A 56692-nucleotide genomic window follows, 5' to 3' on the forward strand; every position below is an offset into this window, starting at 1 on the left:
CAGCCAGTACGTGAATGAGAAGAACCCCAATATCATTTACCTATGGATCAGCTTTGCTCTAGCGGTTTTGCTTTCAACCGGTGTGATCTGGAACCTTACTCGTCGCGGCATTGAAGCCTTTTCATCGGCAAGTCACGGACTCTTCTCCTCTTCGACAAACCAACTTGCTAGCCAAGCCTTGTCATCCGTCTTCTTCAGTGGTGTCTTGCTTTTCGCCCTTACTTATATTGCTGGTTTGGCGGGCTTGAGCTTTATTACTCGTTCGAAGTACAGCTTCAAGGAAGTCGTGAACAACTATTTGACTTGGTTCCCAGCAGCTAGCATGTTGGCTGCCGTAGGCTTCCTATACTCATTTATCGCGCCAATGGTTGATATTAGTTCGCTCAACTCACCGGCATCAGCCTTCACCGTCCTAGTGGGACCTTTCTTGTTCACCATGCTTTCAATTGGGGTTGTGAACTTGGGCAGCTACTACCTAGTCCAAGATGCACGTGCCAATGATGCCAAAATCGATGTGATTTGGTGGCAATTTATCCAAATTATTGTGACTGCCGTTGTTTTGTATCTCGCTGTTAAATTGATTGTTGTTCCTATGGGTCCTGCCCAAATTAATTCACTACTTAACTTTGGGTGATAGCAATGAATCAAGAAGAATGGCTATTAAATTTTAAAAAGGAACACGGTCGTAATCCCAGCATGGAGGAATTCCAAGCAGCTAAAGCTCGGAATTTTGTGGATGATAAAGCAAAAATTGTCCAGCAAGAATTAAAGACCTGGGTACAAGCCTTCGAACAACAGTATGGCCGCAAGCCCAGCTTTGAGGAAGTCCAGCAGCGTAAGAATTCTTACCAAAAAGGTGATCAGCAGCCCAATCAGATGAAGGCGCTCTTTCTTGCTTTTGAGCAGCAGTATGGCTATCAACCCAGCTTAGATGAGCTGCTGACTTATAAGGATCGTTTGGCCCATCCTGAAAAGTATGTGCAGGCCCAAAAACAGCCCGCACAGGTTAGCGTCGGACGAGCCGATACACGTGTAAAGCGCCATTCTAATAAGCTTAAAATTATCATTTCTCTAGCTGTTGGACTTTTGGTCGTACTGATTGCTTTGCTGGTGTATGGCCAGCACTATTACTCATACGATGCAACTTTGGCTCGTGATGCCAATGTTTTGAAAAGCGCTGACAGTAAGAAGTATGCCAAGATTTCAAAGTGGAAGGACTCGAACAAGTCGCTTTCCGACAGTGATCTTGAGGCGATGGCAGCTTACATGAAGAATGAAAAGATGTCGTCTGCAGAACTCAAGCAGTGGATCAAGCGCCCGGGCAAGGGTGTAAGCTTTGAACGTGATGGCAAGGCCTGGTTGATTTTCCCTCGCTATGTTTTGAAATATGAACCGGTGGATCTCGAAGTTAGCACCAATCAAAACGGTTTGTCGATTTCGATGAATGACCGTGAAATCAACAATGATAGCAGTGCCGATGACAACTTGGTCGTTAAGCACAAGGCGCCTGGACTATACAATTTTGTTGCCAAGGGAACCGTTGACGGTAAAAAGGTTCGTGCCACGGACTCAGCCTACTTCGGTGGTTCAGAAAATGGTTTAATCAGTTTGAACGTTGATAAGGACAGTAGCGACGATAAGGGCAAAAATAATTTGTCCGATGACGATGCTTCTGACTTGCTAAGCCACATGGCGGATAGCCTGTCTGACTTCGCCGATTCCGAAGGTGATTTCAAAGACGCTGATGACATCTTTAGCGGTGGGTCAGATAACAAGACTTGCAAGGGTTTTCGTGACATGATTTCCCACAATCTGCACACGGCTAAACGAACGGCCGACAGTATTCATTTTGGGGATGTTAATGTCACGCAGGTCGACATGAAGTCGAAGAATAAGGCGGACGTGAAGTTCGAAATGACAGAGGACTTCAATTATTCTGCTGACACGGATCCTGACGGAAATACTTCCGGCACGAAGACTCAACGTTATCTTTTGATTGCCCACTTGGTTTATGACAAAGATAAGAAGAAATGGTTAATCGATAGTATCGATCCCAAACAAAAGAAATTATCAGATGATGATAATGTGAATTAATAAAAAGCCCTGAAATTAAGATTCAGGGCTTTTGTTGAAGTAGGAGAGAAATGATGAAAAGGTATATTTGGGTGGGTTTAGTGATTGTTGTATTGGCAATCACCGCTTGCTGGGCCATTGGAAATCAGAAGGCACAGAAAAGTGATGACACTGAGAAAATTGAAAAAGTAGCTAAGTCTTCTAGTTCCAAGGAAGTGAAGTCTTCTAGCTCTAGCAGTGAAACCATGTCATCAGGTTCCTCCAAAACAAAGGAGGGAGCTAACCCAATTAATCTGGATGAAGCCCAAGTCTTGTTGGCCCAAGTCTTGTTGGCCCAAGCCAATGGTGAATGGCCGAGTGACAATGTTAAAATTCTTAGTCAGACTGCCAACAAAACCACTATCGGTGGTGGCATCGGCGCTAAGGGATATGATGTCATTACCTTCGTCAATGAAGGAAACCAGGTGAAAATCCACGAAGTCTTTGGAACCATGGGTCCCGCAGGACAAGGCGAAATCCCAGGTGCTGAAGGAACGGGTGCACATCCAATGGATGGTGTCTTGCCAAAGGATTACACCATTCAACGATAATCATGTTAATCAAAAAAAGAACCCTCGTAAGGGTTCTTTTTTACTTTTCGTTAATCAAATCCACCAAAGTCTGTAGTGCATTTAGCACCTTTTGACGGTCACTGGATTCCATCATGTCTAGCTCGTGGATGAGCTTGTCATAATCGGCTCGTTTTTCGTCCTGTTCTTCAACACTGAGTAATTTGTTGGGAGTTGTTTCGAATACGTCAGCTAGTTTCATCAAAGTGTTCACTTCAATGTTCTTATTAATATTACGTTCGATTTTTGAAATCGAATTGATTGACATATTGCATTTTTCAGCTAACTGTTCAATCGTCCATTTACGATTTTTTCGTAATTGGCGAATCTGGGAACCAAATTCCATGAGTGCTTAACCTCGCTATATCGTTCATATAATATTTTAAAAATTGAACAGATTAAAATAAATATACCTAAATAGACAAAACGTATATTTTGGTCTATATAAATTTGTTATACTTGTAAAGCGTTATACAGGGATTCATTACGTATTTTCTTTTAAGTTATACGGATGAAATTTTAGATTATGTAGATTAAATGAGCGTAAAAAGACAGATGTTGGTCATCTGTCGAATGTCGTTTATTTCTTGGGGAGAGAATCATGAAGAAATCATATATTATCGGGGGATTGATTGCCTTTATCGTCCTGATCCTAGGTGCTTTTTACCTCATTGGAAGCAATCACAATGAGAGTAAGTCTCAAAATCAAATTGTTTTCAAGCATAAAGGAAAGCAAGCAACTAAGAAAACTTCCGGCATGAAGCTTGAAGAAATCAAAAACGGTAACTTTGAAAGTGTCGCAGGAACCTGGCAAAAGTCGGATGGCTCGCAAATTGTTTTTGATTCAAAGGGGCTAGTTTCTAGTACCAACAATGGCAATGTGAATACAGACCAAAAGATTTACTTGGATTCTGGCAAAATTGATGTTGATGGAACTTCAATCTATGTTAATTCGCACATTGAAAACGGTGTTTTGAAGGCCAAGCTAGGGGCGAAGGAATTGGATCCCAATGGGGCATCAATCTTAACGCCCACGGATTTCATTCCTAAGGGCGTTAGTGCTGATGGTTCGGGTGATAACGACCATGATCGTATCTACATTGGGCAGCAATATGGCAGTGAAAATATCTTCACGAAGGTTGACGGTGCTAAGCAGGAGTCTTCTAGTGGTGAGTCTAAGACGATAGGCTCTTTGAGTGATCGTGATAAGGAGGCCTTGGCTTTGCTAGGTTTACCAGAAGATTTTGATTCCGATTATGGAAAGATTAAGCCAGCTTACATTTTTGCCGGTCAAATGCCAGTTGGAAGCAACGCTATGGATGATAATGGCCAATGGATTAAGACAGTTTCCTTTGATGGTGTTCGTTTCAAGAACGAAGACGGCCGGATGAACGTTTTGCTCAACAATCCTGATAATCATGACAACATTACCTATGTTCAAGGTTCTTTTTCAATTAATGGTGATACTGTCACTTATGAGAACCATGGGACTCGCGTCGGTGGCAGTTCACAACCAGCCGGTCAGAAATCTTTATCAGATTTGTATAAGCAATTCCATAAGGATCCCAAGTTCAACCAAATGAAGAACGCAATCCACTAAACCAGACCCAAAATTCTGAACAGACTCTCTGAGTCTGTTTTATTTTATGAATTTTTCTTAACAAAATGTCTCAAAAAAGCCCTAAAAAGGGGCTTTTATGTTACAGTAGTATTACAACTTAAGAGAATCTTAAACATTATTAAATTTTGGGCTAGACCATTGGGGAGTCTAGCGGGGAGAGAAGTATGCAAGAAAAGCAAGGTAATTGGAAGTTCGTTAAATCAGGTCGCACGTTGGTCAACATGACTGCTGCCTCTGTTGTGGTATCTGTGCCATTTTTGTCAGCCAACCTGAACGCCGCTTCCGCTGACACGGTTCAGACTAACGCCGTTTCATTGTTTAAAACGAATGCATTTACTAAGCCAGCAGGGCTAAAGGGCATCACGAATAACAGTTTTAACTACTTTATGAACTTGTTTGGCGATGACACGACGCCGGTAAGTAACTCAACAGCGCCCACGCCACAGCCGCAAAGCCAGTCAACTTCAACCGCTGATAACGGTTCAACTAGCACCTCGATGAGCACGGCCGCCAGTCAATCTGTTAGCCAAAGTACTGCCAGCAGTGCCACTGCAAGCGAAAATGCCTTTGCGAACCAATATGATTCCTTTAACAACTCATTAAGCAAGTCAACGACGGTTTCAACGACTGCATCACAAAGCGCCAGTACTTTAGCCAGTCGCTCGGCAAGTATGTCAGTTACGAACCAAAACAACGCTTCTCTTTCAAACAGCCTTTCAACGGCCAAGAGTTCGGCTGCTTCACAATCGGCATCAACTAGCAAGAACGCACCTGCCTCAAACTGGGCTTCTTTGTCCGATTCAGTCAGCCAACTCTTCAGTCAATCAACTGCCGATTCTCAGACGAAAGCGAACCAAAGTTCAACTGCTGCATCACAGAGTGCTAGCACTTTAGCTAGCCGCTCAAACAGCATGTCAGTTACGAACCAAAACAACGCTTCCCTTTCAAACAGCCTTTCAACGGCCAAGAGTTCGGCTGCTTCACAATCGGCATCAGCTAGCAAGAACGCGCCAGCATCAAACTGGGCTTCTTTATCTGACTCAGTGAGCCGTTCCCAGTCAACGTCAACCACTGGCCAAAACGCTGCTTCGACGTCGAATTCAACTAGTGCCGCCAATTCATTGAACAGCCGTTTCCAAGACTATTTGAGCCAGTCAAACAGCACCAGTTTGAAGGCTTCTTCGGCTGCTAGCCAAAAGGCCTCCACCTCTGGTTGGGCATCAAACTTCATTAGCCAGCAAGCTTCAACCTCTGCCTCAACATCAAGTTCTCAGGCTAATCCGCTCGTTCCGGTTGCTGATGGGAACCAGTTTTACACGGTAAACGGCGATGTTTACTATCGTGACACTTACGGTCGCAACGTTACTGGTGACCAAGTGATTAATGGCCGCAACATGCGTTTCTTTAACACCGGAAAACTCGATTGGACCAGCGTTAACATTGCCTTGCCCCACACGAACATGAGTCAACTTGCGCAGGGCGCACCAGAAGGCTGTGAAGGAACCTCCTTCCAAATGGCCCTTTCCGCTAAGGGTAAGACCATGCCTTATCTTTCAAGCATTTACAACACGATTGGCTATGGCTGGGACGTTTCCCCATGGCAGGGCTTCCACGGTAACCCATTTGGCTACAATACGGGTGTAACCCAGACTGTTTTCGCCGGACCACTTGCTGCAAAGCTGAATAATGTTTACGGCGTGCAAACCAAGGACATGACTGGTGCAACCATTGGGGATGTGATTGCCCAGCTCGCTCAGGGTAACCCCGTGATTACTTACATCCCTTGGGACCACCAAATCACTGGCCAGAATAACTATCACGTTCAACTAATTTACGGTTACTCAAACGGTAACTTCTTGATTGCTGATCCTTATCCAATCATCAATGGCGCTAACTATGCCATGCAGGTTGACCAGTGGCATTACTTGAATCAAAACATTCAACCAGTGGGATACTACGGTCCCGCAGGAATGAATGTTGCCGTTCAGTAATTCTGTCGGACTTGTGATGTAACATTTTTGTTATATGAATCACTAAAAACCTAGGAATTATGGTATATTAGTGGGGTAATAGCTTTAGAAAATCTTAAACTTTTAAAAGAGGGAAGCTTCTAGAGGAGGAAAGAAATGGAAAATAACAAGAAAACATGGAACGCAGCCCGTGCGGGACGCGACTTTGTTAATATGACCATGACCTCATTCATGGTGTCTGCGCCTTTCGTGCCAGCCATGATGAACACGGTTGCCTCAGCCGATACGAATGATCAGCAAAAGGCAGTTCAGACTGCCCAAAAAGATGCAAAGCAAAAGGCTTGGACCAAGAATTCAGCCGATCAAGTCCGTTCTGCGCTCAACAAGCAGCACATCAACAATGACAACCTTGGCGATTACATCGTTCAATGGGGTGACACTTTGGAATCCATTTCAGCGGCAACGAACATTTCCGTTGATAACTTGGCCCAACGTTTCAACATTCCTGATGCTAACTTGATTTATGCGGGTTACCCATTGGGTCAACAGCAGTACTACTATGGTTTGGCCGATGACCAAAAGGCTGCTTACCAAGGTCAAGGACAGGCTCCGTCTGGTCAAAATTATGGTCAGTATGCTGGTTATGACTTTGGTCAATACGCTGGTTACGGCTACAACTATCCTGCATGGTGGGGTAGTTGGGTTCCGGGTGACTGGATTCCTGGCTATGTGCCAGCCGATGGCCAACCAGTAGGACCTAACTTTGTTCCTGGTTCAACTAGTCAGTCAACCACACCACAGCCTACTCCTGGTTCGACTTCAACCTCTGCTTCTACTCAGACTTCAACTTCTGATTCTTTGAGCCAGTCGAACAGTTCAGCCGCCTCAACATCATTGAGCACTTCTGCAAGCCAGAGTAACAATGGGCATGGGGACAAGAGCCAGTTCGGTTCATTCTCAGCTTCATTGAGTACTTCAACCTCAGCATCTGAAGCCGGTTCAAACAGTGCTTCAACTTCAAGTAGCTTGAGCACTTCAACGTCAAAGGCAAACTTCGCCTCAAATAGTGCGTCGAAGTCTGCTTCAACTTCTACTTCCGAAAGCAAGAATGTTCCAAGCGACAACTCAGCTTCAAAGTCTGCCTCAACTTCAACATCTGTTTCACAGAGCCAAAGTAAGGCCGCAGCTAAGTCAGCAAGTGAAAGCGCAAGCTCATCAACTTCTGCATCAAATAGCAAGGCTGCTGCTGATCAGGCCTCAGCATCTGCTTCAAACTCAACTTCACAGAGTAACTCAACGAAGGTTGCATCTGAAAGTGCAAGTACGGTTGTTTCACAGTCAAGCTCAACTTCAGCTTCAGCAGTTGCTTCAGCTAATGCATCTAAGAGTGATTCAGAAAGCAAGTGTTCAACTTGTTCTGCCTACCACTCAGCATCAGCTAGCTTGAGCGTTATGAGCAGTGTGATCTTCTCTGCTTCTGCCTCAACCAGCTTGGTTAGTCAAGCGGTTGCCAGTGTTGCGGTAAGCATGTCAAGTTCAGACAGTGCTTCGACTTCATTGAGTGATGCTAACGTTGCTGCCCCAGCAGCTGCACAGCAAGTTGCTGAAACGGCCACTACGGTGACGGCTCCAACTGTTATCGAAACACCAAGTTCAACAACTAGCTCTGAATCAACTGCACCAAAGACGGCGCAAGATCTTATTGATATCGTTAACAATGCCACTGAATCAACGAGTTCAGCAGCAAACAATAATTAAGCTTACAAAATAAAAAGACCGCCAATCGGCGGTCTTTTTTTGCATTCGAATTAATTGAAGTTAACTTCTGGATTCTTCTGTGCGCTGGCGTCAGCAGCGAAGTAGCTCATCTTCTTGTGGTTTGTCATGCCCGCAACGATTGATGATGGGAAGGCGACAACCTTGTCGTTGTATGCGCGGACCGTCTTGTTGTACTTCAGACGTTGGTAGGTCACGCGGTTGTCGGCGCCTTCAATTTGCGCCATCAAAGTTGACATTTGGTCACTTGACTTCAAGTTAGGATAATTTTCGTTAATAGAAGAAACCATGACGTTCATGGCCTTTTCTTGATTCTGCATGGCAGAAGTCTTGGCATCCTGGCTATCAGCCTTGTCATAGTCGCTCTTGGCGTTGTTGTAGCGTGTACGTGCTTCGGCGATTTGGCCGTAGACCTTGCTTTCCTGACCCTGGCTACCCTTAACGGCGTTAACCAAGTTTGGAATCAAGTCCGCACGGTTTTGCAAGGCGGCCTGGACGGCACCGGTTTGTTCTTCAACATCCTGTTGCTTGCGGTTCATGCCGTTTGACGAGGAAACGAAAGATCCGCCGAAGATCACAACAAGGGCTGCAATGACCATGGTTACGATGAACCAAGTCCGCTTGTATATTGGTTGGGTATTTGTATTTTGCATTGTTTATTTCCTTATTTCTATTTGATTAAATCCCGGAACCGCCACCACCGAAGTCGCCGCCACCACCAGAATCTGTAAAGCCACCGAAATCACCACCCGATGAACCCCAGTCACTGCCGGAACCATAACTATTGTTGCTACCAGACGATAGTAAGCCAGAAAGCAACCACCAGTCAATCCAGGATCCACCGCCATGGTGATGGTCGTCATCATCGTGATCATCATGATTTTTAGGCATGCGATTCCAAACTAAAATGACAATGACGAAGAGTATGGCCGCAGCAATCAGTGCGAAAATCATACCACTGTCGTTATCCTTTTTAGGAGCGGCCTTATCAGTTGGCAGTGCTTTAGCAACTTGGTCAAAAACGTTCATTAGGCCTTGATTGACTTCATCATCGTTTGAGGACTTGAGCTTGCTCTTTTGTGATTGCAAAATTTGGTTCGTTTTTGCATCTGGTAGCACTGATTCTACACCAGTTCCCGTCGAGATAAAAACGTTATTTGTGCCATTATTTTTGGCAAAAACAATGATGACACCGTTGTCTTCACCACTGCGACCAGGATGCCAAGTTTTGCGTAAAGTCAGTTGGTTGGTGAAATCTTGCAGGTCCATGCCATCAGAATTATTCACTGTTAAAACGATAATCTGCGGCCGCTGCTTTGTCTGCTTAAATTTCTTTTCCTGATCAATGATGTGCTGCTGACTCGCCGGCGTCAAAATGTTGGCGTAGTCGTTGAGCACGTAGTACTTAGTTGGTTTAATCGTATCCGGATTTTCAGCGTAAGCTTGTTGAAAATTGATACTTAGTAAGAAGGCCAGCGCTGCCAATATAATTGACCAGCCCCAGCCTGCGTTCTTTTTAGCGGAAAACATTAATCTCCCTCTTAATTATCTTTATTGTCTTTTTGGTCGTCGTCCTTCTTGGGTTCGACTTCCTTCTTCAAGGCGTTTCGTGCTCGCCTGTGGTTAGCACTGTTATTATCACCCAAGACATACTCTTGAATCAACTGAATTACTTCAGTATTATCTGGCAAATCCGAGTGCTGGGCATTGCTTCCAGAAACTGTAATTTGCGTATAAGTCTTCACGTGGTTTTGGAAGATATACTTTCCAGCCAAAACGGACTGAACGGGGACAAGTCCATCCGTCGTGTAATCTTCCGAACCGGCAATTGAATAAACGGTTAAGCTGCTTGGCAAACTTGTTGCACCGTCTCTGAAATCACGGAACATGTCCGTTGGCTTGGTGATTGATGTTTCTGAGAAGTTATAAGGCGTTCCCAGGGTCATCAAAGTATCGATGCTGAAGTCAGAACTTGAATAGTAGTTTTCAAGGTATTCGGTCCAGTCCAAGCCACCATTGGAATGGCCAACGGCAGAAAGCTGACGGAAGTGGTAACGCTTCTTCAAATCAGTCAAGGCAATGTCTAACCACTTTCCTTGACGCTTAATATTGGCGTAGGAATCAGAATTATCTTCGAAACCAACCACGATGAAGGGTTGGTGGTTGGCATCAGTTACTTTACCGGAGTAAACCAACTTATTGTTTTTCTTGACCAACACCTTCAAGACAGAGTACTTGTCTTTGGCCCGCCGGCCCTTATTAAGAGCGGTAAAGAGGTCATCAAAGCGATTAATGGAAGCAGAGGAACCCGGGACAAAAACAACCGGCGCAATTCGCATGTTACGAATCTGCTTACCACCTGAGTGAGATTGCTTCGTAATCCAGATGGATGAAAAGCAAGCGATTACAACGAGAAGAGTGGCACCGAAGACCAGTAAAATCTTATTGAACTTCATTTAAGAGTGCCTCCTGATCGAGATATTTAACAAAGGGCTTGTAGATAAAGATGCTGATAATAAAACTCAACAAGACGAAGGCCAAAGCTTGGAACTGACTCTCCGAAGCAACAAAGCCGAGGAGAATGTGGGGGATGTCCCCGGGAGCAGCCCAAACGGTCGGCTTCATCAAGCCTAATTTAATAGCCGTATAACCAATGGTCGTTGATGCCAAAGATGAAAGAATCATTGGCACGATTGTCAGTGGACGCAACATTGATGGTAAACCAAAGAGTAGAATCTGGCTGTTATCAAAGAGCGATGGGATAAAGGACAGGTAACCAATCTTACGATTGTGCTTGGATTTGGCAAAGAGCAACCAGAATGTCAGCGCCAAGGTCGATCCGACACCTCCGATAAAAGCAAAGGTTGCTAGGACAGAGTAGAGATTTTCTGGATAGCTCAGTGTTGCTGATGTTGATTCGTAAATGGCGTTTAGGTTGGTTGTGACCGGCGTCAAATCAATAATGTTGGAAGACAGGTCGGTGGGCAAGCTCAAGCCCAACCAGACAGTTAACGGTGCAAGTGCTGCCGTTACCAGCAAGCCCCAGAAGTGGGTGAAGAATTCTAGGGAGAAGAGGTCTGGATAGGAACCTTGAAGCAAGTAGGGCGCCGTCCAAGTTGACCCGATAATTGCCACGACCACAATTAGAGTCATCCATAGTAGATTGACATAGCCGAAAGTGGCTGGTCGGAAGCGCAGCAGGCGTTCTAGCCAATAGAAGGATTCACAGGACAGCCAAACGAAAAGGAAAATCGTCAGATATTGAATCGTTGGTCGACTTTGAGCCTGAAAATTGAGCAGGGTTAATAGGAAGATAACCGAAAAGTTAATGATAACCGGTAGAACATTTTGCGAAACCATCCGATCTTGCAGATAAGCCTGCGTGAAGGTGATGGTTAGGACCAAGACAACGGCGTAATCGGCCATGTTCGTTAGGACCTGCATCAACTGCGGGTCAAACAAATGAGGGGCATTGTAGTTAAATATGGTGGGAAACAATGAGTTTGGGCTCAAAAAGAGGCGGTCAATGAGCCGCCAATAAACTGCAATAGTAATGATTGGGAGTGATGCTGCAAATGACTGATAAAGTGCGCGGATGACCATGATATTTCGAAAAGAATGGTCCCATTTTGCTAGCTTTGCGATTGCTTTGTGAAGCATGAAAACCTCGTTATGTCATGAATTTGTTAAATTAACAATAGGGCCGGTCTATGTTACAATATGAAGAACATACGTCACTCAGACTGGCGTTGTATGGTGCAAATTATACACTATCTCATTTAAAAACGGGGGATTTCACTCATGATCAAACAGTTTTTCCAGCGTCCCTGGGTAAGCTTTGTGATGAGAACAATAATCTACTTCTTCATTATTTTGGCCTTAATTTATCTATATAGTTACTCCGGTGTATCTGGTGGTAACTTCATCTATAAGGAATTCTAAGGGGTTAATGACTCATGATTAAGATTAACAACGTTATTGAACAAATCGAAGCTTACGCTGCTAGCCAGCCTGACACGATTTCGTACGATTATTTAGGGGACACGAAGACTTACGCTGACATCAAGCGTGATTCTGACACCTTGGCTGCTCATATCGATGGCATGAACTTGCCCGACAAGGCGCCTGTCATGGTTTTTGGTGGTCACGAATACGAAATGATCGTATCCTTCCTCGCCTTGATTAAGTCTGGCCATGCCTACGTGCCAGTCGACGTGGATTCATCTGAAGACCGCGTGAAGAACATCTTGGAAATCGGTCAACCAGCTGCGGTTATTGCCGTGGACACACCTTCTGTCAAGATCGACAGTGTTCCTGTCATCAGTAAAGATGAATTGGCTGCTATTTTGGCTAAGCCAGCTGATTACACGATTAGCCACTCAGTGACTGGCGACGAGAACTTCTACATTCTCTTCACTTCCGGTACGACCGGTAAGCCTAAGGGTGTTCAGATTTCACACGACAACGTTCGTGGTTTCTTGAACTGGATGCACAGTGATGATTTCAACCTTTCAACGGGTGAAAACTTCTTGTCACAGGCCCCTTACTCATTTGATATTTCAATGATGGCCTGGGGTAACGCCTTGACTTCTGGTGGAACTATTAAGGCCTTGCCTAACGAAGTTGCCGAAGACTTCAAGAAGCTCTTCGCTACTTTGCCAACTATGGACCTTGAAATCTGGTCATCAACGCCATCATTTGCTGATGTGGCCTTGTTGGACCCAGAATTCAAGCAGGAAAACTATCCTAAGTTGAAGACCTTCATGTTCTGTGGTGAAGTTTTGACCTCAACCACGGTTAAGAAGCTTTTCGACCGCTTCCCTGACACTAAGATTTACAACACATATGGACCAACTGAAGCAACGGTTGCCGTTTCCTCAATGGAAATTACGCCTGAAGTTGTTGAAAAGAACGTGAAGTTGCCAATCGGTTACGTCCGTCCTGATACTGAAATGGTTATCCAAGAAGACGGTAAGGATTTGCCTAACGGTGAATCCGGTGAAATCATCATCGCTGGTGAACCTGTTTCAAAGGGTTACTTGAACAATCCTGAAAAGACGAAGGCAGCCTTCACGACTTACAAGGGGATGCCTGCTTATCACACCGGTGACTTGGGTGTGAAGGATGACGACGGCCTCTTGCACTACAAGGGTCGTATGGACTTCCAGATTAAGTTGCACGGTTTCCGTATCGAATTGGAAGAAGTTGCTCAGCAGCTTCACCAGAGTCAGTGGGTTGAACAAGCCGCTGCCGTTCCTCGTTACGATGCCGATGGTAAGGTTAAGCAAATCATCGCCATTATCGTTCCTAAGAAGAACGATTTCGAAAAGCCAATGGACTTGACCAACGCGATTAAGGCTGACTTGACCAACGTGATGATGCCTTACATGATTCCTGGTCGCTTTAAGTACCGCGAATCAATGCCTTTGACACCAAACGGAAAGATCAACTTGAAGGGCTTGATTGCTGAGGAGAACGGTAATGCTTAATCTACAACCCTATGCGGATCCGACCTATTTCGTCTATCTGCTCATAGCGCTTGTACCGCTAGCAATTGGTCTCTACTTCGGAAAGCGATTTAACTGGTACGAAGTGCTGGTTTCTGTGCTTTTCTTGTTCTTGATGTTGGATGGTAAAGATTACAAGCAAGGTTTTGCCCTTATCGGCTATGCAATCTGGCAAGTTTTGGTTGTTGCTGGTTATACGGCATACCGTAAGAGAGCTAATGCTAGTTGGGTTTTCTACCTCACTTCTTTGCTTTCGCTACTACCTTTGATTCTGCATCATATTATTGGATTCCTGGTTCATGGACAACCTGGACTTTCACTTGTTAGTTTCATCGGATTGTCCTACGTGACTTTCCGTTCGGTCAGCTTGATTATCGAGACGCGTGATGGCTCCATCAAGGACTTTAACTTGATGCACTTCCTGCGTTTCATGCTCTTCATGCCAACCATTTCGTCAGGACCAATTGATCGCTATAAGCGCTTTACTGCGGATATCACGTCAGTGCCCGACCGGGAAAAGTACATTGGCATGCTTGAAAAGGCAGTGAAGTACTTCTTCCTTGGATTCTTGTACCAATTTATTTTGGACCATTATTTTTCAATGGCGAATACTTATGTACAAAATCAGGCTTTGAATCATGCCCACAATGGCTTTTCTTGGTGGTTGTTCGCCGTTGCTTATATGTACGGCCTACACCTCTTCTTCAACTTCGCTGGTTACTCACTCTTCGCTGTTGCGACAAGTTATGTAATGGGAATTGAAGCGCCAATGAACTTCAAGCAGCCATTCCGGGCCCACAACTTGAAGGACTTCTGGAACCGTTGGCACATTACTTTGTCATTCTGGTTCCGTGACTACATCTTCATGCGCTTTGTCTTCATGATGATGAAGAAGAAAGTCATTAAGAACCGCATTACCATTTCAAACATTGCCTATGTCCTAAACATGTTTATCATGGGACTATGGCACGGTTTGACTTGGTACTATATCGTTTATGGACTTTTCCACGGTGTGGGCTTGATGGTCAACGACATGTGGCTTCGCTTTAAGAAGAAGCACCGTGACAAGATTCCACACAACAAGTTTACTGAATGGTTCGCGGTCTTCTTGACCTTCAACGTCGTTATGTTTAGTTTCTTGATTTTCTGTGGATTCTTGAATAAGTTCTGGTTTAACGGTAGTATGCAGTAACAGAAGGAGATTTAATTATGGATGTTAAAAAAGAAGTTTTGGATATTTTGAACGATATTATTGGTGAAGATGTTTCCGGCCAAATGGACGAAGACCTTTTCGATAGCGGTTTGTTGGATTCAATGGCAACTGTTGAATTGCTTTTGGACCTTGAAAACAAGTTCGGTATCCAAGCGCCTGTTTCAGAATTCAACCGTGATGACTGGAACACGCCAAACAAAATCGTGGCTAAAGTACAATCATTGATGGGATAAAACCATGTCGAACAGAAAGAAATTATGGTGGATATTTGGGCCGGTAATTATTGCCTTTGCCCTCGTTGGTGCGGTCTTCCTGTCACCATTTCCACTTACACATTTCAGTCAAACAGAATTGCGGAATGCGTCAGTGACTGCTACATCGAACATTATTAAGGGTGAAGCAGTTAAGACGGCAGCATTTTCGGACAAATCAACCCGCTATGTTCCTTTCTTCGGATCATCTGAATTACAGCGGTTTGATACGGCGAGTCCGGCTGTCTTGGCAAGCAAGTATAATCGTAACTACCGTCCTTTCTTTTTGGGACGGCCTGATACCAATTCGCTTGTTCATTTTTTGAGTATGCAGGAAATGCGTCCGGCTCTGCATAAGAAGCAGGCGGTCTATATCATTTCACCGCAATGGTTTATTCGAAATTTGGATCAGGATAAGCAGGTGAACCTGGCCTTTGAACAATACTATTCTCCGCTTCAAGCTGTGGAATGGTTGTTGAACATTGATAAGGTTACACCAACAGATCGTTACATTGCCGGTAATGTACTTCAACGTTCTCCAATCAAAAATAATTTGTACTATTCAAAATTGATTACTAAGATTAAGAACGGGCAAGAATTATCCGGTGCCGATATTTCCTCATTAAAGCTACAACAGCGGATTCTTTCTCGAGAAGATCAGTTCTTCACGAATTTCTCAGCCTTACAATCGTTGACTAACAACGCAAGTAACAGTGGTCACAGTTGGAACAGCAGTGTGGTACCAAATGAGAAGTTGTTGCCTGACGAATACAACCTTAAGGAAATTGAAAAGGTTGTTGACGAACAAGCAGCTTTGAACACGACTTCGAACCGTTTCTTGATTAAGAACAGTTTCTATAGAAGTAACGGACTTCAAAGAAAGTTGCCAAAGCCTGGCTTCCAAGTGGGTCCAAAGTACGATTATCGTCAATCTGCAGAATATGCGAATATGCAGGCTGTCTTGCAGCAGTTTAAGGATGAAGACACGGATGTACTCTTCATCATTACTCCGGTTAACAAGCGCTGGATTGACTATACTGGTTTGAGTCAAAAGAAGTATGACGAAGCGGCTGCCAAGATCAAGTATCAATTGCAGTCACAAGGCTTTAACAACATCGCTGACTTCTCTCGAGACGGTGGTAAAAAGTACTTCACTCAGGACACGATTCACATTGGTTGGCGCGGTTGGTTGACTGCTGATCAAAGCATTAACCCATTCCTTTCAAATGGCTATAAGCAGCCATCATACAAGATGAATAATCGTTTCTTGTCAGAAGATTGGCAGAACTATCTTCCAACAAGCACGAACATTGATTTTTCATAAGTTTTAAACAAAAGAGGACCATCACATTTTTGTGATAGTTTTCTTTTTTTTTGCTAAAATGAAGCTATGATAATCGGAATTGGCAATGATATGGAATCAATCAGCCGGGTCAAAAAAGTCCTCGAGCGACAGCCCGGTTTTTTGGACATGATTCTGACTCCAGCCGAAATTGCAGCAGCTAAAAAGCGCTCCGGCAAGCACTACTATGAGTTTGTGGCGGGGCGTTTTTCCGCGAAGGAAGCTTTTTCCAAGGCAACTGGGTACGGGATTGGTAAAGAGGTGCACTGGCATGACGTCAGCATTCTCAACGCCAGTAACGGGCGGCCAATTATTCGGGTGCGCAACTTTGCCTACCGGACGCACGTCGCCATCACGCACAGTGGTGACTACGTGAACACGATGGTTACGATTGAAAAATTAAGTAAATGGGACAAATTCCGACTCCGCTTCATGCGTGGCCGGGGGGTTATACTATGACAGCAACAGATTTATTAACTTTGCGACCAACTTGGATGGAAGTTGATTTGGAAGCCATTCAAACAAATGCGCTCAAAGTAATGAAGCACGCTGGTGCTAAGAATTTGATTGCCGTGGTAAAGGCCAATGCCTATGGCCACGATGTTAAAGCCGTTTCGCAGGCTCTTTGGCAAATTGGGGTGCGGCGTTTTGCCGTGGCAACAATTTTCGAAGGAATTACCTTACGTGAATATCTTCCCCAAGACGATGCCCGCATTATTATGTTAGGCGTCCAGCCTGCTGAGCATGCCGACTTGATGGTTAACTATCGTTTGGAACCAGCAGTTGGAACGACGGAATGGCTTGACCAGGCTGCCCAAGTTATCGGAGCTGGCCGGCCACCATTGCGCATTCAACTTGCTGTGGATACGGGCATGGGTCGCATGGGCGCCAATTCCGAGGAAGCGGTTAGCCAAATGTATCAACGAATCTTGGCTGACGAACATTTTGAACTGGGTGGGGTCTTCACTCATTTTGCTACGGCGGACGATCATAATCAGGCTTACTATGATGGGCAGCGAGAACGTTTCACGACCTGGGTTGAAAAAGCTGGCATTCCGCGCCGCTATTGGCACATGGCGAATTCTGGTTCGGCACTTTGGCACCCGGAACAGATTGATACCGAGACGATTCGGGTTGGCTCCGTTTTATATGGTTTTAATCCCGGTGCGCCAGAATTAAAGAGCCCGGTTGAACTACAGCCAGCGGCTGGCTTGTACAGCCGGTTGGGCTCGGTCCATGAATTGAAAGCCGGCGAGTCCGTTTCTTATGGAGCGACCTACACCGCTAAGGAAGATCAGTGGGTTGGAACGCTGCCAATTGGTTATGCTGACGGATACATTCGTCGTTTGGGCGGCATGAAAGTTTTAATTAATGGCCGGGTGGAACATGTAATTGGTCGGATTACCATGGACCAAATTATTGTTTCCCTGTCGCAGCCTGAAGAGGTTGGAACCAAGGTGACTTTGCTGGGCCGTGACGGTGACCAGGAAATTAAAATCGAGGATTTGGCAGAACATGCCGGCACAATTCCACACGAATTGTTGACGGAATTTTCTAGCCGTCTTCCTCGTATCATTAAATAACAAATAAAAAGTGCCTTAAGGCACGTACATAATAGGATTGAACATGAAGGAAAATTCAAAAGAAGTTCGACGCGGAGATGTTTTCTACGCCGACTTGAAGCAGGGAATTGGTTCTGAACAGAGCGGAATCCGTCCGGTTTTAATTGTGCAAAATGATGTTGGTAACCATAACTCCCCGACGACCATTGTAGTAGCGATTACGTCAAAAATTTCAAAGCCAAAGTTGCCTACGCACGTCTTGCTACCAGCGCACAAGGGCGGCATGAAGAAAGATTCCATTATTCTGGGTGAACAGATTCGCACAATTGATAAACGCCGCTTGCGTGACCGCATTGCCCACTTATCGGTTAATGATCCGGAAATTAAAGCCGTTGATCATGCCTTGAAAATCAGTATTGCTTTGGGGGTTTGCAAATGACAATAGTGATTCGACCAGCGGTACAAGCGGATTTAGCTCGCATGACGGCCATTTATAACCAAGCGATTGAACAGGGTTACATCACCGCCGATTTGGACTTGCAAACACCCGAAGAAAAGCAGGATTGGTTTGACTTCCATCACGACAACAAGCGTTTTCCACTTTTCGGTGTTTATCAAGATGATAAGCTGCTGGGCTACGGCTACTTGGGACCTTTCAACGACCGTAAGGGTTACGAAATGACGGCGGAAGTTACTTACTATCTAGATTTTGAAGCACGCGGGCATGGCTTGGGCACTAAGATTTTAAAGTACTTGATGGACTATGCCAAAAGTGTTGATATTAAGGTCTTGGTCGCTTTGGTTTATGCTGGCAATGATGCCAGTATTGGCTTACTGAAGAAATTTGGTTTTGAAACTTGGGGCGAACTACCTGAAATTGGACAGGCAAAGGACGGCCGCTTAATGTCCTTGGATTACCTTGGCAAGCACTTGCTTTAAAGTAGTCTTAATCTAGGCCGCCTATACTGACCTCAGGTAAACGAAAGAGAGAATGTAGTATGGCAAAAGCAATTAAAATTTTACTTGTAGAAGACGACGTCAACTTGGCGAATAACATCGAAGGGTTCTTGCAGGACTTTTCCGATGTGACTTTGGTTTCGGATGGTTTAGACGGCGAATTCGAAGCCCAAGAAGCGCCTTATGATTTGATTATTTCGGATTTGATGTTGCCTGGTGAAACGGGACTCGAATTGATTAAGAACATTCGTGAGGCCCACAATGAAACACCGGTCTTGATTTTAACGGCGAAGACTTCGCTCGATGATAAAATCGAAGGTTTCAACGTTGGAGCCGATGACTACTTGACCAAGCCCTTTCACCGTGAAGAGTTGTTGGTCCGCGTAAAGGCTTTGTTGCGCCGTTCCGGCGTTTATTCGGAAGATAACACGATTACGGTCGGGGATGTCATGATTAACTTGGAAAACCGTGGCGTGCAAGTTCACGGGAAGCCGGTTAAGTTGGTCGGTAAGGAATTCGATATTTTGACCTACCTGGCCCAAAACAAGAACATCATCGTGACCCGTGATCAGATTTTTGACCGAGTTTGGGGTATCGATTCCGATACCACCATCAACGTGGTCAACATTTACTTGAACAACTTGCGCCGTAAGTTGGAAGCCGTTGGGCAAAACGGTTTGATCAAGACGCTGCGTAACATTGGATTTATTTTAGAGGTACCCGATGCCAAGGATAATCAATCGCAAACAACAGATTAAGGGTTTCTTTGCCCTAGCCTTCGGCTTTATGGTCATCTTCTCCTTCTTGGCGGGTCTGATTTACTGGAATTACGTTAATTCGATTTATTCGAATACTGATAAGGCCTTAACGTCACTAGGTGTTGAACTTGAACAGTTGGGAAAGGTTGAAAACAATGTCCCAGTTGATAGTGAGTTCAAAAAACATCCTATTCCGAATGCAACCGATGGTTATCGTCTTAACTTTATTTATTTTGATGATAATAATAAACAAATTATTGTTCCCAATGGGGATGTGGCTCCAGATGGCCAAATTGGCAGGCCTCGAATTAAAGTAGATTTTAATACATCATTTTTGGGTAATGGGCCCTTTAACGTTAAGACCGGGCACGGATTTATTCGTGTCTTAGCAATAAAATACAAAAAATCAATTAACGTTATTGACTATAATGGTAAGTTACACCACGCTAAAAAGGCATATGCGTTTATCGACGCCACCGACACCGTTATCAATCTTCGTCACTTCCAAGAATTGATTGCCTGGTCATTTGGCTTTGCCTTCCTGATTTCATTGCTCTTCGCCTACTTCATCAGTCGCATGAACATGCGGCCAATTTTGAAGGCCTGGCAGCAGCAACAGGATTTCGTCAACAATGCTGCTCACGAATTGCGGACGCCGATGTCAGTTATTCAAGGTAAGCTGGAAACGATGTTGACCAAGCCTAGTTCAACGGTGCGTGATGAATCGGAAGCGATTATTTTGTCCCTTTCCGAAGTTCGCCGTTTGAGTTCCTTGACCGATAACATGTTGACGCTGGCTAAGACCGGTTCCAACATGACTAAAATCGTGAAGGAAGAAACCGATATTGCGGCCTACCTACAAAAGATTATTGCGCCATACGAGGAAATGGCCGAATTTGACGAAAAGTCAGTTGACCTTGATGTCGAAGTTAATCGTCCCGTGCCCGTTGACCGCAAGCGAATTCACCAATTGATGGTCTTGCTCTTGGACAACGCGCTCAAGTATTCTGATGCGGGCGCATCTGTAAAGGTGACGGCACGAACGGAAAAGAACCGCCTGGTTTTGACGGTTGCTGACACAGGTCGCGGAATCTCTAATGCAGCTAAGAAGCACGTCTTTGACCGCTTCTACCGTGAAGACAAGACTGGAAACCGTGAAACGGGTGGAACCGGACTCGGCCTGTCGATTGCCGAGTGGATTGTTTTGGCCCATGGCGGAAAGATTACTGTCGCAGACAACCAGCCACGTGGTACAATTTTTAAAGTGGTTTTGCCAATTTAAAAGTTAAACAAGGATTATTTCAATGAAAGCAAAAATGCTCACTTGGATAAAATCAAATAAGTGGCTCGTGATGGGCTTGGTTGCCGCCTTAATGGGGGCTTTCATCGTTTTCACCGGTATTCAGCCCAATTCCTGGTACCAGCAGCGCTTGAGCCGTTCTTCTCGCACCAACGCTGCGGGAACGACCACGATTGCCAAAACGGCCTACACCAGCAATGAAAAGGGCGTTCAGGCTTATAAGAAGGTTTTGCCGTCTGTGGTAACGGTGCAAAACTTGCAGAAAACCGCTTCCTTATCACAAGGAGCGGATGCTGTTTTGAACCAAAATAAGCAAAATCAGAACGGCGATTCCCTGCAAACGGCAGCGGAAGGTTCCGGTGTTGTTTACAAGGTTCAAAATGGGTACGCCTACATCGTAACCAATAATCACGTGGTTGAAGGTTCAGCCGCCATTCAATTGGTGACTTACCAAGGAAAGAAGATTCAGGCCGAAGTAACTGCTACGGACGCCATCCACGATTTGGCCATTGTGAAGGCAAAGACGAACGAGTTGAAATCCGTCGCTTCCTTTGGATCGGTCAAGAACATCAAGTCCGGTCAAAAGGTCTGGGCATTGGGCTCACCACTCGGGTCAGAATATGCTTCTTCAATGTCTTCTGGAATTATCTCGGCCCCTCGCCGTGAGCTTTCCGCCGAAGACACCGGTTCATCGGCTTTGACAGCCATCCAAACCGATGCGGCCATCAACCCGGGTAACTCAGGTGGGGCTTTGATTAACTCCTCTGGGGATGTCATCGGGATTAATTCATCGAAGATCTCGGCCGCAAGTAACGGCACCAACATCGAAGGAATCGGCTTTGCCATTCCAATCGATATCGTCCAGGACTTTATTTCACAAAATAATCAGTAAAAAAGGAGCGCGGGCTCCTTTTGTTTTGCTTGGGAGAATAGTAAAGGATAGTAAAAAAGCAAGAAGCTTAGCTTCTTGCTTTTTCGATTAATCTAACGTACTGTGATACCAGTCTAGAATTTCTTGTGGGGTTAGGCGTTCGCCATGGCCGATTTGTGCGACCTTTTCGCCGTCCTTAAAGAGGACGAAGGAAGGAATGCCGCGGAGGCCGTACTTCTTGGCAACTTCAAGGTTGTCATCGCGGTCGGCGTCAAACCAGTTGGCTGTCTTGCTGACTTCATCCTTAATTCCTTGGACGAAAGGCTTGATAACCTTGCAATCACCACACCAGTCGGCTGACAGGAACATCAAGTTCCGGCCGGGCTTATCGATATTTTCTTGGACAACTGCGTCCGAATTCTTTTCAGGTTGATAGAGCATAATTCTGCCTCCTTGACCCATATTTTAGCAGAGTTTAGTAAATCGGTCTAGTTGTAATCGCATTGAAACGAGAGGGTAACCGCATGAAGATTTCTGAATATTACCAGTCTAACGAGACACCGGTACTTTCATTAGAGTTGAACTTAAAAAATGGTCTAGATGACCAAACCATTGCGCAGCTCCAACACTGTCAACAAGTTACCTACTTCTCGCTAGTTAATCACAGCGACACCATGGAAGCTTGGTCGGAGAAAATTCGCCAAGCAGGCCAAATCCAAGCAATCCTGCAAAAGCCCGTCCTGCTGCATTTTCCAGCAGCCGGATTGACCGAAGATAACTTGTCCCAGTTAAAACAAGAACTGCAAGTCGCCCACATTGAAAACCTACTCGTTCTTCGAGGCGACGGCTGGCGGCCATCTCACAACTACAAAACACCGGACCTTCTGGCGGCTCTAGCACAGGACTTTGACTTAGCTGCCACCATTAATCCCGGTGCGCCCACCGAAGAAATTATCATCGATGCCCAGCGCAAACAAAGTGCGGGTGCATCCTACTTGATTAGCCAAGCCTTTTTTGACAATGCTGAATTTGACCGGACGCAACATGTATTAAAAGCAGCGGATTTGAATTTGCCACTTGTCGCTGGTCTCTTTTACTTTCCCAGCACAGATGACTTTCAAGCTTTGATGGCCCGTTTCAAGATGACTGAGGAAAAGTACGATTATCCGGCGCACTTTTTCACACAGGTTGAAACGCTTAAAAGTGCTGGCATTCATCTTTTTGCTCCGCATCCTGACCAGAAAATTTGGAATTGGTTACAGTCTGATTACAAGGGTCACAAAAGCCTCTAATTGCTTTTGTTATCGTAATAAAAGGGGTAGAATAGTCTGGAATAACAAGTTTTGAGGAGAATATCGATGTTTCGTATGCTAAAACGTCTGATCATCGGAAAGCCGTTGAAGACGCTTGATGAGGGGGGCCAGTCCCTGACGAAGTCGAAGGCTTTGGCCTTGCTGTCATCTGATGCCCTATCATCAGTTGCTTATGGTACTGAATCAATCACGGCCGTGCTGGTTACGGCCGGTGCTGCCGCTCTTTGGTTGCAGATCCCGATTGCCGCCATCATCTTGATTTTGCTGGCCGCAATTGCCTTGTCTTACCGACAAATCATTCACGCCTACCCATCTGGGGGAGGGGCTTATGCCGTTGCTTCTAAAAACTGGGGGCCTAACGCTGGTCTGGTAGCCGGTGGTTCGCTGCTGGTCGACTACATGCTGACCGTGGCCGTTTCGGCCTCATCTGCAGCGGATGCCATCACGGCGGCCGTGCCCGCTTTGTTGCACTATACGGTGCCCATTTCCGTCATCATCATTATCTTGCTGACGACGATGAACTTGCGTGGTTTGAGTGAAAGTGCCAACTTCTTGATGGTGCCGGTTTACTTCTTTATCGTGGTCATGGCCATCACGGTTGCTTGGGGTGTTTTCCAAGCTGCTACTGGTCAGCTACCATACCACGCTGCTGCTAAGTTAGGAACTGATTTCTCCGGCTTGACGGTAATCTTCTTCTTGCGGGCCTTCTCATCCGGTTCATCATCATTGACCGGTGTCGAAGCCATTTCCAACGCGGTGCCAAACTTTAAGGAACCAAAGGAAAAGAATGCCGCTGCCACGCTATCGATCATGGCGATCATCCTGGGTATTTTCTTCTTTGGAATTACCTACTTGTCATACTGGATGGGTGTGACGCCAAACAGTCATTCAACGGTCTTGTCACAAATCGCGGCAAACACCTACGGTGGTCATAACCTTGGCTTTTATATCGTGCAGTTGGCAACCGCTTTGATTTTGGCCGTTGCCGCTAACACTGGTTTCTCAGCCTTCCCTGTCTTAGCCTTGAACTTGGCCAAGGATAAGTATTTGCCACACCTTTACATGGATCGTGGTGATCGTTTGGGCTATTCTAACGGAATTCTTTCCCTTTCCGTGGGAGCCATCATCTTGACCATGATTTTCCATGGTAATACGGATGACTTGATTCCTTTGTATGCTACCGGTGTCTTCGTGCCATTTACTTTGTCACAGTCCGGTATGATTGTGCACTGGAACCGTAACCGCCCTAAGGGCTGGATTTTCAAGGCGATGATTAACTTCGTCGGAGCCTTCATGTCTGGTGGCTTGGTCCTTGTGCTCTTCTTGACGCGTTTCAACCACGTTTGGCCTTATGTCATCATTATGCCCTTGGTTTTGGCGATGTTCTTCAAGATTCACAAGCACTACGTCAGCATCGGAAAGCAGCTGCGCTTGCAGTACGTCGATAATCCCGACGTTTTGCGCCACAAGTACGACGGTGCGACTGTCATCGTGCTGGTTTCAAACATGACCCGCGTGACTTCTGAAGCCATCGACTATGCCCAGTCAATTGGGGATAAGGTCGTGGCCATGCACGTTTCCTTTGATATTAATCCGCAAAAGGAAGCCAAGACGGAAGCGCAGTTCAAGGAAGACTTCCCGGATGTCCGTTACGTCGACGTCCACACGTCTTACCGTTCGATTATTCGTCCGGTCACTCGTTTCGTGGCCAAGGTTGCTAAGCAGTCCAAGACGATTAACAACTCCGTGACCGTCATCGTGCCACAGTTCGTGCCAAAGAAGCCATGGCAAAATATTTTGCATAACCAAACTTCCTTCCGCTTGCGTACGGCCTTGTCGGCGATGGATGATATTTCCATTTCGACTTATTACTATCATTTGTCTGAGTAAATTAGATTTGAAAAGCGAAGCCCACGGGCTTCGCTTTTTTGACTCTCAAATTCATTGGCGTATCATTTTTGATATATAAAACGTTGCCAAGAAGGAGAAAATCATGGCCACACCGATGGAAATTATTAACAATCCCTTTTTGAATAAGGGGACTGGCTTTACGAAGAAAGAGCGCGCCGAATTGGGCTTGACCGGCTTGATTCCGCCACAAGTGCAAACGATTCAGGAGCAGGCCGACCAAGCTTATGCTCAGGTGCAAAGCAAGGGCAACGACCTGGAGAAGCGCCTCTTCTTGATGCAAATCTTTAACACCAATCACACTTTGTTCTACTATCTTTTCAGTCAGCACGTGGTTGAATTCATGCCAATCGTCTACGACCCAACCATCGCCGACTCAATCGAAAATTACAGTGAGCTCTTTGTCGATTCACAAAATGCGGTTTACCTCTCAATTGATGAGCAGGACGACTTGGAAGGGACTTTGAAACGTGCCGCAGCGGGGCGCGACATTAAAATCATTGTTGTGACCGACGGCGAAGGAATCCTTGGTATCGGTGACTGGGGCACCAACGGGGTCGATATTTCCGTTGGAAAACTGATGGTTTATACCGCCGCGGCCGGGATTAATCCGGAAAACGTCCTTCCTGTTGTTTTGGACGTGGGAACCAACCGTGAAAGCCTGTTGCAGGACCCAATGTACTTGGGTAACAAGCACAAGCGTGTCCGTGGCGACGAGTATGACGCCTTCGTCGATAAGTTTGTCGCTGCAGCTTTGTCAGCCTTTCCGGACCTCTACTTGCACTGGGAGGACTTTGGCCGCATGAACGCCGCCAAGATTTTGAAGAAGTACCAGAACAAGATTACGACCTTCAACGATGATATCCAGGGAACGGGAATCATCACGCTGGCCGGGATTATCGGCGCTTTGAAAATCAGCAAGCAGCGCTTTACTGACCAAACATATCTCTGCTTTGGCGCCGGTTCAGCCGGTGCTGGCATAACAAACCGAATTTTCGAGGAAATGGTCCAAGAAGGTTTGTCGGAAGATGAAGCGCGTAAGCACTTCTACATGTTCGATAAGCAGGGCCTTTTGTTCGATGACATGGACGATTTGACGCCGGAGCAGAAGCCTTTTGCACGTAAACGTTCGGAATTTGAAAATGCCAATCAGTTGAAGGACTTGTTGTCCGTGGTCAAGGCTGTTCACCCAACAATTTTGGTCGGTACGTCAACTGTGCCAGGTTCCTTCACCGAAGAAGTTGTCCGCGAAATGGCCGCCCACACGGAACGCCCAATTATTTTCCCATTGAGTAATCCAACGCGCTTGGCCGAAGCTAAGGCGGAAGACTTGTTGCAGTGGACCGACGGGAAGGCCTTGATTGCCACCGGTATTCCGGTCAAGCCAATCGAGTACAAGGGCGTGACTTACCACATCGGCCAGGCCAACAACGCCTTGATCTATCCTGGATTAGGACTCGGCGTCATTGCCTCAAGTGCCAAGGTCTTGAACGACGAAATGATTTCCGCCGCCGCGCACTCACTCGGTGGCATCGTTGACCCAAGCGAGCAGGGCGCCGCCGTCTTGCCACCCGTCTCCAAGCTGACCGAATTCTCCGAACTTGTTGCCATCGCCACTGGCCAAAGCGCCATTGACCAAGGCATTACCAAGGATGAAGTTGGTGATGTGAAGCAGGCGATTGCTGCGATGAAGTGGGTACCAGAGTATTGATTGAATGGAATGGGAAAAAGCTCACCCGGTGGGGGTGGGCTTTTTTGTGTTAAACGATTTTAATACGTATGAAATACCGTTGAAAAAGAGTGATGATACTCTGTTTTTATACAGGTAAGAACGGGGATAAGTTATGCATAAAAATACAAAAGTTATTTCGATTACTTTAGGCGCCGTCATTTTGGGAATCGTATTAATCGGTTGGTTCCGTGCGACACCGCATTCGATGACAACCGAAGAACAATTTCAACATTCTGATTGGACTTTAACTACGCCTTCTGGTGACTATATTAGTAATGTAATCTTTAGTCGAAATAAGGTGCGGATTGCTGGAAAGCGCTATACTTACAATTTCGATTCTAATTATGATCAGCAAAAGACCAGTAAGGATTCTACCAAAAAGCCACAAGGAACTTTGTCAATTTCTACAGGAAAATATGCTGGATCTTACATTGTTGAGATGGATGCCACTGATTATGATTTGGTTCAAGACGGACAGATTAAATATATTCTGAAGGCTAAATGATTTGTATGTAAAAAGCACTTCGCGGATGCGGGGTGCTTTTTGTCTGGTATGTATGCAGTAAGATTGGGAAAGTATGAGTTGAAAAATAAAAAAATAATCATTTGTGGAGGTTTATCGCTACATGTTCGTTGTAGAACATACTCTTCAGTTGTAGAATAATTCTAAACAATTGTTGAAATTGATTATGAAATGAGAAGGTCATGAGCAAGTACTATACTTTTAAAATTAATGTGGGGCCCGATATTTTAAAACTTTATCGCCATAATATGGATCAACTGAGAAGTTTTGTTATTCCAAATGCTCTCGGAGAGGTTTTTACTTTTGAAGAAATTGAAAGTAAAGAAATTATGAAATATGTGTCCTCAAAGCAACATAGCAAAACAGATATACTTGATTCTGCTGTCTATAAAAAATTTATTTCATTGACTAAAAAATTAGAACTTGAGTATAGAAAGGTTGCTGAAGAATATGAAAATACGGGCAGAGTTGTCTATGAACCAGATTTTTTAAAGTCTGCAGACGATGCAAACCAAGCTCTGAAACAACTTCAACAAGATTTTATAGAATTGGATGGTGCTAAGAATATTTCTAATGATGATGTTGATGAAGGGTTATTATTTCGCGTTGGAACAGGGGTTCGCTGTTTACAGGGTAGTCGTAAGGTAAAGCTGTTTTTAAAAGATATGTCTGACGAGTCACAGAATAAACAGAATATGTTTTATTATGACAAGAGGAATGAGTATATTTACCTTTCCACAGATCTAGGTGAAAATCAAGTATTAAGACAAGTTAAAGTAATAGAGGAGACAGTTAATCATAGTGCTTATCGTTTAAATATTGGAGAAATTACGATTAACCCTGTTTCAGATAGCGTGCGAATAAGTGGAAACTATTCTTCACTTACTCTTGTATACTCCTATCCTAATGGTCGAGAAAAGGATGCTGATGATCGTGATGCCGCATTGAGTTTGAAAAAAACTGGTGCAATAAGGAAGGAGGAAAAATTTATTATGCCCGCTGACGAAAAGTTTCCTAACGAAATAATCAACGATATCACGGGTGGAATGTCTTCAGACGGTTACCTAAAAGATATAAAGCATGGTAAGAAAAGTATTGTCAAATGGATGATTAAAATTTCAGAACTAGTAATCCCAGGAGTAATTGATGATAAAAAATGATATAGAATCTTCTCCGATTAAAATACTTTGGCTATCCAGAAAAGCGACCATATGCCGAACGTTAAATATTTTTATTTATTTTTTAGGATTTGCTTTTATTTATTTTGTTTGTTCGCGTCCGCAAACATTTATGTATAGCAAGAATTTGACTATTTTTTCTTTTTTTGTGGTATCAGTTACAGGACTATCGTTTAGTTCCACTTTAATATTGGCAGCGCGAAATATATTCAAAATAAAAGAGTTAGCTACAATATACGAATTTAAACCATCAGCTTATTATAATTTTGTTGGTCCTTTTGTTTTCACGGCATTGATTTGGGCATTATTAGGCATTGTTTCTGTAATTTGCGGTGCATTTTGTTTGCCCAATTATGTGATTAGGTTCGTTTTATCGTTAAATATAGTTTTATCTTGTTTGGGAATTGTTAATTTATGTTCTTTGTTAGTTACTAATATCCAGGAGCTTAGCAAGGCTACTGGAAGAGAAATAAAAAAAGAGATGAGGTGAAGAATGGAAGAATTTGAGAGTTTAGAAAGAAAATTGAATGAAAAGGGAGTTATATTTAATAGAGCGGATGAAATACTGAATGCTGATCTCACGGAGATTGATGGCGTTGAATGGAAGACCAAGTATTATCGTTGTTATAAAAATGATCAATCAAATGACTGGGAAAATATTCCTGAAAAAATAACTGCAGATTGTTTCGTCTTTTCGAGGCCGATTAATGACTATCGTTCGTTTGTTGAGCAAAAATTTAACGAAAACTGGTCGTCATATTGTAAGGAAATCGAGTCTGATATACAATCGTCTGAAAATGTTAAGCAATTTGGCAGAACTTTTTTTAATAAATCGGTAAAAAGCGGAAGTGATTTTTTCTCTTTGAGTCCCATTAAAGATAAGGATGGGAATTACTATTTATACATCAATGGAGGAAATCACAGAATAGCCTTTTTATGTTGGATAGGTTTTGAATTTGATAAAAATAATTTAATGAATAAACTTAGAGAGATTAATAAGTTCTGCTAATAAGGATCTACTGATTAACGATATGTAAAAATCAATCGAGTAAAAAGCACCCCGCATATGCGAGGTGCTTTTCCTTTACCTTAAAACGTCTCCGCCGGAACCTTTTCCAACCTTGCTGTCCAGTCAACGTCTGGATACTTGCGTTCCAGCGCCGTGGCGAGGACGCGCTTGGCGAGGTTGCCGTTGCGGGTGAAGATGGGGCCGTGGAAGTAGGAGCCATAGACGTTGTGATAAATCACGCCTTCGCTGCCGTCCTGGCCGTTGTTTCCTTCACCTTGCACAACTTTACCGAGGGCGCGTTCGCCCTTGCCGAGGAAGGTGCGGCCCTGATGGTTTTCAAAGCCGTGATATTCTTCGCCGGTTTCGTTGTTCTTGATAGTGATGTTACCAGTCAGGCGCTTGCCCTTCTTTTCGGTCACCTGGTCGTCGGTCATGTTGGTCGTGTAGTGATCCATGACCCCGATGCCGTCGACCTTTTTGCCGTCGGCCATTTCCATGTAGTGCCCAAGCAGTTGGAAACCGCCACAGACTGCCAAGAGGGGACCATCGTTTTCGATGTAGTCCTTGATTTGTGCGGACTTGCTCTTCAAATCGTTAGCGACGATGGTTTCTTCATAATCCTGGCCACCGCCGAACAACACGAAGTCGTACTTGGAAGCGTCGAACTTGTCGCCTAGGGAAACCAAGTGAACGTCGACATCCACACCGATTTTATCAGCGTAGTACTTCAAGGCGATGATGTTGCCGTAATCGCCGTAGGTATTCATCAAGTCCCCGTAAAGGTGGGCGACTTCCAAAGTGTACTCAGCCATTAGTATTCCTCCTTGACGTAACCCTTGCTACGGAGCAATTCGCGTAGCTGCAACATAGCCGTATAAGTGGCCGCGATGTAGACCTTCTTGGTTGGCATGGCTTCAATTGCTGGCAAAACCTCGTTCAAATCAGGATAAGAACCAGCCAAATTAAAGCCGGCCATCTTCAGGCGGACGGTGATGTCCTTATAACGCTGACCACCGGTTGCAATCGCCTTAAGCGGCGCATCGTGCAAGCGCTCGAACTCGGCATCCCAAATCCAAGAGGTGTCGATACCGTCGGCATAATTAGCGTTTAGCAGCGTAATCAATGAGAAAGGTTGATCATCAGTCATCATCATGTCGATGACGGTGTTGGTTCCAACCGGATTCTTAATCAAGAGAATCGTGATTTCTTTGTCGCCAATCTGAATCGTTTCCTGGCGGCCGAAAATCTGAGCGTTGGATTCGAAGGCTTCCTTGATTTTCTCAGGCGCAACATCGAATTCACGACCGACACCAAAGGCTGCTAAGGCGTTATAAATGTTGTACAAACCACCGATTTCGATCCGTAGCGGCGTGCCGTCGATGCTGAATTCAGAGTAGTGCGGCGTCAACTTATCCAAGCTGGTGACTTGGTACTTGAGTTCCGGACGCTTGAAGTCGTCGGTCACGGAGAAGTAGTCGCCCAAGTTGGCATAAGTGATGAAGTGGTAGTGCAAAACGGAGTGGTCCGTTGGCGACAAGATTCCATCGGTGTTGTTGGGCGCCTTTAAGTCTTTATAATCTTCGGGCTTGACGTTATTGAAACCGTAGTAAACCCGCTTGTTGGGGAAGCTACCGCGCGCAAAGATGGGCGAATCGCCGTTGGTCAAAACCGTGGCGTTGGGCGCCAGCTGAATCCCGGCTTCAATCTTTTCGTAAGTGGTATAAATTTCACCGTAGCGGTCCAATTGATCGCGGAAAATGTTGGTCAAGACGAAAAGCTTGGGCTGGATGGCTGCAGCGATGGCTGCCACGTTGGCTTCGTCGACTTCCAGTACGGCGACGGGCTTTTTGCCGTTGGGCGAGGGAGCAATCTTAGTCGTCAATAAGGTTCCAGTAATTCCTTGAACCATGTTAGAACCAGATGGATTGGTCAAAACGGAGTAACCACCAGCCTTCAAGACACGGGTGATGAGGGCGGTCGTCAAGGTTTTACCATTGGTTCCCGTTACAATAATTAAGTCATAATCGTGCTCCAGAGAGTGGAGGACGTTCGGATCGATTTTAACGGCCAGCTTACCGGGCAGGCTAGTTCCACCACGGTGCAAAAGGTCGTGTAGGAACCAGTGACTAGACTGGGCGGTCAACTGAGCGATTTTGCTTCTAAATGTCATCATTAACCTCTTTCATTGGCTACTATTTTACCATGAAAAGCGGGGATTGCGGGACTGGTCCGGTCGAGTTTTTGCCCTAATCTTGCTATAATGAAAAAGATTGAAAGAAGAGGGTTTGGCATGGCACAGTTATACTTTGAATACGGCGCAATGGGCTCCGGTAAGTCGATTGAAATCTTGAAGGTGGCTCATAATTATGAGAGTCAGGGCCGCCGTGTGCTGGTCATGACGCCTTTGGTCGATGACCGTTACGGTGTCGGCAAGGTCACGAGTCGAATTGGTCTATCTCGACCTGCCGAAGTGATTAACCCTGACGATAATTTGTATGACATCATTGATGCTACGCGTGATGGGGATTTGGCGGCGGTTTTGATTGATGAAGCCCAGTTCTTGTCGACTGAGCAAGTCGACCAATTGGCTTATGTCGTGGACCAGTTTAATATTCCAGTTATGACCTTTGGCTTGAAGCAGGACGCCTTTAACCACTTATTTGAAGGGTCCAAGCGCTTGCTGGAAGTGGCTGATAAGCTGGAAGAAATGAAGACGATTTGTTCCTTCTGCGGTAAAAAAGCGACGACCCAATTACGTATTATTAATGGGGAGCCCCAGTACGAGGGTTCACAGGTCTTTATTGGCGGCGATGAAGCTTACATCCCCACTTGCCGCTATCACTGGTACCATCCCATTCTCGAAAAAATTAAGAAGATGTGAGGCAGTCAATGGATCCGATTTTCCAACAATTACAGGCGGTAGTTGACCGCTACGATGAATTAAATCAGATGCTCGCCGACCCCGCTGTGATGGGCGATTCCCAGCACTACATGGAGCTTTCCAAGGAAGCCGGTAGTATTCGCAGCACGGTCGAAACTTTTAAGCGCTATGAAAAGGTGATTGATGGTTTGCAGGAGGCCCAAACCTTGCTGGGCGACCCCGAAATGGGTGATTTGGCTAAGGAAGATTTGGCCGCTTTAAAGCCGGAAAAAGAAGAGCTGGAAGAACAGCTCAAGGTTTTGATGCTGCCCAAGGACCCCAACGATGACAAGAACATCATTATGGAAATCCGTGGGGCTGCTGGTGGGGATGAATCCTCGCTCTTTGCGGCTGACTTGCTGAACATGTACCGTCGTTACGCCGAAAGTCAGGGCTGGCAGGTCCAAATTGTCGATGAAACGACGACGGAAGTCGGCGGTTATAAGGAAGTTGTCTTGATGATTGTCGGCGACCGGGTCTTTTCTAAGTTGAAGTTTGAATCTGGTGCTCACCGCGTGCAGCGTGTGCCCCAAACCGAGACGCAGGGCCGCATTCACACCTCGACCACGACGGTCGGGGTCATGCCCGAATTCGAAGAAGTCGATGCAGAGGGCTTGATTGATCCCAAGGATGTTCGTGAGGATGTTTTCCGTGCCTCTGGAGCCGGTGGTCAGCACGTTAACAAGACTTCTTCGGCCATTCGTTTGACCCACGAGCCAACGGGTATCACGGTTTCCATGCAGGACGAACGCTCCCAGCAGCAAAACCGTGCTCGCGCTTGGAAGATTTTGAACGCCCGAATTTATGATCACTTTGCTCAGCAAAATGAAGCGGAGTATGCCGCGCAACGTAAGACGGCGGTTGGTTCGGGTGCCCGTTCGGAACGTATTCGAACTTATAATTTCCCGCAAAACCGCGTTACCGATCACCGCATTGGGCTAACGATTAACAAGTTGGACCGGATTATTAACGGGGAACTGGAAGAAATTATTGACGCACTTGTTTTGGCTGAACAGACGGCCAAGTTGGCGGAGTTAAAGCAATGAGTGCGGCTGTGCCCAAAATCTCATTTTTAGAAGCCCGCAAGTGGGCTCAGCAGGAACTAAGGGCTGCTGGCAAGTGGGACGACGATATGGCCGACAACCTGGACTTTCTCTTGTCCGGGGCGATGGGTTGGAATTACGGCATGCTGCGCGCCAATATCACGCGAATGCTACCGGAAAATTTGGCCCAGGTCTGGCCCAGCTGGGTTGCCGCCTTGCTGACAGGTCGGCCACCGCAGTACATTTTGGGCTCCGCGCCCTTTTATGGTCGTGAATTCCAAGTTGATGAGCGGGTGTTGATTCCCCGTCCCGAGACCGAGCAGCTAGTCGAGTGGATTTTGGCTGACTTGAAGGAGCGTGCCGCTGGTCCGATTGATGTTCTTGATATCGGAACCGGTTCGGGCGCCATTATGTTGACCTTGGCCTTGGAAAACAAGGCTGTCCAGGGGGTTGCTTCCGATATTTCCTTGGATGCCTTGGCCCTAGCGGGGCAGAATCTACGCGCCTTTAACTTAGGCGAACGGGTGGAGTTACGGCCTTCGGATGTCTGGGAAAATTTGACGGGCGAGACCTTTAATATCATCGTGTCCAATCCGCCCTACATTGCGCCGGATGACCCCGAAGTTGATGACTCAGTTAACGCCTATGAACCGCATCAGGCCCTCTACGCCGATGAGCAAGGCTTGGCGATTTACCGTGAGATTGCGGCAGGCTTAGCTGACCATCTTAAGGCTGGCGGTGCTGCTTATTTTGAAATTGGTTATACCCAGGGGCCGGCCTTGCTAGAGTTATTCCAGCAGGCAGTTCCCGACGCAGAGGTCAGCTTAAAACAAGATTTTGCCGGTTTGGACCGGATGATTCGAGTGAAATTACATGCAGACAAAGAAGTACGCTAACAAAGAAGAAGATTTACAGGAGGCCGCCAAGGACTTGCGCGATGGCGAAGTGGTGGCCTTTCCGACTGAAACGGTTTATGGTCTGGGCGCGGATGCAACCAATGACGAGGCGGTGAAGAAGGTCTTCACGGCCAAGGGCCGTCCCGCTGACAACCCTTTGATTATGACGGTGTCCGACCCCAAAATGTTGGATGATTTTGTGACGGTTAGTCCGGCCGCACGGGGACTGATGGCCAATTTCTGGCCCGGTTCCTTGACCATTATCTTGCCAATTATTCCTGACCACGTGTCCATGCTGGTGACGGGTGGCTTGCAAACGGTGGCCTTTCGTTTGCCAGATAATGCCGTCACGCGGGAATTGATTTCCTTGGTGGGCAAGCCTTTGGTCGGCCCTTCGGCCAACACTTCGGGCAAGCCATCACCAACGACGGCCCAGCACGTTTGGCATGATATGAAGGGTAAGATCGCCGGCATCGTTGATGACGGACCGACGCAGGTCGGGGTGGAATCGACGGTGATTGACATGTCAACGGATCAACCAACGATTCTGCGCACGGGTGCCGTCACGCAGGAAGAACTGGAAAAGGTGCTAGGCGAAAAAGTTTTGGATGCCACTTCGACGACTTCCTTGGCTGCGACACAAGCGCCCAAGGCACCGGGGATGAAGTACCGTCACTACGCACCGGATAAGCCCGTCGTCATGTTTGACCCCTTGGACTTGTCCGACTTGGTTGCCAAGATTAACCATGATGAAGTCGTGATGGGCTCGGATCCAATCTTGAAGTCGGCGAACCTGCCTAAGGAACAAACTTGGTCCTTGGGACCAGACGTCCGTTCCGCAACGGAACAACTTTTTGCCGGTCTGCGCTACTATGATGATCAGCCGAACGTGACGAAGATTTATGTCGAACGGATGCCGGAAGTGGGTCTGGGCAAGGCCTATAACAACCGTCTGGGCAAGGCCAGCGGAAACCAACTTTTCCAAGCCTGACCAATTCCGGAAAATTAAATAATGTAATCGGTTACATTTTCGTTTTTTATGTTATGATAGTAGGCGAGGAAGCCCATAGTGATACGGGTTTAATCGATAGTCGCTTGAAATGTTGTAAGCGCTTTGCTAAAATGTAGACAAATAGATGTCGAGCTCAAAGGAGAAGATAAAATGGCTGTAACAAAGGATTTTAACATCATCGCTGAAACTGGTATTCACGCCCGTCCAGCTACTTTGTTGGTTCAGGCAGCTTCAAAGTACGTTTCAGACGTAACCTTGTCTTACCAAGGTAAAGAAGTCAACTTGAAGTCCATCATGGGTGTTATGTCACTCGGCGTTGGTCATGGTGCGGATGTTACCATTAAGGCTAACGGTAAGGATGAAAAGGACGCTTTGGAAGCTATCACGAAGGTGATGGAAGACGAAGGCTTGGCTAAGTAAGTCACTCCTTTATAATATGAAGTTTAGGGCCGCGCTGAGCGGCTTTTTTGCTGTCCTAATCGTGGTAAAATGAAATTATGAAAATTCTAGCAATCGATACTTCTAACCAGCCCTTGGTCGTCAGCCTCGCTGAAAATGACAAGCTGCTGGATCAATATGAAACCAATGTGCCGCGCAACCATTCCGTTGACCTTTTGCCGGCCATCCAACGTGTTTTAGCAACGGCTGGTTGGTCTTTCCAAGGCCTTGACCGAATCGCAGTTGCCCAGGGACCGGGTTCCTTTACCGGTCTGCGAATCGGCATTACTGTCGGTAAAGTCCTGGCGGACATGCTTAAAATTGACTTGGTTGGGGTTTCTTCCCTGGCAGTTTTGGCCGAGCAAGTCCCCGGCGACGGCATCGTTGTCCCACTCTTTGATGCTCGCAACGACAATGTTTTTGCCGGTGTTTATCAGGCTGGTCAAAACTTGTATCCCGATGGCCACTATCCACTTAAGCAGGTGCTGACTTTCCTGGCGGAGCAGGAAGGGCCCATCACTTTTATCGGGGATGGCCAGCACTTTACGGAGCAAATTAAGGCGGCCTTGCCCAAGCAAGTTTTGACGATTTTGGCCGAAGGGGATTCATTGCCAGATGGCAAGGGCATCATCACTTTGGCTCAGCAAGCCCAGCCGGTCGCTAATGTGGCCGACTTCAACCCGAATTATCTACGCAAAACCCAGGCCGAGCTGAACTGGCTCAACGAACATCCTGGTGAGGATCATCCCGAAAACTATGTTTTTGAAGTCTAAGAAAAAGTTAATCACGAGCCAACCAGCTTTTGCAGATTATCAGCCGGTTAGCTTTCAGCAAAACGAGGAGGACTTTCTCGTTCGTCGCGCTGAAATGACTGACCTTGACCACTTGGTGAAAATCCAAGAAGCGGTTTACGATGGTTACGCGCCTTGGGTGAAGGGCGATTTCTTACAGGAGTTGTCCCGTCCGGCTGACCGGATTTATTTGGTCGTGGAACACCGTGAACAAGTGGTGGCCTTTATGGGCCTTTCCTGGCGGCCGGAACATAGCGACATCCATATTACCAATGTGGCGGTTTTGCCGGTTTGGCAGGGGCAAGGACTGGGATCCCAGCTAATCAGCCTAGCCCAGGATTTGACCCAGTGCACGACGGAAAGTGTTTTGTCGCTGGAAGTCCGTCGGTCCAATTATGCCGCCCAGCGACTCTACCGTCGGCTTGGTTTCCAGCAAGTGGCCGTGATGAAGCGCTACTACCGTGACGACCACGAGGACGCCCTTTCGATGGTATCGGTGCAAGAAGATGCATGAAGCCACAGCCCAAGATTTAGAGCAAATTGAAGCGATTATGACGGCGGCCTTTGCGGATAATCCCTTGCCTCGCCAGGTGGCGGAGCATCAAATCGACAGTCCGCGCAGCCATTTTTTGCTGTCAGAACATGGCCTAATCGCTTTTACTGAAATTTTAGATGAAATCGAAATCGACTACCTGGCCGTTTTGCCGGTAGCCCAGGGAAAAGGTGAAGGTCGCGCGCTCTTAGAAGCTGTTTTCCAGCGACCTGGGATTTACCGCTTCTTATTAGAAGTGGCGGCCGATAACGAGCCTGCCTTAAAGCTATATCAAAAGGTTGGTTTTCGTGAATACCGGCGCCGAGCTCACTACTACCGCAATGGTCAGGATGCAATTATGATGGAGAAAGAAAATGACTAATATTCTCGCCTTTGAATCAAGCGCCGACGAAACCAGTGCGGCCATTGTTCAAGATGGCAACAAGGTCCTCAGCAACAGTGTGGCGACCCAGATCAACTCTCACAAGCGCTTCGGTGGCATTGTTCCTGAAGTCGCCAGCCGCCACCACATCGAGTGGATTACCCGCGTACTTGATGATGCATTAGACCAAGCTAAAATGACCATGGACGACATCGATGCCGTTGCCGTGACCTACGGACCCGGCTTGGTCGGTTCCTTGTTGGTTGGCCTCATGAGCGCTAAAACGGTGGCCATGGTTCACGACTTACCCCTGATTCCGGTCAACCACTTGGCTGGCCACATTGCGGCGGCGAACTTTAACCAACCGATTCAGTATCCAGCCTTGGCCTTAATGGTTTCGGGCGGGCACACCGAGCTGGTTTTGATGCCCAAGGAAAACCAATTCGAAGTCCTTGGCGAAACGCGTGATGATGCGGCGGGGGAGTCCTTTGACAAAGTGGGGCGCTTGCTCGGCTTGAACTACCCAGCGGGAAAAACAATTGATGAAATGGCTCACCGCGGCCAGACCAATATTAAATTTCCGACGGCTATGGCTCGGGAAGATAACTTGGACTTCTCCTTTTCCGGTTTGAAGAGTGCTGTGATTAACCACGTTCACCATGCCGAACAGGTGGGCGAAAGCATTAACCAAGATGACTTGGCCGCTTCCTTCCAAAAGGCGGTGGTCGATGCCTTGATTGGCCGGACGAAGAAGGCATTGGCTGCCTACCCAGTCAAGAGCTTTGTTCTGGCGGGCGGCGTTGCGGCCAACATGGGCTTGCGTGAGGCTTTGGACGACTTGCTCAGCAAGAGCTTCCCCAAAGTCACTTACATTCCAGTGCCCCGCGAGTATACCGGGGACAACGCGGCCATGATTGGAGCTGCAGGATACTGGAATTACAAGGATGGTATCTTCGCTGATTTGTCCTTGAATACCGACCCCGGTCTAGACTTTGACCTTATCTAACGATAAAAACATTGTGACATTTTGTTTAAACTTGTCCAAAAACCTTGTTATTTGTGCTATACTGAGTCTGGTGGATTTCACAAGCATTAAAATTTTTTAATAAATCAGGGAGCTTATCATGACGGAACAACCTAAAATTCCACGTGCAACCGCAAAGCGTTTGCCAATTTACTATCGCTATCTAACATTTTTGAATGATGCTGGGACTCAGCGGATTTCTTCGGCCGAATTGAGTGATGCAACTAAGTTTGATGCAGCCACGATTCGTCGTGACTTTTCATACTTCGGTGCGCTTGGTAAGCGTGGTTACGGCTACGACGTGAAGGCCTTGCTTGATTTCTTTGCCAATGTCTTGGACCAAAATTCCTTGATTAACGTGGCTTTGATTGGGGTTGGTCACTTGGGTCAGGCCCTTTTGAACTTCAACTTCCACCAGTCATCAAACATGCGGATTGCGGCGGCCTTTGATGTTGATAAGGAACGCATTGGGCACGTTTTGTCGGGTGTACCAATTTACAGCATGGATGATTTGCAAGAGCAGATTAAGGCCCAGCGGATTAACATCGCCATTTTGACGGTGCCTCAAGAAGTTGCCCAAGACATTACGGATGAGCTGGTTTCAGCCGGGGTTAAGGGAATTTTGAACTTCACGCCATTGCGTGTCACGGTGCCAACTGGCGTTCGCGTGCAAAACGTTGATTTGACCAACGAATTGCAGACCTTGGTCTACTTCATCCAAAACTACAGCTCTATCACTACGGGAAACTAATTCATGGCTATTTTAGATTTAAACGACAAAGCAAAGGTGCAAGCCTTCCAAGACTTCGTGCGTAAAGATCCACGCGGGCAGGTTACCCAGGATCCACTGTGGGGCGACTTGAAGAGCAACTGGGGTCACGTTTACGTCTACCACGAAACGGCTGGCAAGATTGACGCTGCCATGGCAATTTTGACGGTTGAAGCGGTGCCGGGTAAGCTTTTGGGCTACTCACCCCGCGGTCCGATTGCGGATGTCGACAACATCGACTTGATTAAGGATTTGATTCAAGAAGCCTTGCAGGCCTTGCCCGACAACGTCTTCTTGATTCGAATGGACCCCGAGGTTGAGTACTCTGACCATTTAAACGAAGCCTACCAGAAGGCTGGTTTTGTCACCCGTAACCGTCAAATTAAAAACATGCACGGTAACATCCAGCCTCGTAAGAACATGGTTTTGTTCTACGATGGTCGTGGCGAAGATGCGGAAGTCATTACGGATGAAGATTCCTTGATGAAGCACTTCAAGCGTGATTACCGTAATCAAATTCGTCGTGCGGCTAAGGACGGCGTGGAAGTCACTTCCGGTGATTCGGAAGAAGACGTGCGTGCCTTCTACGACACTTACGTCATGATGGCCCATTCGCAGGGCATCACTTACCGTCCCATTGAGTATTTCCTGCGTATGCAGGAACTTTGGCAGGGAACGGGTTACTTCAAGGTTTTCTTGGCTCATTTTGATGGCAAGGTTATCGCTGCCGGGATTGGTTTCTCTTACGGGGATAAGATTTGGTACATGTACGCTGGTTCAGATCGTGAATACAGCAAGCACTACGCCCCTTATGCCATCCAATGGAAGATGACCAACTGGGGCTTGTCCCTTGGTAAGACTCGCTATGACTTTGGTGGCGTTGGCGACTTTTCATCGGATGACGGCCTCTACAAGTTTAAGCATGGTTTCACTTACCACGATCCTCACGTCGAATACATCGGCGAATTGGATTGGGTTTTGGACGAAGTAGCCTACGAAGAATACCTCAAACAATTTAAGTAAAACAAAACGGCTCAGCGAGCCGTTTTTTTATATTCGGCGGGCCTGTGGTATAATGTTTTAACTAGTTTTTTAACAGGGAAAGGGGATAAATGATGACCATTAAGATGATTGCTTCCGATATGGATGGCACTTTCTTGACCTCAGAAGATGGTTACGACGTACCCCGCTTTATTCGCTTACTTAAGCAGTTGCAAGACCGCGAAGTTCACTTCGTGGCCGCTTCTGGCCGGCAGCTTTCCAACTTGAAGGAGCTCTTTGCACCCGTTGTGGAAGCCGGTGGACAGATTGATTACGTGGCCGCTAACGGATCGGTTGTGGCAACGCACGACCAAATGCTCTACGAAATTTATTTGACGGCTGAGCAGATTAAGCGCGTGATTGACTGGAATGCAGTTAATCCGTCTTCATCTGACAACTTGGTGGTTCTTTCTGGTGTAAAGGGGACCTATATTTCCAACCATGCAAGTGGTCAGGTTAAGGCCATGGTTGAACAATTCTATCCCAACGTGCACCAGGTGGAAAAGTTGATGAAGGTTGACGATAAGATTTTGGGTGTGACCTTCATTTGGCCTCACGATGAAGTGCAGGAACACGTCAAGGAATTGGAAGAAACCTTTGGGGATGAATTGCATGCCACTGGTTCTGGTTTTGGTTCCGTTGATATCTTGCCCAAGGGCGTGAATAAAGCGACGGCTTTGCAGGTTTTGCAAGACTACTACGACATCCTAGATGATGAAGTCATGGTCTTTGGTGATAACAGCAACGATTTGGAAATGCTCCAAAAGTACGAGCATTCTTACTTGATGCCCAACGCCGAAGCCTTCATGCATAGCCAGCACGATCAAGAAGCCTTGGCGGTTAACACCGAGTCCGGTGTTATTCGGACCATCGAAGCACAATTAGATTTGAAGTCATAATAAAAAGCAGGCTGTTGGGCCTGCTTTTTTTATTTGATTTAGTTTTCGGCTGGCCAGTTCCAGGGATCTTGGTGCCAGTTTTGGAAGGCGGTGTATTTTTCTGGTGAAAGGGCGCCGCTTTTTTGTGACTGGTCGAGGACCTGGGCGTAGGTCAACACTGGGTAGAAAGGAATCTTGGCATCGGCGAAGTTCTTTTCGGCATCGGGGAAGCCGTAAGAGAAGATGGAGACAACGCCAGCGACCTTGAAGCCAGCTGCTTGGACAGCTTGCGCGGCCTTGAGGACGGAACCCCCGGTTGAAATAAGGTCATCGATGAGGACCACTTCGTCCTCGGGCTTAATTAGCCCTTCGATTTGCTGATTAGTCCCGTGGTCCTTGGGCTTGGTGCGGACGTAAACCATGGGCAAGTCCATCGCTGCAGCAACGAGAGCGGCTTGTGGAATTCCAGCAGTGGCCACTCCAGCGATTACCGTCACCTTGGGAAAGTTTTTCTTAATCGTTTCGACAAGGGCGGCCGTGATGTTGGCGCGCAACTTGGGATACGAAATGGTGCGGCGTAAGTCGGTGTAGATGGGTGACTTAATGCCAGAGGCGAAGGTGAAGTAGCCTTCGTCCTTAAAACGGATAATTTCATCTTGAATGAGGTCGTCGATAATGGCGTTTTGTAAATCCATGGGTTTCCTTCCTATTCTGCTTCCCAGTTGACTTGGTATTGCTGCCAGGCGGCGAGGGGGTCGCTACTTTGTGTGATGGGCCGGCCAACTACGATGGCGTAGGCACCGTTTGAACGGGCGAAATGGGGATCGGCGACGCGGACCTGATCGCCCTTTTGGTCTTGGGCCATGCGGATGCCGGGCACGACGTACTTAAAGTCGGTTCCAAGTTCGGCACTCAAACCGGGGAGCTCCAGTGGGGAAGTGATGATACCATCACAGCCACCAGCTTGGGCGGTGCGGGCCAAAGATAGCACTTGGTCGGTCATGTCCAAACGACTGTTTTGTTCGTCTTTTAAAACTTGCTCAGAAATCGAGGTTAGTTCGGTCACACCCAGCAAAAGCGGTGCGGGCTTACCAACGGCAGCGGCACCTTCGCTCAAGCCCTTTTTGGCAGCGGCTAGCATGGCGGAACCACCCAAGGTATGGGCGGTAACGTAATTAACCCCGAGGCGGCCTAGCTGGCTCATGGCTTTTTCAACCGTGTGAGGAATATCGAAGAGCTTCAAGTCGAGGAAAATGTCGCAACCGTATTCTTGAATAGCGGCGATGACGGCGGGCCCTTCGCGGTAGAAGAGCTCCATGCCAATCTTAACCGTCAGCTCTTTTGCATTGGGAAAGCGATTAAGAAAAGCCTTGGTACTGGCCAAATCTTGAAAATCTAAAGCAATCATTAAAGGATGCGTCATGATTTCTCCTTACATAACCTGCAACTTACCGCGGAAGTCTTCCAAGCTGGTGTAGCCCTTGGCTTCCATGATGTCGCTCAATTCCTTTTCCAAACGGGCGTAAACGCCAAGGCCTTCCTTGATGACCTGAGTTCCCACGGAAACTAGCTGGGCGCCACAGAGAATGTGGGCAAAGACGTCGGCTCCGGTGGTTACGCCACCAGTACCGAGAATTGCAATTGATGGGTTCAAACGCTGGCGCAAAGCGCGGACATTGGCAAGGGCAGTGGGCAAAACCATGGCACCACCCAGGCCTCCGAAACCACCCTTTGGCTTGGTCACAACTTGTTCCTTTTCAACGTCAACGACCAAGCCGTTTCCAACTGAGTTGATGGTGTTGACGTGGGTCAAAGGAAAGTCGTTAAGAACGGCAGCGATTTGGTCGAAGTGGACCAAATCAAAATATGGTGGCAACTTCACGCCCAAAGGCTTGGTGAAGAAGGAGAAGACTTCGGTCAAAACCTTGCGAGTCGTTTCAAAGTCATAGGCGGTTTGGGGTTCGCCAATCACGTTAGGACAGGAAAGGTTCAGCTCCGTCAAACCTTGGTAGTCAGATGCTTGAACTTCTTTTAGCAGCTTGATCACGTCGGCGACTGAAAGGCCGGCAACTGACAGGATGGTTGGCTTGGCGTGTTCTTTTTGCACGTAATCCAGGTAGAAGTTGTAACCGGAGTTGGGCAAGCCCATCGAGTTGATGGAACCGTAGGCCAAATCGTAATAGCGGGGCTTGTCGTTACCGGCACGGGCTTCCAGCGTAGCGGACTTCGTGACGATTCCGCCGAGTTCCTTGACGCCTTCCAAATCGGCTAGTTCTTCAGCAGTCTGGCAGTGAATGCCGGAAGCGTTCAAAAAGGGACTGTTAAAAGTTTGGCCGCCGAGGGTGCTCGTGAAGTTAAGCTTTGACATTTTAGTATTCTCCTAAGGGTGTGATGGTTGGGTTCAAAGGTAGTTTCTGGATGACGTCGCTTAGTGCGGCGAAGGTATCGATGGCCGTTAAGAAAGGAATTTCGTTTTCGATGGTTTCATAACGCAAATCGGATTCGGCCAAGTTGGCGCGGTCGGCGAGGTCAATCGTGTCGACCACCAACTTGATTTTGCCGGATGCCAGCGCCTTCTTGATGGCTTGATCGTCTGCTAGAACGCTGACGGGGATGTCGTTTTCGCGAAGGAAGTCGGCCGTCTTCTTGCCGGCGGTAAAGGTGATGCCCTTAACAGCCAAGTTTTTGAGAATTGGCAAGGCTTCTTGGCGGTCAGCATCAGCCAAACGAAGTAAGATGGTGCCGTTGGTAAAGGCTGGAATCTTAGCGGACTGGAAGGCCTTGTAGAGCGCTTCGCGGTAGTGCTGATCCGATCCCATGGCTTCACCGGTTGACTTCATTTCAGGGCCGAGGGTTGAGTTAACGCCGTCGAGCTTGTTGAAGGAGAAGACCGGTGCCTTGACGTGCACGAGCTTTGAAAGTGGGGCCAAACCAGGCTTATAGCCGAGTTCTTCCAGTGGCATGCCGAGTGAAACCAGGGTAGCCAGCTGAGCCATCGGAATCTTGGTAACCTTCGATAGGAAAGGCACCGTTCGTGAAGCACGGGGGTTAACTTCGATGACGTAGGCCGTTTCCTGGTGGATGACAAACTGAACGTTCATCAAACCAACAATCTTGAGCTCCTTGGCGAGCTTGGTTGCGGCCTCGACCATTTGGTCTTGTACCTTTTGTGAAAGGTGTTGTGGTGGATAAACGGCCATCGAGTCACCGGAGTGGATACCAGAACGCTCAATGTGTTCCATCAAACCGGGGATGAGGACTTCCTTGCCGTCTGAAATGAGGTCGACTTCGGCTTCTTGTCCCGTTAGGTAGGAGTCAATCAAAACCGGATGGTCATCGGAAACCTTAACGGCGCGGGCCATGTAGTCTTCCAAATCGCTACGCGAAGTGACGATTTCCATTCCGCGACCACCGATAACATAAGATGGGCGAATCAAAACGGGATAACCAATCTTTTCGGCGACTTGAATGGCTTGCGCAACCGTTGTGGCTGAACCAGCGGCAGGTTGCGGCAATTCGAGCTTTTGCATGACCTGGTTGAAGCGTTCACGGTCTTCGGCGCGGTCAATGTCGTTTAGGTCGGTTCCAAGGATCTTGACGCCCGCTGCGGCAAGGCCGGCAGCTAAGTTAATGGCCGTTTGACCACCGAACTGGACCATGACTCCGATTGGTTTTTCGAGGTCGACGACGTTGAGAACATCTTCGATGGTTAGCGGCTCAAAATAAAGTTTGTCGGAGATGGCAAAGTCGGTTGAAACCGTTTCAGGGTTAGAGTTTTGAATGATGGCTTCGTAACCGGCAGCCTGCAAGGCCTTGACGGCGTGAACAGTCGCGTAATCGAATTCGACTCCCTGGCCGATTCGAATTGGGCCAGAACCGAGTACGAGGACGGAAGGGCGGTCGCTAACTTCGGATTCATTTTCATCTTCGTAGCTACTGTAGTAGTAAGGCGTCTTCGATTCGAATTCACCAGCGGCCGTATCAACCATCTTATAAACGGGCATGACGTCGGCGTCTTGACGGGCTTGGCGAACTTCCTGGCTTGTCTTGTTTAGCAACTTAGCCAGCCATTCGTCTGAGAAACCGTAACGCTTGGCTTCTCGCATTAGTTCGGGGGTGAAGGCCTTGTCCTGGATTTCCTTTTCAATTTCGATGATATGTAAGAGCTTGTCGAGGAAGAAGAGGTCGATGCCAGTGCGGTCGTGTAAGTCTTCGATGCTGGTACCGCGGCGGATTAATTCGGCCAAAACGAAGAGGCGGTCTTCCTGGGCCGGCATTAGTTGCGCGAGCAAATCTTCAGTGCTGACCTCTTGGTAATCGTCGCCGTTGAAGTCCTTTTGGTCAACTTCGAGTGAACGCACGGCCTTGAGCAAAGATTCTTCCAAAGTACGGCCAATGGCCATGACTTCCCCGGTTGCCTTCATTTGGGTGCCGAGGTGGCGGTCAGCCGTTGGGAACTTATCAAATGGGAAACGCGGAATCTTGGCAACTACATAATCCAAAGCGGGTTCGAATTCGGCCCAAGTTATTTGGGTGATGGGGTTCTTAATTTCATCCAAGCGCAAGCCGACGGCAATTTTAGCGGCCATCTTGGCAATTGGATAACCCGTGGCCTTTGAGGCGAGGGCCGATGAACGGGAAACCCGGGGGTTAACTTCGATGATGTAGTACTTGAAGGATTGGGGATCCAATGCCATTTGGATGTTAACGCCACCCTCGATTTTGAGGGCACGAATAATCTTCAAGGCGGCATCACGCATCATTTGGTAATCCCGGTCGGACAAGGTTTGCGTAGGCGTTACAACGATCGAATCACCCGTGTGAATTCCGACGGGATCGAAGTTTTCCATGGCGGCGACAATCAAGGCGTTGTCGTCAGCATCGCGCATGACTTCAAATTCGATTTCTTTGTAACCAGCGATTGACTTTTCAATCAAGACTTGGTCAACAGGTGAGAGTTCAAGCCCCTTCTTGGCAATTTCATCCAATTCTTCGCGGTTGTGGGCAAAACCACCACCACTACCACCCAAGGTGTAGGCGGGACGGACAACGACGGGGAAACCGATTTCATCCGCAATTTTTTCGGCTTCGGCCAAGGTTGTGGCGATGTCAGATTCGGGAACCGGTTCATTCAATTCCTTCATCAAATCCTTGAACTCTTCACGGTCTTCGGCTTGTTCGATGGCGGGCAACTTGGTTCCAAGCAGTTCAATGCCCATCTTCTTTAGCAAACCAGAGTCGGCTAAGTCCTTGGCTAAGTTCAAACCGGTTTGACCACCCAAGGTTGGCAAAATCGCATCGGGCTTTTCCTTGCGAATGATATCGCTGACTGAATCTAGCGTCAGTGGTTCGATGTAGACTTGGTCGGCAATTTCCTGGTCGGTCATGATGGTGGCCGGGTTGGAGTTGATCAAGACAACTTCGTAACCCTCTTCCTTCAAGGCCAGGCAGGCTTGTGAACCTGAGTAATCGAATTCGGCCGCTTGACCGATGACGATGGGACCTGAGCCAATTACCAGGATTTTTTTGATATCAGTTCGCTTGGGCATAGGTTTTTTCCTCCGCTTTTTTCACTAAGTCTAAAAAGTTATCAAAGACGTATTCGCTGTCGTGGGGACCAGGGCAAGCGTCTGGATGGAACTGCACGGAAAAGGCTGGGCGGTTCTTGAGGCGCACGCCTTCCACCGTTTGGTTGTTGATTTCGCGGTGGGTGATTTCAAGGTCGGTGTTGGCCACTGAATCAGCGTCAACGGCGTAACCGTGGTTTTGGGAAGTGAAGTGCTTGGCCTTTTGGTCAATATCCCAAACTGCATGGTTGAAGCCACGGTAGCCGTATTTCATCTTGTAGGTTTTAGCACCGTTAGCCAGGGCGAAGAGCTGGTGACCCAAGCAGATACCCATCAAAGGGTAGCGCTCCTGCAAGGTGCGGATCATTGGATAGGAAAATTCGTACTGTTCGGGGTTACCGGGACCGTTTGAAAGGAGGACACCGTCGGGCTGGTAAGCATCGATTTCTGCCACTGTTGTGTTAGCCGGGAAAATCGTGACTTCGGCACCGCGCTTTTGTAGGGCGTCCAAAATGGAATTTTTCATGCCGAAGTCAATCAAAGCAATCTTAGGAGCACCAGGTTCGGCAGTGTAGTGGCGCACGGAGTTGTCCAGTTGACGGCGGGATAGCAAGAGCTGGTCGTAATCTTGGGCAAAGAGCTTGTCAATCCAAGTTTTATCGAGACGGGAAACCAACACAGCCTTCATTGAACCTTGGCTACGGATTTCCTTGGCCAGCTTACGGGTATCCAAGTTCATCAAACCTGGCAAACCCTGTTCCTTGGCGTAATCTTCCAAGGATTGAACGGAACGGAAGTTGGAAGGGCGGCGAGCTAAGTCCTTGACGATAATGGCGTCCACTGCTGGATGAGCCGATTCGTTATCCTCGCGGTTAATCCCGTAGTTTCCAATCAAAGGGTAGGTGAAAACCATGCTTTGACCGTAGTAGGAAGGGTCCGTGATGGTTTCTTGATAGCCGGTCATTCCGGTTGAAAAAACCACTTCCGTCAGCAAGTCTTTTTCAGCACCGAAGCGGTCGCCTTCATATACAGAACCATTTTCTAAAACAAGATAGCCTTTCATTTTTCCTCCTTCTGGTAAACCACTTTGCCGTCGACCAAGGTCGTCATAACCTGGCCGTAAACCTTCTGGCCAGCAAAGGGTGTGTTCTTTCCTTTTGATGCAAATGTTGCAGGGTCAATGTTGTAAGCGTGGTCAAGGTCGACCAAGGCAATGTCGGCGGGGTCACCAACCCGCATTTGTCCAGCACCTTGTAAAGCAAATTCTTCGATGGGCTCGCGGTTCATCCAGTTGAGCATGGTGTCCAAGTCAACCAAACCAGAAGCAACGAAGTGGGTGTAGACCAAGGCGAAGGCCGTTTCCAAACCGACGATACCAAAGGCACAGTCGAGCATGGAACCTTCTTTTTCCTCAGCAGCGTGTGGGGCATGGTCGGTCGCAATCATGTCAATCGTGCCATCTAGCAAACCAGCGATGAGGGCTAAGCGGTCTTCGCGGCTGCGTAGTGGTGGATTCATCTTCATCATGGGGTTGTCGGTGATGATCATACTGTCATCAAGGAAGAGGTGGTGGGGCGTAACCTCAGCCGTTACGGGCAAACCTTGGCTCTTGGCCAAGCGGACCAGTTCAACCGATTCCTTGGTCGAAACGTGGGCGACGTGGTAGTGGCAGCCGGTGGCCTTGACCATGACCAAATCGCGGGCTAACTGAGTGGATTCGGACAAGCCGGTCATACCGGGCAAGCCAAGTGCCTCTGCGCTTGGCCCTGCGTTCATCACCCCGTGATTAACCAAGTCATCGTCTTCGATGTGGGCGGTAATGGTGCTCTTGGCCTTGGCAACGGCTTTCATGGCCTGCAACATGGTCCGAGCGTTTTGTACGCCGTGTCCGTCGTTGGAGAAGGCGACCGCACCGGCTTTAACCATTTCGGCGATGTCGGTTGTTTGCGTGTCGGTTAGGTTCAAACTCAAAGCGCCGATTTGGTCGATCTTAACGTGGCCCTCTTTTTGGTTCAGTTCGATTTGGGCTTTCAAAGCGGCAGGGTTGTCGATGACTGGTTTAACGTTGGGCATGGTCAGTACCGTCGTGAAACCACCTTGTGCTGCGGCTTCAGAACCAGTTGAAATCGTTTCCTTATAGGTCAAACCAGGTTCGCGGAAGTGAGCGTGTACGTCGACCAAACCAGGAATGGCCGTGTGACCTTGGCCGTCAATTACTTGGACGGCCTCGGTCGTCGTACCGGCAGCCTCAATGGCTTGGATGCGTCCGTCTTCGATTAGGATTTCTTTTGGCTGACCTTGCCAAACAATGTTTTTGATTAAAGTCTTCATTACTTTTCCTCCATCAAGCCGCGGAACTGTAGGACCTTGGTCAGCAAGGCCATGCGGGCGAACACGCCGTTGTGCATTTGGGTAAAGATACGTGAGCGGGGACCGTCGACCAGGTCGCTGGCGATTTCAACTCCGCGGTTGACGGGTGCTGGGTGCATGATGATGGCCCCGGGCTTCATCTTAGCGGCCCTTTCTTCTGTCAAACCATACTGGTGGAAGTAGTCGGCCGGTGCAAAGGAGGCGACGCTTTGGTCGTTCAAGCGTTCGAGTTGCACTCGCAAACAGATGACGACATCAACTTTTGCTAAGCAATCATCTAATGGAAGAAATTCGCCAAATTCTGCTAAATCATCTTCCCACCATTCCTCCGGACCGGCGAAGTAAACCTGCATGCCGAGTTCTTTGAAGAGGCGGGCATCGGACTTTGCCACGCGGGAATGGGCGATGTCACCGGCGATAACAATTTTTAGTCCCTCGAAGTGGCCGAATTCCGTGCGAATGGTGAGCAAATCGAGCAAGGTTTGGGAAGGATGAAGACCAGCCCCGTCACCGGCGTTAATCAAACTGATGGCAAGCTTGGGATCCTTTTCCAATTGCTTATACCAAGCGGTTTGGGAGTGGCGAATGACGGCTAAATCTAAGCCAATGGCTTGCAAAGTTTTTAAGGTATCGCCCATGCTTTCGCCCTTCTTCATGGAAGATGTTTGGGGGTTAATGTTGAAGCGGCTCAAACCCAAGCGGTGTTCCGCCATTTGAAAGGAAGTCACGGTACGGGTTGAGTTTTCAAAGAAGAGGTTGGCGACGGTTACGTCACGCTTCAAGGCTGTTGGCTGCTGGCCATCGCGGTAGGCGGCTGCCAAATCCAAAAGTTCGTGGATTTCTTCTTTTGAACAGCGACTCAAATCAAGAAAATCTTTGCTAAATGTCATGTTTATTCCTCTTTTGCTGCAAATAAAAAGCCCTAATCGTCGATCAGGGCTGGGTAAAGAAGCTAGACGGGGACCGTGGTCCTGCTAGCAAGCAATCCTTAGTGACTCTCTGATCGACTTTAAAGGGTTGCGATTGAATTTTGGCTTATGAATTGGGCGGCTTGCGCTCCAGCATATTTGCTCCTTTTTGGTATAAAAAAATGACCCCAATCTCGTCGATCGGGGCCAAATCTATCCAGTCAGGTTAAATTAGCTTCTAATGGATGCAGCTTTGCCGAAAAAGGCTGGAACTCTGCCAACATCCTCGATACCTTGGTGACTCACTGATCGACTTTAAAGGTATCGCTTATTTGTTTTCATTACTTTAACATTTTCGAGGAAAAAGAACAAGGTGTTTAATTATGCCAGGTGATCAAACTCTTTCAGCTTTTGGCAGTGCGGCCTGCAAGATGATGGCCACGGCCAAACCGAGTAGAACGATTAAGACGTCGCCGAATATGATGTTGACCTGGCTGTTCTTGATGAGGTAACCGGTGATGATTGGCACGGAGAATGAGGCCAGTGAACCAAAGGAGAAAAAAATTCCGGTAAAAATCCCCTTTTTCTCGGGGTGAACCTTCAGCAGAGTACTCAAGGCGATTTGCATGAGACCCGCTGCGGCCGAGAAACCGAAGGCAAAGCAGGCGGCAATCGACAGCCATTCGGTCGTTGAGAGGGCGACGACGGCGATGCTAATCGTTGCGATAATGTTTTGTACGAGGAAAACAATGCTGTCTGTAGCTTTCAAACGCAGGAGGATAAAGCCGACGAGGACACCGGAAATTGATCCCAAACTATAGAGGGAAAGGAGCAAGTGGGCAGTACTGCTGCTGTAACCGATTCCCTTGGCAAAAATAGTAATCCACTGGGTAAACCAGAGCATGATGGCCATTGACGTGTAGCCGTAGAGCAATAAGCTTCCGGTTACCAAGGACTTCTTCCAGCCAGATAGCTTGATAGCAACACTGGCAGCTTCTTGAACAGTTTTGCTTTTTGTAATCGGTAAGGCAGCAATGTTGAAAATGTTCAAGAAGAGAATGGTAGCAGGGAAGAGGAAGGATAGGCCGAACCAGAGTTGGTTTTGATTGCTGACGAGGACGATGATGGGGAGGACGAATTCAGCCGATGACATGAAGGCCTTGATCAAGACCGAGTTGGCCGTCTTGTTGCCCTTGCTTTCGGCCAGCAGGGGATAAGTCGCTGAATCAAGGGCAGAGTTGGCAATTCCGGCTAAAATCGATAGGGCGTAGGCGAAGGGGATGCTTTGGTTAATTGGGCTGAGGACGAAGAAAATCAGGTAGGTCAGCATACCAAAAAGTAAAGTGGTTTTGCGCCCTAATTTATCGGATAGAAGGCCCATGGTGAAGTAGGCCACCAAGCGGCCAATGCCGACACCAGACAAAACGAAGGAGGCGATGGCAAGGGAAGAATGCCAGTTTGCAGCCAAGTGACCAAGATTTTGAGTTAAGATGATGAGACCACAGCCGTGAACGAAGTAGTTCAGGAACAGGCCTATTTTTAAGCGGGTGGAAGATTCTTGCATTAGGTTCTCCTTATGAAATAAAAGAAAAAAGCCGATTGGGACGATACCCCAATCGGCAAATAAATCGAACGGAAGAATTCCAGAACAAATTATCGTAATCGCTGACTAGGATATTGCACCTAGTTAGCCAAGTTGAAAATGACTTTTAAGCCCTAGATGCGAACGCGTCGGCACGTCCGCATCGAGTCGGACGTGCTATCTAAAGTAATAAAAGCCATAAAACCATTGCGCTTGATTAGCGTTGATTGCGATCATGTTTGGGATTCCTTTCCTAAAAGTTATTTTTATTAAAACATGTAAATTAGATTTTGGCAATAATAAATTATAAAATTTTCATTTTCAACAATAATCAGAAAACCGGCGACCCTTTTTTTCGCCCTTGAAAAATGGGACAATGTAATCGAATGATAAGCTAAAGGAGTTTGACATGCACAACGAAACATTAGATTTACTACACCAACATCAATCAATCCGTGCCTTTACTGACAAGCCAGTTAGTGACGAACAGGTGCGCGAAATGATTTTGGCGGCCACGGCGGGTCCCAATATGCAAAACTACCAACCCGTTACCTTCATTGAAATTAAGGATCAGGCACTCAAGACCAAGATTACCGAACAAGTTGGGATGAAGTACATCCAAACGGCAACCCGTTTTTTCGTTTTGACAGTCGATTTTAACAAGGACCTGATTGGTTTAAATGCTGAGCAAAAGGCAATTGTAGAAGACCGCATCCAGCACTATCAGCTTTTGGAGGGAGGGATTGTCTCAGCTTCCATCGCCTTGGGCCGCGCTCAGATTGCTGCTGAATCAATGGGCTTGGGGACCGTCACGATGGCCGGGGCCATGGGCGCCTTTGAACTCTATGAAAAAGAATTGAATTTGCCACGTTACGTCAAGGCCATCATGGGCTTCTCCGTTGGTTACCCTGACCAAAACCCTGGCGTTAAGCCAAAGCTGCCTTTGAGCGGCTCCCTCATGGAAGGTGCTTACCACCAAGATCAGATGGAAGCAGCCGTGGCAGAATACAACGAAACGATGAAGGATTACTTCAAGGAACGCGGCATGGACACGGACTGGACGCAGCACACGGCCAAGCTCTTTGCCCAAATGAAACCCAACGTAAAACTTAGTGAATATCCGCAAGCAAAAGGCTTTAATTTGAAATAAGCTTTTTGCTTTTTTTTTTTCGTATAATTCATTGACTTATGGCATGGCTGTGCTATACTAAAGTTAATCAATTAGCACTCAAGTATAGAGAGTGCTAATCAATAAAATTTGGAGGTTCGTTCGATGTTAAAGCCATTAGGTGACCGTGTGATTGTTGAAGTTGCACAAGAAAGTGAAAAGACTGTTGGTGGCATTGTTTTAGCTAGCAACACGAATGAGAAGCCTGTGACTGGAAAGGTTGTTGCAGTTGGAACTGGTTTGGTAACCGCTGACGGCAAGCAACATCCTTTGACAGTCAAGGATGGCGACCGAGTGCTCTTTGATAAGTACGCCGGTCAAGAAGTTTCTTATGAAGGACAAGATTACTTGGCTCTTCACGAGAAAGACATCGTTGCGATTGTTGATTAAGTTTAACGAGACATTAAGATAATTTTCAGGCTAAAAGGAGTTAAGTATTATGGCAAAGGATATTGAATTTGCAGAAGACGCACGTTCCAAGATGAAGGTCGGCGTTGATAAGTTGGCCGACACTGTGAAGACGACGATTGGACCCAAGGGTCGTAACGTCGTTTTGGAACAGAGCTTTGGTTCTCCTACTATTACTAATGATGGTGTCACCATCGCCAAGGCGGTTGAATTGGAAGATCACTTTGAAAACATGGGGGCTAAGTTAGTTTCTGAAGTTGCTTCAAAGACCAACGACATTGCTGGTGATGGAACAACCACGGCCACTGTTTTGGCCCAAGCCATTGTTGGCGAAGGTTTGAAGAACGTGACTGCTGGCGCTAACCCAGTTGGCATCCGTACCGGAATTGAAAAGGCAACGGCAGCTGCTGTTAAGAAGTTGCACGAAATGTCACACAAGGTCAGCACCAAGGATGAAATCGCGCAAATCGCTTCGATTTCAGCTGCTAACCCAGAAGTCGGTAAGTTGATTGCCGAAGCCATGGAAAAGGTTGGTAACGACGGTGTTATCACCATCGAAGAATCCAAGGGTATCGAAACGACTTTGAACGTCGTGGAAGGTATGCAATTTGATCGTGGTTACATGTCACAGTACATGGTAACGGATAACGAGAAGATGGAAGCCAACTTGGATAATCCATATATTTTGGTTACGGATAAGAAGATTGGTAACATCCAAGAAATCTTGCCTGTTTTGCAGCAAGTGGTTGAACAAGGTCGTTCAATGTTGATTATTGCCGACGACATTACCGGTGAAGCTTTGCCTACCCTTGTTTTGAACAAGATGCGTGGAACTTTCAACGTGGTTGCTGTTAAGGCCCCTGGATTCGGTGACCGTCGTAAGGCACAGTTGGAAGACATTGCCATCTTGACTGGTGCTCAAGTGATTACTGATGATCTTGGTTTGAACTTGAAGGACGTGACGATTGACCAACTTGGTTCTGCTAACAAGATTACCGTAACCAAGGATAACACGACGATTGTTGAAGGTTCTGGTGACAAGAAGGCCGTTGCTGACCGTGTTGAAACCATTAAGCAACAAATCGCCGAAACTACTTCTGACTTCGATCGTGAAAAGTTGCAAGAGCGTTTGGCAAAGTTGGCCGGTGGTGTCGCTGTGGTTAACGTTGGTGCCGCAACTGAAACGGAATTGAAGGAACGCAAGTACCGTATCGAAGATGCTTTGAACGCTACTCGTGCCGCCGTTGAAGAAGGTTTCGTTGCCGGTGGTGGAACTGCTTTGGTTAACACCATTGATGCGGTTAAGGCCCTTAAGGCTGAAGGTGACGTTCAAACCGGTATTAACACCGTTGTGAAGGCCCTTGAAGCCCCTGTTCGTCAAATTGCTGAAAATGCTGGTTTGGAAGGATCAGTCATCGTCAACAAGTTGAAGGAACAAAAGGAAGGCGTTGGTTTCAACGCTGCAACCGATGAATGGGTAGACATGATTGACGCTGGTATCGTTGATCCTACCAAGGTTACGCGCTCTGCTTTGCAAAACGCTGCCTCAGTTTCAGCCTTGTTGTTGACCACTGAAGCCGTGGTTGCTGAACAACCTAAGGAAGATACTGGTGCTGCCGCAATGCCACAAGGTGGTATGCCCGGCATGATGTAATCTGCTAATTAAAAGACAGCCTGCGGGCTGTTTTTTTGTGGACAAAAGCGGTCCTATCGCCTGATTGTGCTACAATGAAATTTATTGGAGGAAGCAGTACTATGACTTTTTATTCTGCCCATTATTTATCACAGCAGACCTCGTCAGCCGATAAAATCAATAACGTTATCTTGGTTATTTTTGGTTTGTTGATTGCCGTTTTTCTGTTTGAAATGGTGCGTAACGGGATGGACACCCGTTACCGTGATTTGTTAATCATGGCCTTATTGGCCTTTTTATTCTTAGCCGGCATGCGTTACACCGACTACCAAACCAACAAAGCGCAGACTTCATCGCAGACGCAGATGGGTGCCTTCGCGAAGAATTTTGCCAAAGAGCATAAGATTTCGCCTGAAAAAGTGGCCTTTAATTCGACTTCTTTGCAGGATGGCACGATTATTAAGGAAGGCAACAAGTTCTACCAGTTGTCCCTAAGTAAGGATCAGAAGACTTACTCGGTCACTCAGGTTTACTTGATTAATTCTTCTGATGTGGAGGTTGTCAAATGAGTAACTATGCTTTGACGGTTTACGGACCAATTATCCTCAAGCTAACCATCGGAATCTTAACTTTGATTGTTCAAATGAACATCATGGGCAAGGGAAACTTGGCTCCGACCTCAGCTTTGGATCAAGTTCAAAACTATGTTTTGGGTGCCATTATTGGAGGTATTGTTTATAACGATGCGGTTTCAGTCTTCGAGTACTGCATGGTTATGATTGCCTGGACTTTCTTGGTCTTTAGCTTGAAGTTCTTGAAGGAACGCACGCATTGGGGAAAGGTTTTCATTGATGGAAAGCCTAAAATCGTGATTGAACGCGGGAAGGTCTTGCCGGGCCGTGTTACAAAGGCTGGAATTTCGGCCTCTGACTTAATGTTCAAGTTGCGTGAGCAGGGAATTTACAGTACTGCGGATGTTAAGCGCGCCGTTTTGGAACAAAACGGTCAGTTGACGGTTATCAAGATGGGGGATGAAAACCCCCGCTATCCAATTATTTTTGATGGTCAAGCCAACGATGACGTTTTGGATGCCATCGATAAGGACCGCGACTGGTTGGAAAAGCAGGTGAAAAGCGCGGGTTACGAAGATATTCGTGACATCTTTGTCGGTGAATATGACGATGGTAAGTTCCGCTTTACGCCATACAAGGACTGATATTTGAGGGAGAATTCGTGAAGTTCAAACAACTATTAGACTTAGTCGAAATCCGGGTGGTGATTCCATCCTTGGCACCGCTTTTGCTGGGAATTACTTACAGTGCCTGGCGCTACCAGCGAATTAATTGGTTAAACACGGCGCTCTTGGTTTTGGCAACGGTTTCCGTTCATTTAGCCGTGAATACTTTTAACCGTTACGAAGACAATAAGCGCCAGGTTAGCAATGAATTTATCCGTGAAAGTGGTACGCCCAATGATGGACCGGCTGTGACCGAAAAGACTGTCTTGAAAGTGGCCCTTTTCTTGGGCATTCTTGCTGCTGTGGCGGGGATTGCCGTGGCTCTTTTGACGACCTACGTGACTTGGATTATTGGAATCCTTTCCTTTGCCGTTGGTTATCTTTATTCGGCTGGTCCCAAGCCAATTACGAACACGCCCTTTGGTGAGTTTGTTTCCGGCATTACCATGGGGTATTTTATTTTCGTAGCAGAAGTTTACGTGGATACTTTGCTGCCGATTACTTTGATGGTATTGCTACGCTGGTTCTTGGTTAGTTTGCCCTTGGTCTTGCTAATCGCTAACATTATGCTGGCCAACAACATTTCTGATCATGAAGAAGACGAAGAAAATAATCGTCATA

Annotated in this window: 59 protein-coding genes (2 of these 59 cut by a window edge); 43 read left to right on the forward strand and 16 right to left on the reverse strand. The window is 47.0% G+C overall.

Features of this window, described 5'->3' with window-relative positions:
* The 3 genes in view from ABSY64_RS05485 to ABSY64_RS05495 are tightly spaced (at most 53 nt apart) and all read left to right on the forward strand, a layout consistent with a single transcriptional unit that may run on beyond the window.
* Positions 1–634: the 3' portion of a hypothetical protein gene (locus tag ABSY64_RS05485; RefSeq protein ID WP_349642080.1), read on the forward strand. Its footprint begins 569 nt before the window's first position; 634 of the gene's 1203 nt are visible here — the last part of the coding sequence; its start codon lies beyond the left edge, outside the window; the stop codon is at positions 632–634.
* A gap of 5 nt (positions 635–639) precedes the next feature.
* Positions 640–2094 (forward strand): zinc ribbon domain-containing protein, encoded by a 1455-nt coding sequence (locus ABSY64_RS05490; protein ID WP_349642081.1) that lies wholly within the window; start codon positions 640–642, stop codon positions 2092–2094.
* A 53-nt stretch (positions 2095–2147) separates the two neighbouring features.
* Positions 2148–2663 (forward strand): hypothetical protein, encoded by a 516-nt coding sequence (locus tag ABSY64_RS05495; RefSeq protein WP_349642082.1) that lies wholly within the window; start codon positions 2148–2150, stop codon positions 2661–2663.
* A 40-nt stretch (positions 2664–2703) separates the two neighbouring features.
* On the opposite strand, the gene ABSY64_RS05500 is transcribed toward ABSY64_RS05495, so the two are convergent.
* Positions 2704–3027 (reverse strand): helix-turn-helix domain-containing protein, encoded by a 324-nt coding sequence (locus ABSY64_RS05500; protein WP_349642083.1) that lies wholly within the window; start codon positions 3025–3027, stop codon positions 2704–2706.
* Between the two features lie 255 nt (positions 3028–3282).
* Here ABSY64_RS05500 and ABSY64_RS05505 point away from each other — a divergent pair, with 255 nt between their 5' ends.
* The 3 genes from ABSY64_RS05505 (at position 3283) to ABSY64_RS05515 (ending at position 8030) form a co-directional block, all read left to right on the forward strand.
* Positions 3283–4281, forward strand: coding sequence for a DUF6287 domain-containing protein (locus tag ABSY64_RS05505; RefSeq protein WP_349642084.1), 999 nt, complete (start codon positions 3283–3285; stop codon positions 4279–4281).
* 185 nt (positions 4282–4466) lie between these two features.
* Entirely contained in the window at positions 4467–6293 is a 1827-nt protein-coding gene (locus tag ABSY64_RS05510) for a C39 family peptidase (protein ID WP_349642085.1), read from the forward strand.
* Positions 6294–6428: 135 nt separating this feature from the next.
* Entirely contained in the window at positions 6429–8030 is a 1602-nt protein-coding gene (locus ABSY64_RS05515) for a LysM peptidoglycan-binding domain-containing protein (protein ID WP_349642086.1), read from the forward strand.
* 50 nt (positions 8031–8080) lie between these two features.
* Here the strand turns inward: ABSY64_RS05515 and ABSY64_RS05520 are convergent, their stop codons facing one another.
* The 4 genes from ABSY64_RS05520 to ABSY64_RS05535 are packed head-to-tail and all read right to left on the reverse strand — an operon-like array spanning position 8081 to position 11708.
* Positions 8081–8701, reverse strand: coding sequence for a LemA family protein (locus ABSY64_RS05520; RefSeq protein ID WP_349642087.1), 621 nt, complete (start codon positions 8699–8701; stop codon positions 8081–8083).
* A gap of 25 nt (positions 8702–8726) precedes the next feature.
* The gene (locus tag ABSY64_RS05525) at positions 8727–9578 is read right to left on the reverse strand and encodes a TPM domain-containing protein (RefSeq protein WP_349642088.1); all 852 of its coding nucleotides are present in this window, start codon (positions 9576–9578) and stop codon (positions 8727–8729) included.
* A gap of 11 nt (positions 9579–9589) precedes the next feature.
* Positions 9590–10504, reverse strand: coding sequence for an alpha/beta hydrolase (locus ABSY64_RS05530; protein WP_349642089.1), 915 nt, complete (start codon positions 10502–10504; stop codon positions 9590–9592).
* On the reverse strand, positions 10491–11708 hold the full coding sequence (locus ABSY64_RS05535) for a PTS transporter subunit EIIC (RefSeq protein ID WP_349642090.1): 1218 nt from the start codon (positions 11706–11708) through the stop codon (positions 10491–10493). Before ABSY64_RS05535 ends, ABSY64_RS05530 begins: the two co-directional genes overlap by 14 nt.
* Positions 11709–11849: 141 nt before the next feature.
* Between ABSY64_RS05535 and ABSY64_RS05540 the strand changes: the two genes are divergently transcribed.
* The 12 genes from ABSY64_RS05540 to ABSY64_RS05595 all read left to right on the forward strand — a co-directional run bounded on the left by ABSY64_RS05540 (position 11850) and on the right by ABSY64_RS05595 (position 21830).
* Positions 11850–11990 carry a teichoic acid D-Ala incorporation-associated protein DltX gene (locus ABSY64_RS05540; RefSeq protein ID WP_349642091.1) on the forward strand — a complete coding sequence of 47 codons (141 nt, stop codon included), beginning with the start codon at positions 11850–11852 and terminating at the stop codon, positions 11988–11990.
* Positions 11991–12007: 17 nt separating this feature from the next.
* Complete coding sequence (dltA, locus tag ABSY64_RS05545; RefSeq protein ID WP_349642217.1) at positions 12008–13537, forward strand: D-alanine--poly(phosphoribitol) ligase subunit DltA; 1530 nt, start codon at positions 12008–12010, stop codon at positions 13535–13537.
* The gene (gene dltB, locus ABSY64_RS05550) at positions 13530–14747 is read left to right on the forward strand and encodes a D-alanyl-lipoteichoic acid biosynthesis protein DltB (RefSeq protein ID WP_349642092.1); all 1218 of its coding nucleotides are present in this window, start codon (positions 13530–13532) and stop codon (positions 14745–14747) included. The genes dltA and dltB overlap by 8 nt, the downstream gene beginning before the upstream one ends.
* Before the next feature lie 17 nt (positions 14748–14764).
* Positions 14765–15001: a D-alanine--poly(phosphoribitol) ligase subunit DltC gene (gene dltC, locus ABSY64_RS05555; RefSeq protein WP_349642093.1), complete on the forward strand. Its 237-nt coding sequence runs from the start codon at positions 14765–14767 to the stop codon at positions 14999–15001.
* A gap of 4 nt (positions 15002–15005) precedes the next feature.
* The gene (dltD, locus tag ABSY64_RS05560) at positions 15006–16343 is read left to right on the forward strand and encodes a D-alanyl-lipoteichoic acid biosynthesis protein DltD (RefSeq protein ID WP_349642094.1); all 1338 of its coding nucleotides are present in this window, start codon (positions 15006–15008) and stop codon (positions 16341–16343) included.
* Positions 16344–16409: 66 nt separating this feature from the next.
* Complete coding sequence (acpS, locus tag ABSY64_RS05565) at positions 16410–16820, forward strand: holo-ACP synthase (protein ID WP_349642095.1); 411 nt, start codon at positions 16410–16412, stop codon at positions 16818–16820.
* Positions 16817–17944 carry an alanine racemase gene (alr, locus tag ABSY64_RS05570; RefSeq protein WP_349642096.1) on the forward strand — a complete coding sequence of 376 codons (1128 nt, stop codon included), beginning with the start codon at positions 16817–16819 and terminating at the stop codon, positions 17942–17944. Before acpS ends, alr begins: the two co-directional genes overlap by 4 nt.
* A 43-nt stretch (positions 17945–17987) precedes the next feature.
* A complete protein-coding gene (locus ABSY64_RS05575; RefSeq protein ID WP_349642097.1) occupies positions 17988–18362 on the forward strand; it encodes a type II toxin-antitoxin system PemK/MazF family toxin in 375 nt (124 codons plus the stop codon).
* Complete coding sequence (locus ABSY64_RS05580) at positions 18359–18862, forward strand: GNAT family N-acetyltransferase (protein WP_349642098.1); 504 nt, start codon at positions 18359–18361, stop codon at positions 18860–18862. The genes ABSY64_RS05575 and ABSY64_RS05580 overlap by 4 nt, the downstream gene beginning before the upstream one ends.
* Before the next feature lie 59 nt (positions 18863–18921).
* Positions 18922–19638, forward strand: coding sequence for a response regulator transcription factor (locus ABSY64_RS05585; protein ID WP_349642099.1), 717 nt, complete (start codon positions 18922–18924; stop codon positions 19636–19638).
* Positions 19604–20920 (forward strand): sensor histidine kinase, encoded by a 1317-nt coding sequence (locus tag ABSY64_RS05590; protein ID WP_349642100.1) that lies wholly within the window; start codon positions 19604–19606, stop codon positions 20918–20920. The genes ABSY64_RS05585 and ABSY64_RS05590 overlap by 35 nt, the downstream gene beginning before the upstream one ends.
* Before the next feature lie 22 nt (positions 20921–20942).
* Complete coding sequence (locus tag ABSY64_RS05595) at positions 20943–21830, forward strand: S1C family serine protease (protein WP_349642101.1); 888 nt, start codon at positions 20943–20945, stop codon at positions 21828–21830.
* An 87-nt stretch (positions 21831–21917) separates the two neighbouring features.
* Here ABSY64_RS05595 and ABSY64_RS05600 read toward each other — a convergent pair whose 3' ends face one another.
* On the reverse strand, positions 21918–22250 hold the full coding sequence (locus ABSY64_RS05600) for a thioredoxin family protein (protein WP_349642102.1): 333 nt from the start codon (positions 22248–22250) through the stop codon (positions 21918–21920).
* Positions 22251–22333: 83 nt separating this feature from the next.
* Between ABSY64_RS05600 and ABSY64_RS05605 the strand changes: the two genes are divergently transcribed.
* The 7 genes from ABSY64_RS05605 (at position 22334) to ABSY64_RS05635 (ending at position 29472) form a co-directional block, all read left to right on the forward strand.
* Positions 22334–23101 carry a methylenetetrahydrofolate reductase gene (locus tag ABSY64_RS05605; protein ID WP_349642103.1) on the forward strand — a complete coding sequence of 256 codons (768 nt, stop codon included), beginning with the start codon at positions 22334–22336 and terminating at the stop codon, positions 23099–23101.
* 66 nt (positions 23102–23167) lie between these two features.
* Complete coding sequence (locus ABSY64_RS05610; protein ID WP_349642104.1) at positions 23168–25012, forward strand: APC family permease; 1845 nt, start codon at positions 23168–23170, stop codon at positions 25010–25012.
* Between the two features lie 103 nt (positions 25013–25115).
* The gene (locus ABSY64_RS05615) at positions 25116–26741 is read left to right on the forward strand and encodes a malolactic enzyme (protein ID WP_349642105.1); all 1626 of its coding nucleotides are present in this window, start codon (positions 25116–25118) and stop codon (positions 26739–26741) included.
* 133 nt (positions 26742–26874) lie between these two features.
* Positions 26875–27267 (forward strand): hypothetical protein, encoded by a 393-nt coding sequence (locus tag ABSY64_RS05620; RefSeq protein ID WP_349642106.1) that lies wholly within the window; start codon positions 26875–26877, stop codon positions 27265–27267.
* 200 nt (positions 27268–27467) lie between these two features.
* Positions 27468–28445: a hypothetical protein gene (locus ABSY64_RS05625; protein ID WP_349642107.1), complete on the forward strand. Its 978-nt coding sequence runs from the start codon at positions 27468–27470 to the stop codon at positions 28443–28445.
* The gene (locus tag ABSY64_RS05630) at positions 28432–28953 is read left to right on the forward strand and encodes a hypothetical protein (protein WP_349642108.1); all 522 of its coding nucleotides are present in this window, start codon (positions 28432–28434) and stop codon (positions 28951–28953) included. The genes ABSY64_RS05625 and ABSY64_RS05630 overlap by 14 nt, the downstream gene beginning before the upstream one ends.
* Before the next feature lie 3 nt (positions 28954–28956).
* Positions 28957–29472 carry a hypothetical protein gene (locus ABSY64_RS05635; protein ID WP_349642109.1) on the forward strand — a complete coding sequence of 172 codons (516 nt, stop codon included), beginning with the start codon at positions 28957–28959 and terminating at the stop codon, positions 29470–29472.
* A gap of 80 nt (positions 29473–29552) precedes the next feature.
* Here the strand turns inward: ABSY64_RS05635 and ABSY64_RS05640 are convergent, their stop codons facing one another.
* Complete coding sequence (locus ABSY64_RS05640) at positions 29553–30284, reverse strand: type 1 glutamine amidotransferase (protein WP_349642110.1); 732 nt, start codon at positions 30282–30284, stop codon at positions 29553–29555.
* Positions 30284–31642, reverse strand: a complete 1359-nt coding sequence (locus tag ABSY64_RS05645) for a MurT ligase domain-containing protein (protein ID WP_349642111.1) — start codon at positions 31640–31642, stop codon at positions 30284–30286. Before ABSY64_RS05645 ends, ABSY64_RS05640 begins: the two co-directional genes overlap by 1 nt.
* 120 nt (positions 31643–31762) lie before the next feature.
* On the opposite strand from ABSY64_RS05645, the gene ABSY64_RS05650 reads away from it, so the two are divergent.
* The 12 genes from ABSY64_RS05650 (at position 31763) to ABSY64_RS05705 (ending at position 41219) form a co-directional block, all read left to right on the forward strand.
* A complete protein-coding gene (locus ABSY64_RS05650; protein WP_349642112.1) occupies positions 31763–32353 on the forward strand; it encodes a thymidine kinase in 591 nt (196 codons plus the stop codon).
* Positions 32354–32361: 8 nt separating this feature from the next.
* A complete protein-coding gene (prfA, locus tag ABSY64_RS05655) occupies positions 32362–33438 on the forward strand; it encodes a peptide chain release factor 1 (RefSeq protein ID WP_349642113.1) in 1077 nt (358 codons plus the stop codon).
* Complete coding sequence (gene prmC / locus ABSY64_RS05660) at positions 33435–34331, forward strand: peptide chain release factor N(5)-glutamine methyltransferase (protein WP_349642114.1); 897 nt, start codon at positions 33435–33437, stop codon at positions 34329–34331. The genes prfA and prmC overlap by 4 nt, the downstream gene beginning before the upstream one ends.
* Positions 34309–35322, forward strand: a complete 1014-nt coding sequence (locus ABSY64_RS05665) for an L-threonylcarbamoyladenylate synthase (protein WP_349642115.1) — start codon at positions 34309–34311, stop codon at positions 35320–35322. Before prmC ends, ABSY64_RS05665 begins: the two co-directional genes overlap by 23 nt.
* Positions 35323–35493: 171 nt before the next feature.
* Positions 35494–35763 carry a phosphocarrier protein HPr gene (locus tag ABSY64_RS05670; protein WP_349642116.1) on the forward strand — a complete coding sequence of 90 codons (270 nt, stop codon included), beginning with the start codon at positions 35494–35496 and terminating at the stop codon, positions 35761–35763.
* 77 nt (positions 35764–35840) lie between these two features.
* The gene (gene tsaB / locus ABSY64_RS05675; RefSeq protein ID WP_349642117.1) at positions 35841–36554 is read left to right on the forward strand and encodes a tRNA (adenosine(37)-N6)-threonylcarbamoyltransferase complex dimerization subunit type 1 TsaB; all 714 of its coding nucleotides are present in this window, start codon (positions 35841–35843) and stop codon (positions 36552–36554) included.
* Positions 36538–37086, forward strand: a complete 549-nt coding sequence (rimI, locus tag ABSY64_RS05680; RefSeq protein ID WP_349642118.1) for a ribosomal protein S18-alanine N-acetyltransferase — start codon at positions 36538–36540, stop codon at positions 37084–37086. Before tsaB ends, rimI begins: the two co-directional genes overlap by 17 nt.
* Positions 37079–37486, forward strand: a complete 408-nt coding sequence (locus tag ABSY64_RS05685; RefSeq protein WP_349642119.1) for a GNAT family N-acetyltransferase — start codon at positions 37079–37081, stop codon at positions 37484–37486. The genes rimI and ABSY64_RS05685 overlap by 8 nt, the downstream gene beginning before the upstream one ends.
* Positions 37479–38492 carry a tRNA (adenosine(37)-N6)-threonylcarbamoyltransferase complex transferase subunit TsaD gene (gene tsaD, locus ABSY64_RS05690; protein WP_349642120.1) on the forward strand — a complete coding sequence of 338 codons (1014 nt, stop codon included), beginning with the start codon at positions 37479–37481 and terminating at the stop codon, positions 38490–38492. The genes ABSY64_RS05685 and tsaD overlap by 8 nt, the downstream gene beginning before the upstream one ends.
* A gap of 118 nt (positions 38493–38610) precedes the next feature.
* Positions 38611–39261, forward strand: coding sequence for a redox-sensing transcriptional repressor Rex (locus ABSY64_RS05695; protein ID WP_349642121.1), 651 nt, complete (start codon positions 38611–38613; stop codon positions 39259–39261).
* 3 nt (positions 39262–39264) lie between these two features.
* Positions 39265–40302, forward strand: coding sequence for a lipid II:glycine glycyltransferase FemX (locus ABSY64_RS05700; protein WP_349642122.1), 1038 nt, complete (start codon positions 39265–39267; stop codon positions 40300–40302).
* Positions 40303–40394: 92 nt separating this feature from the next.
* Positions 40395–41219: a Cof-type HAD-IIB family hydrolase gene (locus ABSY64_RS05705; protein WP_349642218.1), complete on the forward strand. Its 825-nt coding sequence runs from the start codon at positions 40395–40397 to the stop codon at positions 41217–41219.
* A 38-nt stretch (positions 41220–41257) separates the two neighbouring features.
* Here the strand turns inward: ABSY64_RS05705 and pyrE are convergent, their stop codons facing one another.
* The 8 genes from pyrE to ABSY64_RS05745 all read right to left on the reverse strand — a co-directional run bounded on the left by pyrE (position 41258) and on the right by ABSY64_RS05745 (position 51607).
* Positions 41258–41893, reverse strand: a complete 636-nt coding sequence (pyrE, locus tag ABSY64_RS05710; protein ID WP_349642123.1) for an orotate phosphoribosyltransferase — start codon at positions 41891–41893, stop codon at positions 41258–41260.
* An 11-nt stretch (positions 41894–41904) separates the two neighbouring features.
* Entirely contained in the window at positions 41905–42621 is a 717-nt protein-coding gene (gene pyrF, locus ABSY64_RS05715) for an orotidine-5'-phosphate decarboxylase (RefSeq protein ID WP_349642124.1), read from the reverse strand.
* A gap of 9 nt (positions 42622–42630) precedes the next feature.
* On the reverse strand, positions 42631–43566 hold the full coding sequence (locus ABSY64_RS05720; protein ID WP_349642125.1) for a dihydroorotate oxidase: 936 nt from the start codon (positions 43564–43566) through the stop codon (positions 42631–42633).
* Position 43567: 1 nt separating this feature from the next.
* A complete protein-coding gene (gene carB / locus ABSY64_RS05725) occupies positions 43568–46747 on the reverse strand; it encodes a carbamoyl-phosphate synthase large subunit (RefSeq protein ID WP_349642126.1) in 3180 nt (1059 codons plus the stop codon).
* On the reverse strand, positions 46731–47828 hold the full coding sequence (locus ABSY64_RS05730; RefSeq protein ID WP_349642127.1) for a carbamoyl phosphate synthase small subunit: 1098 nt from the start codon (positions 47826–47828) through the stop codon (positions 46731–46733). The genes carB and ABSY64_RS05730 overlap by 17 nt, the downstream gene beginning before the upstream one ends.
* Positions 47825–49096 (reverse strand): dihydroorotase, encoded by a 1272-nt coding sequence (locus ABSY64_RS05735; RefSeq protein WP_349642128.1) that lies wholly within the window; start codon positions 49094–49096, stop codon positions 47825–47827. Before ABSY64_RS05735 ends, ABSY64_RS05730 begins: the two co-directional genes overlap by 4 nt.
* Positions 49096–50025 (reverse strand): aspartate carbamoyltransferase catalytic subunit, encoded by a 930-nt coding sequence (locus ABSY64_RS05740; protein WP_349642129.1) that lies wholly within the window; start codon positions 50023–50025, stop codon positions 49096–49098. The genes ABSY64_RS05735 and ABSY64_RS05740 overlap by 1 nt, the downstream gene beginning before the upstream one ends.
* A gap of 412 nt (positions 50026–50437) precedes the next feature.
* Positions 50438–51607: an MFS transporter gene (locus tag ABSY64_RS05745; protein ID WP_349642130.1), complete on the reverse strand. Its 1170-nt coding sequence runs from the start codon at positions 51605–51607 to the stop codon at positions 50438–50440.
* Positions 51608–52034: 427 nt separating this feature from the next.
* On the opposite strand from ABSY64_RS05745, the gene ABSY64_RS05750 reads away from it, so the two are divergent.
* From ABSY64_RS05750 to ABSY64_RS05775, 6 genes are all read left to right on the forward strand, one after another.
* Entirely contained in the window at positions 52035–52775 is a 741-nt protein-coding gene (locus ABSY64_RS05750) for a nitroreductase family protein (RefSeq protein WP_349642131.1), read from the forward strand.
* Between the two features lie 123 nt (positions 52776–52898).
* Positions 52899–53183, forward strand: coding sequence for a co-chaperone GroES (groES, locus tag ABSY64_RS05755; RefSeq protein ID WP_349642132.1), 285 nt, complete (start codon positions 52899–52901; stop codon positions 53181–53183).
* 49 nt (positions 53184–53232) lie between these two features.
* Positions 53233–54855 (forward strand): chaperonin GroEL, encoded by a 1623-nt coding sequence (groL, locus tag ABSY64_RS05760; RefSeq protein ID WP_349642133.1) that lies wholly within the window; start codon positions 53233–53235, stop codon positions 54853–54855.
* Positions 54856–54956: 101 nt separating this feature from the next.
* The gene (locus ABSY64_RS05765) at positions 54957–55403 is read left to right on the forward strand and encodes a DUF3290 domain-containing protein (RefSeq protein ID WP_349642134.1); all 447 of its coding nucleotides are present in this window, start codon (positions 54957–54959) and stop codon (positions 55401–55403) included.
* Between the two features lie 11 nt (positions 55404–55414).
* Positions 55415–56050 carry a DUF421 domain-containing protein gene (locus ABSY64_RS05770; protein ID WP_349642219.1) on the forward strand — a complete coding sequence of 212 codons (636 nt, stop codon included), beginning with the start codon at positions 55415–55417 and terminating at the stop codon, positions 56048–56050.
* A 17-nt stretch (positions 56051–56067) separates the two neighbouring features.
* Positions 56068–56692, forward strand: partial view of a UbiA family prenyltransferase gene (locus ABSY64_RS05775; RefSeq protein WP_349642135.1) — the 5' portion only. Its footprint extends 272 nt past the window's final position; the window shows 625 of its 897 coding nt (coding positions 1–625); its start codon is at positions 56068–56070; its stop codon lies beyond the right edge, outside the window.

The organism is Eupransor demetentiae, from assembly GCF_963930865.1.
In the GTDB taxonomy this organism is placed as follows: Bacteria; Bacillota; Bacilli; order Lactobacillales; family Lactobacillaceae; genus Eupransor; species Eupransor demetentiae.

Excerpts from the sequence above, each read along its gene's own strand:
- groL (WP_349642133.1), top strand. The coding sequence starts at position 53,233 with ATGGCAAAGGATATTGAATTTGCAGAAGACGCACGTTCCAAGATGAAG.
- ABSY64_RS05540 (WP_349642091.1), top strand. The coding sequence starts at position 11,850 with ATGATCAAACAGTTTTTCCAGCGTCCCTGGGTAAGCTTTGTGATGAGA.
- ABSY64_RS05650 (WP_349642112.1), top strand. The coding sequence starts at position 31,763 with ATGGCACAGTTATACTTTGAATACGGCGCAATGGGCTCCGGTAAGTCG.
- ABSY64_RS05670 (WP_349642116.1), top strand. The coding sequence starts at position 35,494 with ATGGCTGTAACAAAGGATTTTAACATCATCGCTGAAACTGGTATTCAC.
- ABSY64_RS05735 (WP_349642128.1), bottom strand. The coding sequence starts at position 49,096 with ATGAAGACTTTAATCAAAAACATTGTTTGGCAAGGTCAGCCAAAAGAA.
- ABSY64_RS05500 (WP_349642083.1), bottom strand. The coding sequence starts at position 3,027 with ATGGAATTTGGTTCCCAGATTCGCCAATTACGAAAAAATCGTAAATGG.
- ABSY64_RS05685 (WP_349642119.1), top strand. The coding sequence starts at position 37,079 with ATGCATGAAGCCACAGCCCAAGATTTAGAGCAAATTGAAGCGATTATG.
- ABSY64_RS05630 (WP_349642108.1), top strand. The coding sequence starts at position 28,432 with ATGATAAAAAATGATATAGAATCTTCTCCGATTAAAATACTTTGGCTA.
- ABSY64_RS05705 (WP_349642218.1), top strand. The coding sequence starts at position 40,395 with ATGACCATTAAGATGATTGCTTCCGATATGGATGGCACTTTCTTGACC.
- ABSY64_RS05700 (WP_349642122.1), top strand. The coding sequence starts at position 39,265 with ATGGCTATTTTAGATTTAAACGACAAAGCAAAGGTGCAAGCCTTCCAA.
- ABSY64_RS05695 (WP_349642121.1), top strand. The coding sequence starts at position 38,611 with ATGACGGAACAACCTAAAATTCCACGTGCAACCGCAAAGCGTTTGCCA.
- ABSY64_RS05745 (WP_349642130.1), bottom strand. The coding sequence starts at position 51,607 with ATGCAAGAATCTTCCACCCGCTTAAAAATAGGCCTGTTCCTGAACTAC.
- ABSY64_RS05510 (WP_349642085.1), top strand. The coding sequence starts at position 4,467 with ATGCAAGAAAAGCAAGGTAATTGGAAGTTCGTTAAATCAGGTCGCACG.
- ABSY64_RS05515 (WP_349642086.1), top strand. The coding sequence starts at position 6,429 with ATGGAAAATAACAAGAAAACATGGAACGCAGCCCGTGCGGGACGCGAC.
- tsaB (WP_349642117.1), top strand. The coding sequence starts at position 35,841 with ATGAAAATTCTAGCAATCGATACTTCTAACCAGCCCTTGGTCGTCAGC.
- ABSY64_RS05720 (WP_349642125.1), bottom strand. The coding sequence starts at position 43,566 with ATGTCAAAGCTTAACTTCACGAGCACCCTCGGCGGCCAAACTTTTAAC.
- rimI (WP_349642118.1), top strand. The coding sequence starts at position 36,538 with ATGTTTTTGAAGTCTAAGAAAAAGTTAATCACGAGCCAACCAGCTTTT.
- ABSY64_RS05520 (WP_349642087.1), bottom strand. The coding sequence starts at position 8,701 with ATGCAAAATACAAATACCCAACCAATATACAAGCGGACTTGGTTCATC.
- groES (WP_349642132.1), top strand. The coding sequence starts at position 52,899 with ATGTTAAAGCCATTAGGTGACCGTGTGATTGTTGAAGTTGCACAAGAA.
- ABSY64_RS05640 (WP_349642110.1), bottom strand. The coding sequence starts at position 30,284 with ATGGCTGAGTACACTTTGGAAGTCGCCCACCTTTACGGGGACTTGATG.
- dltD (WP_349642094.1), top strand. The coding sequence starts at position 15,006 with ATGTCGAACAGAAAGAAATTATGGTGGATATTTGGGCCGGTAATTATT.
- ABSY64_RS05595 (WP_349642101.1), top strand. The coding sequence starts at position 20,943 with ATGAAAGCAAAAATGCTCACTTGGATAAAATCAAATAAGTGGCTCGTG.
- ABSY64_RS05495 (WP_349642082.1), top strand. The coding sequence starts at position 2,148 with ATGAAAAGGTATATTTGGGTGGGTTTAGTGATTGTTGTATTGGCAATC.
- ABSY64_RS05750 (WP_349642131.1), top strand. The coding sequence starts at position 52,035 with ATGCACAACGAAACATTAGATTTACTACACCAACATCAATCAATCCGT.
- ABSY64_RS05730 (WP_349642127.1), bottom strand. The coding sequence starts at position 47,828 with ATGAAAGGCTATCTTGTTTTAGAAAATGGTTCTGTATATGAAGGCGAC.
- prfA (WP_349642113.1), top strand. The coding sequence starts at position 32,362 with ATGGATCCGATTTTCCAACAATTACAGGCGGTAGTTGACCGCTACGAT.
- ABSY64_RS05600 (WP_349642102.1), bottom strand. The coding sequence starts at position 22,250 with ATGCTCTATCAACCTGAAAAGAATTCGGACGCAGTTGTCCAAGAAAAT.
- ABSY64_RS05580 (WP_349642098.1), top strand. The coding sequence starts at position 18,359 with ATGACAATAGTGATTCGACCAGCGGTACAAGCGGATTTAGCTCGCATG.
- tsaD (WP_349642120.1), top strand. The coding sequence starts at position 37,479 with ATGACTAATATTCTCGCCTTTGAATCAAGCGCCGACGAAACCAGTGCG.
- ABSY64_RS05585 (WP_349642099.1), top strand. The coding sequence starts at position 18,922 with ATGGCAAAAGCAATTAAAATTTTACTTGTAGAAGACGACGTCAACTTG.
- prmC (WP_349642114.1), top strand. The coding sequence starts at position 33,435 with ATGAGTGCGGCTGTGCCCAAAATCTCATTTTTAGAAGCCCGCAAGTGG.
- alr (WP_349642096.1), top strand. The coding sequence starts at position 16,817 with ATGACAGCAACAGATTTATTAACTTTGCGACCAACTTGGATGGAAGTT.
- dltB (WP_349642092.1), top strand. The coding sequence starts at position 13,530 with ATGCTTAATCTACAACCCTATGCGGATCCGACCTATTTCGTCTATCTG.
- pyrE (WP_349642123.1), bottom strand. The coding sequence starts at position 41,893 with ATGGATTTACAAAACGCCATTATCGACGACCTCATTCAAGATGAAATT.
- ABSY64_RS05620 (WP_349642106.1), top strand. The coding sequence starts at position 26,875 with ATGCATAAAAATACAAAAGTTATTTCGATTACTTTAGGCGCCGTCATT.
- pyrF (WP_349642124.1), bottom strand. The coding sequence starts at position 42,621 with ATGACGCATCCTTTAATGATTGCTTTAGATTTTCAAGATTTGGCCAGT.
- carB (WP_349642126.1), bottom strand. The coding sequence starts at position 46,747 with ATGCCCAAGCGAACTGATATCAAAAAAATCCTGGTAATTGGCTCAGGT.
- ABSY64_RS05740 (WP_349642129.1), bottom strand. The coding sequence starts at position 50,025 with ATGACATTTAGCAAAGATTTTCTTGATTTGAGTCGCTGTTCAAAAGAA.
- ABSY64_RS05535 (WP_349642090.1), bottom strand. The coding sequence starts at position 11,708 with ATGCTTCACAAAGCAATCGCAAAGCTAGCAAAATGGGACCATTCTTTT.
- ABSY64_RS05530 (WP_349642089.1), bottom strand. The coding sequence starts at position 10,504 with ATGAAGTTCAATAAGATTTTACTGGTCTTCGGTGCCACTCTTCTCGTT.
- ABSY64_RS05665 (WP_349642115.1), top strand. The coding sequence starts at position 34,309 with ATGCAGACAAAGAAGTACGCTAACAAAGAAGAAGATTTACAGGAGGCC.
- ABSY64_RS05625 (WP_349642107.1), top strand. The coding sequence starts at position 27,468 with ATGAGCAAGTACTATACTTTTAAAATTAATGTGGGGCCCGATATTTTA.
- ABSY64_RS05615 (WP_349642105.1), top strand. The coding sequence starts at position 25,116 with ATGGCCACACCGATGGAAATTATTAACAATCCCTTTTTGAATAAGGGG.
- ABSY64_RS05490 (WP_349642081.1), top strand. The coding sequence starts at position 640 with ATGAATCAAGAAGAATGGCTATTAAATTTTAAAAAGGAACACGGTCGT.
- ABSY64_RS05610 (WP_349642104.1), top strand. The coding sequence starts at position 23,168 with ATGTTTCGTATGCTAAAACGTCTGATCATCGGAAAGCCGTTGAAGACG.
- dltC (WP_349642093.1), top strand. The coding sequence starts at position 14,765 with ATGGATGTTAAAAAAGAAGTTTTGGATATTTTGAACGATATTATTGGT.
- ABSY64_RS05765 (WP_349642134.1), top strand. The coding sequence starts at position 54,957 with ATGACTTTTTATTCTGCCCATTATTTATCACAGCAGACCTCGTCAGCC.
- ABSY64_RS05505 (WP_349642084.1), top strand. The coding sequence starts at position 3,283 with ATGAAGAAATCATATATTATCGGGGGATTGATTGCCTTTATCGTCCTG.
- ABSY64_RS05635 (WP_349642109.1), top strand. The coding sequence starts at position 28,957 with ATGGAAGAATTTGAGAGTTTAGAAAGAAAATTGAATGAAAAGGGAGTT.
- ABSY64_RS05605 (WP_349642103.1), top strand. The coding sequence starts at position 22,334 with ATGAAGATTTCTGAATATTACCAGTCTAACGAGACACCGGTACTTTCA.
- ABSY64_RS05645 (WP_349642111.1), bottom strand. The coding sequence starts at position 31,642 with ATGACATTTAGAAGCAAAATCGCTCAGTTGACCGCCCAGTCTAGTCAC.
- ABSY64_RS05575 (WP_349642097.1), top strand. The coding sequence starts at position 17,988 with ATGAAGGAAAATTCAAAAGAAGTTCGACGCGGAGATGTTTTCTACGCC.
- ABSY64_RS05525 (WP_349642088.1), bottom strand. The coding sequence starts at position 9,578 with ATGTTTTCCGCTAAAAAGAACGCAGGCTGGGGCTGGTCAATTATATTG.
- acpS (WP_349642095.1), top strand. The coding sequence starts at position 16,410 with ATGATAATCGGAATTGGCAATGATATGGAATCAATCAGCCGGGTCAAA.
- ABSY64_RS05590 (WP_349642100.1), top strand. The coding sequence starts at position 19,604 with ATGCCAAGGATAATCAATCGCAAACAACAGATTAAGGGTTTCTTTGCC.